The following is a 57,671-nucleotide window of genomic DNA, read 5'->3' as shown; positions in this document are numbered from 1 at the left end:
ACTTTGTGACAGCCCCTGAACATAAGGGAAAGGGCTATGCTCGTGAAGTTTTAACTGAAGCAGAAAATCTACTGCGCAATGTATATAAAACACCAGCCGTAACACTAGGTACTGCTGCAGAACACCCATGGCTTGCCAAAATGTATGAAGGCTTTGGCTTTAAAGAATATAAACGGAAACAACTACCTGGAAAGGTACATACGACCATATTCTTTAAGAAAACACTGTAATAAGAACTCTAATTTTAAAGTCCTACCATACAAATAGCGACTAGTTAAGATAATCAACTAGTCGCTATTTTATTTTTACATATAGTTACGTTATAATAAATGAAATTGTTTTTGTCTGTGGAGTGTGAATAGTATGTATGAAATCGTAAATGAACCAAGTTTAACAATAGCTTTTGATATGGATGTAGAGTTATCTGAATTTGGTGTGTTTGGCGTATATATTAAACGAGGCTATAATATCTGTTCTGGCTATATTGATCCTAGCGATTGGTCTGGGATTCGTAAAGGGTATCAAGAATTAGTAAATTTGTATGAGATATGCAAAGGTTCAGCAACCTTTACGTATACTTTAACAGGAGAAGGGGATACGCTCACATTCTCGTTAGATCAAAAGGGCGCCTTAACAATGGAAGTTAACATCTGTACTACTTACAATTACAAATGTCATATGACCATTGAAAGCTTAGATCAAACATATTTGCCAAAGTTTATTGAGTTTTTCAAAGAATTTTTGGAACGAGAGCCAAAATAAAAAGAGTCGCATCAAAGGATGCGACTCTTTTTTGTACCCAGTTTCTATTTACAATTATTTTGTAACAACTTTAAGATCTACAGGGATTTTAGCTTCTACAGCTTCGCCTTTGATAACTTTTTGAGCTGTATCAATAGCGATTTTACCCATTTGGTCCGGTTGTTGCGCAATTGTTGCAGCCAATGTGCCGTCTTTAACAGCTTTGTCTGCATCAGCAGTACCGTCAAAGCCTACGATGAAGATTGTTTTGCCTGCGGATTTAGCTGCTTGGATAGCGCCTAATGCCATTTCGTCGTTATGAGCGAAGATAGCTTGTACATCAGGGTTAGCTTGCAAAATGTTTGTTGCTACGTTTAAACCTTTTGTACGGTCGAAGTCAGCACTTTGTTTTGCTACTACTGTTAAGTCTTTGTCAGCTACGTTGTGGAAACCTTGGCCGCGTTCACGTGTGGCGGAAGCACCAGGGATACCTTCGATTTCTGCAACTTTTGCAGCTTTGCCTACTTTATCAGCGATAAGTTGAGCGGCCATTTCGCCGCCTTTTACGTTATCGGAAGCGATGTGAGCTACTACTTTGCCTTTATCAACAGAGCGGTCAACAGTGATTACAGGAATGTTTTTAGCATTTGCTGCTTCTACGGAAGTAGAGATAGCTGCAGAGTCTACAGGGTTGATGATCAATACAGAAACGCCGCTTTCAAGTAAGTCGGAAATATCGTTTGCTTGTTTTGCAGGGTCATTTTGAGCATCAACGATTTTAACTTTAAGACCAAGCGCTTTAGCTTGAGCCTCAACGCCTTCCTTCATAGTTACGAAGAATGGGTTGTTCAATGTGGAAACAGAGAAGCCGATTGTGCCGGATTTTTTGTCGCCGCCGTTATCAGCGCTTTTACCACAGCCTGCTACAAGACCGATAACCATGATAGCCATCGCCAACAGTAACAATAGTTTTTTCATAGGAACCTCCTAGGCTTTCTTGCGGTCTGCAAGAACTGCCAATAAAATGACAATACCTTTTACAACTTGTTGATAGAAACTGGAAACGTCGAGAATATTTAACCCGTTATTGAGGGTACCGATAATTAGGGCACCAATTAATGTGCCAACGATATGACCACGACCGCCAGCAAGGCTTGTACCGCCAAGAACTACGGCCGCGATAGCGTCAAGTTCATAGCCTGCACCTGCTGTCGGTTGTGCAGAGTTAAGACGAGAGGTGATGATTGCACCGGCGATACCACAGAGCATACCTGTTAAGGCATACACGAAGATTTTAACGCGGTCAATCTTGATACCAGCAATGTAACTAACCTTTTCACTACCACCTACAGCGTATGTTTTACGGCCTAACGATGTGCGGCTCAATACGAACCAGAGGATGATGAAAGCTAGGAACATTGTGATGGCTGGAACTGGAAGACCTGCAATATCCCCCTGGCCAAAGCCGTGGAATAGAGGATCTTGCGTAAGACCAGAGATTGGGTTACCATCGGTGAATACCAATGTCGCACCACGGTAGATGGTCATGGTCGCCAAGGTAGCGATAAATGGAGCTACGCGGCCATAGGTGATAACGAGACCGTTAATACCGCCCAATACGAGGCCCGCACCTGCGGCTAATACGATAGCTAATACAGGGTCAGTACCAGTTACGATGAGGTTTGCCATCACTGCACTAGAGAGGGCAAGGATGGAACCAACCGATAAGTCGATACCGCCAGTTAAGATGACGAAGGTCATACCGAAGGCGATAATTGCATTGATGGATACTTGGCGCAACAAGTTACGCAAGTTAGAGAATTCAAGGAAACTGTCGTTCATGACAGAGATAATTACAAATAATAGGATGAGGCCGATGAGGGGGCCTAATTTTTTTACATATTGTAGAGCTTTGCTGTCCATTATTGTCCTCCTGTGGCTAATGTCATAATCGATTCTGGTGTTGCATCGCTGCGGTCCAAGATACCTGCTACACGGCCTTCATGAATGACCATAACGCGGTCGCTCATGCCCAGCACTTCAGGTAACTCAGAGGACACCATGATAATGGACACACCATCGTTCGTTAATTCGTTCATTAAATCGTAAATGTCACGTTTCGCGCCGATATCGATACCGCGCGTAGGCTCGTCCATGATGATAATGGATGGTTTTTTGCCAACCCATTTTGCGATAACTACCTTTTGTTGGTTACCACCGGATAGGGATGACGCTGGTTCGTGAATCGATTGTGTTTTAACGCCTAATTTTTTAGACAATTCGTCAGCAAAAGACGTAAGTTTGCTCTTATCTAGTACATGAGAGGGGCAAATTTCGCCAAGATTCGGCAATGTAATATTAGAACCGATGGAAAAATCGAGGATCAAGCCTTCGCTCTTTCTATTTTCTGTGATGAAAGCAATCCTAGCTTTGATGGCATCTTCTGGTTTTTTACAGTTGAGAACGGAGCCGTTAACGGTTATGGTACCGCCATTGTGTTTATCTACACCGAAGATGGCGCGCATAATTTCTGTACGGCCAGCGCCCATAAGGCCTGCTACGCCGAGGATTTCACCTTTGCGCAAGGAGAAGGAAATATCGTTGTCGAAACCTTCTGGTTTGAGGTTATCCACGCTCATAACCACATCGCCCGGTGTTGTAGTACGAGCAGGGTAGAACTCGTCGATGGAACGGCCTACCATGTGACGTACCACTTCGTCTACGGAAATATCAGATGTTGGTTTAGTGATAATTGTGTGACCATCACGCATAACCGTAATTGTGTCACATTCGCTAAATACCTCTTCCATGCGGTGAGAAATATATACGATAGCAACGCCGCGTGCTTTCATTTTGCGCATCATGTTGAACAATGTCGCCGTTTCACGCTCTGTGAGGGCTGCTGTCGGTTCGTCCATGATGACAACCTTTGCATCTAACATCAAGATACGAAGGATTTCCGTCATCTGTTGGTGACCAACGGAGCAAAGGCCTGCTTCTGTTGTGAGCGGCAATTCGATGCCTAGTTCGCGACATGTGTTTTCAGCCTCAGTGAGCATCGCCTTTTTATCGAGCATACCAAATTTGTTGTGCTTTGGTCTCATTAAATATAGATTTTCTAACAATGTTAAATTTGGCCAAATGTTGAGCTCTTGGTGGATGAAGGCTACACCGTTCAGCTCGGCCTCTCTTGGGTTCGGGAAGGTGCGCTTTACGCCGTCGATGGTGATGGTACCAGCGTCTGCCTTGTGAATACCAGTGAGGATATTCATGAGGGTAGACTTGCCGGCCCCGTTTTCGCCCATCAAGGCGTGAACCTCGCCCTCCTTGAGGGTAATACTTACATCGCGCAACACTTGGTTTGTACCAAATGCCTTCGCAATGCCTGACATAACAATTTCCATAACTACTCCTATATGACTGGTGAAAGTATCTCTAATCTATTGCTCTACGGACGATCGCTGAAAATACAATCGGCGCGCAAGATAATGTTTGCATACGGAGATGCTTCACCAGTTCTAATAATGCATTTGCATTGTTTTGTGGCTTCTTTGAAAGCTTCATGGCTCGTTTCAATCCATTCGTATTGATCGGATGGGAAGGTAAACTCCAAGAAGGCATAAGCCTTAGTATTGTTTTCTTTAATTTCTGTTGCCACATGAATCGCTTCGGATTTCATATGTTTAGCGATGATGGATACTACTTGCTCAAAGCTCGGTACGCCAAAATCTAAGGCTAAGTCGATTTTTTGAACCCCTTCAGGTACTGGCAAACCACAGTCTGAGATACAAATTGTATCTGTGTGACCTAAATCAGCAAGCACCTTAGCAATATGGCTATTTAAAATGCCGTGTCGTTGCATAAATAACTCCTTATCTATTCCAATGACTGAGGCTTTAACGCCTCATTCATTAACTCCCTTTGTTATATAGAGGGCAGATGCATTCGTTACATAAGAATGTATAGCTTGTATTGAATAGACCTTTCAAAGCGACTTTGGCCCTGCGAAGGCAGACCTGGCCAGTGGAGCTTTTAAAGGTCTATTCAATATGCTAACTCTTTGCCAAGAATGCAGCGACCTCGTCCTTTGTTGGCATGCCACCTTGAGCACCCAAGCGTTGGATGGAGAGGGCAGCTGCTGCATTACCGTAGTGTAGAGCGTCGGCTAAGCTTTTACCATTAACAATAGCCGTTGCAAAGGCGCCGTTAAAAGTATCGCCAGCGCCTGTTGTATCTACGGGCTCAACCTTGAAGCCAGGTACGATGTGGATTTCACCGTTGTCGGCATATCCTACACCCTTGCTACCAAGGGTAACGATGATTTTGTTTTCGTTAGCTAGTAAAGTCTCCTCTGTAGATTGGTTAGGATAGAGAGCAGATAGCTCATGTTCGTTTGGCGTAATATAGGTTGCTAATTCTAACCATTCCGAATCGAGGTCGGCTGTAGGAGCAGGATTTAAGAGGACTTTCACATTCGCCTCGTGACAACGACGAACGATATATTCAATAGTTGGAATAGGAATCTCGTTTTGCACCATCACAAGATTGGCTTGCTCGATAGCAGACCAAGCGTTATCTACTACGGACTGGTCTACCTTAGCATTAGCGCCTGCAATCACGATGATGCTATTATCGCCTTCAGCCAATGTAATGTGTGCTGTACCGGTTGTAGTATTCGGTACCGTAACGATGTAATCTGTATTGATGAAATTTTCTTTTAAATTATCTAAAATCATTTGGCCGTATGCATCCTCACCGATACAGCCGACCATCGTGACCTCTGCACCTAGACGAGCCGCAGCCACCGCTTGGTTTGCACCCTTGCCACCGTGCGCGATGTGCAATTCGTTGCCCATAATTGTTTCGCCTGCAGTAGGGCGTTTATCCGCGAGGACTACAATATCCATGTTGCAACTGCCAATAACAACAATACGATTCATAATAACTCCTTAATAAGCCTCTGCCCTAACTGGGACTAAAAATAACTATCATTTATTTTTATACATAGAATCTTGAATATTTTATACAACGAACTGTATATATAAATATAATTGATAATCTAAGAGGCCTTTGCTTTCACATACCTATAAGTGTATATTAATCATTTATTAGTATAGCGTAAATACGTGAGTTTATCTATATAAATATCTTTAAAATGTAGGAATAAAAAAGGTATACCCAAAATCTATGTTACATGAGTAAAAATGTACCGATTAGATTTAGGATATACCACTTTGAAGGGTATTTAATTTTTAAAGAAGCGCTGGTTTAGTTCAAATGTTATAATCCGTTTAGTATATTTACATAATCCTGTCGTTGATCAAGTATAGAGATTAAATAAATAGTTCTAGTTTTCTCTACAACTGTGTAGAAAATAATAAGCTTTTCTAAAATCAACATTCGAAAGTCACTGTCATTAAGTGCTCTAATTTTAGGTGTAGTCCCCATATATGGATGATTCATAAGATTTAAAATTGAATTTTGAATATTTTCTTTGACTTGTATAGCTGTTTCTTTTGAAAACTGCATAGCTACATAAAGTATTTGTTGATGTAGCTCTTTATTGAACTTTTCAGTAGGAATGATTGTGTAAGTTTGGGAGTCCATAGATTTACCCCATTTGCTCTAGCATTTTATCAATACTGTTGAAAGTTTCATCAAGTGTAGTGGTACGACCTTGAATGATATCGTTTTGCCCTTCTACAAGAGAGGATAGTAATTCTATTTTTGACTTTAACATATTGTAAGTATTATAGCCGAGACTTACGGTGTCTCCACGGCCATTTACAGTAATAATAGCAGCCTCATCTTTAAGTTGTAAGGATTTAGAAATTTCAGGATACTTATTTCGTAAATCAGAGGATGGACGTATTGTTTCACGTAATATTCCCATAGTTATCTCCTTATAGTTTTAAAAGTATTTGTTCATCATTCTTATACTGTAATTATATCATTTAAACGATATAATTGCAGTATACAAATATATATATGAGATATTTAATTCAAATGAGGTTAACTAGATACTTTAATCATAAAATGATATATAAAAAGACTATCTTCAAGAGTATTGAAGATAGTCTTGTATTGGTATATAGTAATTTCTCTTTTTTACAAAATATTTATTTATATATTAGTGAAAGCTTGGTTTGTCATAGTGTGTACCTGGTTCACCTACACCGATGCTTGTGCGGTGGAAAGGCGTTTCATCCGCAGCGTGTAAGATATCAAAGATGGCTTTTACCACTGCTTCGCGTGAAACTTGGGCATCGTTGAATTGAGCCCCTTCAGGGATGAGTTCGTAATCAGTTTTCTCTGGATCATTGTAAAGCCATGTGAGGCGCAAGATGGTGTAATTTAAGTTGGATTCGCGTAATACATTGCGTGCTTGGCGCTCACCTTGAACATAGCTAATCGGCAAGTTGTCGAAGGTCCATTTTTCAAGTGCTACAGGGAATTCACCAGAAAGTCCAGCCATGGACACACCGATAACACGGCGTATATTTTTGCGGCTCAATGCTTTCACGATGGAAGCCATATCACTGCCAGACTCCATAGCACCTACAAATACAACCTCCGCATTTGTTACAGCTTGTTCTAATTTACCAGGATTTTGGAACGAACCTTCAATCACTGTAACACGTTCATGGTCGATAATCTCTGGAGGTATACGTGTTTTCAACTGACGACCGTATAATGTAATGTGCATATCTGTATATGTTAATAGTGTAGCAGTCAACTTTTGAGCTATTTGGCCCGCAGCTCCTAAAATCGTAATATACTTATACATAAAAAAGACCTCCTATGTTCGGGCATAAATATTTAATAAAATTTTAACATACATATATGACAAATACGTGAGAAAAAATTATAAAAATCTTTGTATTATTTTCGTAATTTAATTGATGCTTAACATTTCATTTGTTGTTTTTAGCTGTGCAAATCGATTCCGCCAAATCTTTTCTTTGTAAAAGGATAAGATTGTACCGGCTGGTAGATACTCATTGTCAAAGGTTGAGATAGCATCTTCGACGATGGTGATATTATAACCATACTCAAAGCCTACTTTCACAGATGTAGCAATGCAAAATTCCACCTGCATTCCTACGAATGTTAAATCGGTAATATTTTTTCGGTTTAAATATTCCTTTAATTCAGTGTCCTTGAAGATACTATTGTAATATTTATTGAAAATCTTTTCGTTTTCTTGCGGTTTTAATTCGTGATAGACTTGCCAATTATCGCTACCTGTTGCTAATAAGCCTTCATCTTCAGAATGTCTGATAAAAATGACTTCTATATTTTGATCTCTAAAATGTTGAATGATTGCTTTTGTATTTGAGATAAAGTTTTTGGCATTGTAAGGGTTTTCCTTAACTAAGCCTTCTTGTATATCGATTACGATTAATGCTTGTGCCATGATATTTCCTTTTTTATTCATAAATAAGTATCTATGCGCATTATATCATAAGTATATAACAAGAAAAGGAAGATATAAGTATCATAGATGTTGATAGTAATTTTAAAGGGTGCTGTAAAATTTAATGTTGAATTTACGCGATAATTTAACTACAATAGTGATAAGATATTAGAAAAATGAGTAGTATATCACTAAAGTATTCTGGAGGTGATAGTATGCCGAATATAAAACCTATTTCAGATTTACGAAACTATTCTGAAGTTTTACGTGATGTTACTATAGATAGTCCCGTATTCTTAACTAAAAATGGTAGAGGCCGATATGCAATTATGGATATTCAAGATTATGAACGTCTAATGGCTACGATAAAACTTATGGGCGCTTTAGAGACAGGTCGTAAATCTGGTGAAGAACAAGGCTGGATTTCATCAGAGCAACTAAAGACTGAATTGGGGATTTAATTATGAATAATCAAATTAGCTATGCACCAAAAGCACGAGAAGATTTGCTAGAAATAAAATCTTTTATAGAAGAAGAAACCGGTGATATTGAGTTAGCTAAGAAAACCGTTTTGGATATAGTAACTGCGAATGATTCGTTGAGTATATTTCCAGAAATGGGGCAGCGATTATTGATTAATCTAGGAAGTAAAATTGAATACAGATATTTACTTTGTCATAATTATTTAAGTTTTTACCGTTATTTAGATCGGACTATCTATATTGATAGAATATTAAACAGTAGACGTAATTATCTTAGAATATTATTAGATGAAGTACATTAGTTCTTAAAAGCACTATCATTAATAGATGGTGCTTTTTTTATGGGCTTTACTTGAAGTCCCTTGATAGCCTCTAGGCTTTCACAAATTCTCGAAGAATGATAAAATAAATCCATATATATTTTTATAGAAATGAGGCTATTATGGAACGGATTCAGGATCTTGTGTACACACATGTGCAGGGTGGCCAGTTTAGATGGGTTACTGTTAGCACATTGATGCTCGCATTGGGCACGATTTTGCATTTGGTAAGCCCTAGTGTGGCTGGGGTAACGCCGAACTGGACGATTGCTACGTACTGCGTAGCTATTTTATTGACTCGTCCTAGTTTGAGTCAAACCTTGGGGATTGGCCTCGTGGCGGCCCTCATCAACGTATTGACGTCTAAGTCAGCGTTCCCTTATGGCAACTTGTTGTCTGAGCCAGGCGGTGCTTTGACGGCGGCTCTCGTAACGCGCGCTATGTTGTCCATGAAGTTCCGTAAAATTGGTGGTTTTGATTTAACGCCTGTCGTGTCTGGCTTCTTAGCAACTGTTGTATCTGGCGGTATCTTTGTTACCATTTTGTGGCAAGTGCTTGGGTTGCCAAATAATGTGTACATGTACGGCATGTGGCCATTGGTACTCATTGTAGGGGCCTTGAATGGTGCCATTACGCCAATCTTATATATTCCGGCACAACGTCTATTTTCTAAACGTGGCATGTTGCCAAATGCGGACCAATTGACATCTGATCATAGTCGCTTGACTATCTTGCCTGAGCGCCAAGCTAAAATATCCATTGAGCACGTAAATTACTATCATCCTAAGGCGACTACACCATCCCTCGAAAATATCAATCTCGATGTAAATGAAGGTGATTTCCTCGTTGTTACAGGCCCTGCAGGTTGTGGTAAAAGTACCCTTTGTATGGCGATGGTAGGGGCGGTGCCTAAATTCTATGGTGGACGGCTAGAAGGCATGGTCTTCGTAGATGGTCATGCGACTACGCAAATGGAAATCCCAGAACTTGCGAACCATATCGGTGTAGTACTAGCCGACTACGATACACAGCTCGTAACGATGACAGTTCGTGAAGAAGTAGCCTTTGCTATGGAAAACCGCGGTTATGACCGTGAAACTATTAAAGCTCGTTCTGAAGAGGTGTTTAAGCAAGTTGGCCTCGTAGGCTTAGAAGACCGCAAGATTACAAGTTTATCTGGTGGTCAACGCCAACGTTTGGCTATCGCATCCGTATTGGCTACGAACCCAACCGTACTTGTTCTTGATGAACCGACAAGCTCCCTCGATCCAGATGGGACTGCTGAATTATATCGCCTCGTAGGTGATTTGAACCAAAAACACGGTATCACCGTTGTCGTTATCGACCATGATTTGCATGCCGTATTGCCGTACGCTAACCGTATGGCCCTCATGGTAAATGGTTCTATCGCCTGTGATGACGATGTACCTACTACGCTTCGTTATATGTATGAACACAATATTCACGTCGATGCATTGCCATCCGTGTTTACAACTTATATGGAATTGGAACAAGCTGGCTTCCACAGCGATGAACCTTGGCTCAGCATCGAGTCTGCTATCAAGGGTTTGCACCAAATTGAAATGGCTCATGCGATTCAAACCGAGGTGCATGGTAAAAGCAACTCTCCAGCTAATCAAAGAAATATAGTAGATAATCTTGCTGATCAATCTAATATAGTAGAAAATAGACAACCAGTTCAACGCGTTGATGATGTACCAGGAAAGGACGGTGGCGATCATGCTTAAGGTTGAAAACATCCGCTTTGGCTATGTGCCATCCGTAGATATTTTCCAAAACGTGACTTTCACCATCGAAGGGGGCGAATATATCGCTATCGGTGGTCGTAATGGTTGCGGCAAAACGACTATTACGCGATTGCTTGTCGGCCTCGAAAAGGCTAGGGAAGGCCACATGTATTATAACGGCAGAGATATTACGTCCATGCCGCCGTCTAAACGGGGTCAATTTATCGGCTATGTATTCCAACAGCCAGATCGCCAAATGTTCAGACCTACCGTAGCCACAGAGGTTGCCTTCGGACCTGAGTCCTTGGGGCGCAGTAAAGCCGAAGTGAAGCGTATTGTTGATGAAGTATTGGAGCGCACAGGCATCGGCCATTTGCGTGAAGCCTATCCTCCAACATTGCGCCGCGGTGAAAAGCAACGCGTTGCCATTGCTTCTGCGTTGGCTATGCAATCTAAAATCCTCATCCTTGATGAACCAACCAGTGGTCAAGATGGTAAGGAAACTAAAGAGCTATTAGCATTATTGCGTCAGCTTAATTCAGAAGGTATCACAATCCTTCTTATTACCCATGATATGGAAATCATGGCTAGCGAATGTAGCCGTGCTATCATCATGGGCAACCAAACCGTTGCCTTTGACGGCAGTCCAGAAGAATTATTCAAAAAATCTACGGATGAATTGCAAGAGCTAGGCCTTACGAAGCCGCCAAGTGTGGAACTTTCATTAGCGGTACCATCCTTAGGTTATTGCAAATCTATGGATGAATTGAAATCTAAGTTAGTGGCTCAGTTGAGCGGAAAATAGGAGGGACATATGGAACGTTTAGTACCGTTAACAAAAATCTTGATGACCCTTGCTGTATCCGTGTGGGCCATCCTATTGCGTGACTGGGCATCGCTATTGGCATTAGTCGTAGTAGAACTCGGTGTACTGTTTTTGGCAGGTTTGTTATTCAAACAACGCAAAGCCGTGTTGGCATTAACTAGCTTCGCTGTATTTCTTGGACTCATCCAATTCCTTGGCAGCGGCGATGTAACCTCTGCCATCGTATCCGGCTTACGAATGTTGGCTATGACACTTGTCTTTATAGGCCTGTTGGCAACTACAAAATTGCAAGATCTTACGGCAGCGCTCGTAACACAATGTAAAATTCCTTACGAATATGCATTTATGTTCACTGCCGCACTTCGCTTTGTGCCTGACTTCATTGCTGAAAGCCATGCTGTACAAGAGGCGCAAGCTTGCCGTGGCTTATCTCTAGAAGGCAACTTCATTAAGCGTATCAAATCCTATGCATCTGTTATTCAACCATTGCTGTTAAAATCCTTGGGCCGTTCCGAAACAATGGCGTTATCCTTGGAACTACGGGGCTTTGGTGGCCCCACACACAGCTTTGCTGCATCCGTAGGATTGAAAAGAATCGATTATACTGTGATTGCAGGCCTTGTGGTAGTAACGATTATTTTATTTGTTATTGCAGCTTAGTTTTTTACTGATCAAATAATATAATTAAAAGGACGAGTTGTAGCTCGTCCTTTTTCTTGCGTATGTGGGCTATTTTTATATATTATGTTAAATAGAAATAATATTTTTTAGGATACCTACAGTTTTGAGGAATACTTATGAGTGAATTAGTAATACGACCAATTACAAGGAATGATATAGCCTCTTGTTTAGATATTTATAATTATGAGGTTGTAAACGGCGTAGCCACGCTTGATCTTGAACCTCGCACGTTGTCAGAGTGGCAGGAGTGGTATGAGGCTCATAGCGATGAGCACCATCCTATTGTGGTAGGTACCATTGATGGGATTGTAGCAGGCTATGCATCGCTTTCACCATATCGACCTAAAGAGGCCTATAAAAGTACCGTCGAATTATCTATCTATATCCATCAAGATTATCGCGGTAGAGGGGTTGCTACACAACTGATGGCTCATATTTTAGAAATAGCAAAAAATGATCCGTTATTGCACAATGTGGTATCCGTTATTACGGCTGGCAATGAAGGCAGCACCAAGTTACACGCGCGATTTGGCTTTACCTATTGTGGTCTAACGCCTCAAGTTGGATTCAAACATGGTAAATATCAGGATACCGAAACATACGCATTATTGGTATAATAATTAGTATAGTAAAATATATAAATTAATACGTTATACCAATGATGTATAGATTATAGATAAGGATTCGCCAGGGGTTAGGGCGAATAGGGGTGATTGAATGAACATGAAAGATGAACGGCAGTTCGTTGGATATAGTAAGTATCGTAGCCGTCTCGTGGACGGTCATGTGCATACGGAGTTGTGTCCACATGGTAGTGGGGACCGAACTGCGATGATGATAGAAAAGGCTATCGAGTTGCGTATTGAAAAGGTATGCCTTACAGAACATGCACCATTGCCAACAGCTTTTGCTGCAGAATACGGTGGCGATAAAAAGGCCTATGACACAGCGTCTTTGAAATTAAATGAAGTTGATACCTACTTAGAGCTAGGCCGTCAATTACAACGTGCGTATGGCACACATATCGATATTTCTCTCGGTTTTGAAGTCGATTATATTCCAGGCTTTGAATCAGATATTCAAGAGTTCTTGGATCGTTATGGTCCGTTGACGGATGATAATATTTTATCCGTTCACTTTATGGAAGGCGTTAATAATGCCTTTTACTGCTTAGACTACAGTCCTGAAGAATTCGAAAAAGGTTTTGGGCCGTGGATCGAAAAACAATATGAGTTATATTACAAATATTACTCCACCGTGCGCCAAGCCGTGCGTGCTGACCTCGGTGAATATACACCTAAACGTATAGGCCACTTTGATTTAATCAAGAAATACCAACATCACTTTGGCTTTGAACGTCATTTAGATCGTCGCAATGCGCAGGTGGTGAGCGATATTTTGCATATTATGCGCGTCCAAGGTCGCGAGCTAGACTACAACATGAGCGGCTTCTTTAAACCAGACTGCCGTGAAATGTATCCAAGCCGCTTCATTCAAGGCATGGCGGCTATCATTGGTGTGCCATTTGTATTGGGATCTGATGCACATAGCGTGGCAGATATAGAAAACGTTTGGGGCTAGCATAAAATCATTATTATAGTAAATACATGAAATATTAACGGTTCTATTGACAATTCTATAGAACCGTTATATTATAATTTCATACTTTAATAAAGTAAAGCGATAAAATAGAAAAGTATCGATATAGGTAAATTTTTTCTCATGGTGTATTGAATAACCACATAACTAGAATAATAGCAAAGGTATATGGCTTTCACAGGTGTGAGAAATGATATGAATCAATTGATAGAAAGGATGTTTACGATGGTACAGCAGCAATTACCTACTGGTTTCCGCGATGATATAGGGATCGTAGCAGAGCGCAAGGATGATGTGAGTCAATATGTGCTCGGTCTTTGTCGAAATCGTCAATACACAAAGATCTCTACGCCTCTTGTAGAGTACAAAGATGTATTCAATGGCTATGCAATGGGACGCGGTCAACATATGTATGAATTCATGGATAGTTCTGAAGTGTCCGTCGTAATTCGTCCTGATTTGACGATGCCAATCGGTCGTTTTTTGGCGACTACCAATATTGAATTGCCTCGCACGTTCTACTACTTGGGCGATGTGTTTATGAAAAATAAAAAGCACCGCGGCGATGTGAACCAAGTGACGCAAGGTGGCATCGAGATGGTAGGCTACGAAGGGCTTGAGGCTGAGCAAGAGTGCTTCAAGATTATTAAAGAGGTGAACGAAGCTCAGTTGGGTAATCATTTGTTGCTCGAAATTGGGGATGCTCGGTTCTCTCGTGCTATTACCGATGCTCTTGGACTCAGCGATGATGAAAAAGCGGAGCTCTTAGAGGCGTTATTCACTAAATACTTGCCACGATATAACGAGTTGATTTCTGATTTTAAAAATAGTGCGTTATATCCATTCTTAACTGTATGGCCTCGTTTATTTGGTACGGTTCAAGATATAAAGGATGAGCTAAACCAAATTATCTTGCCTGCAGCGGCGCAGCGTATTTTAGATAATCTCGTAGATATGGCAAATCAAGTGGAAGCAACGGGGCAACAGGTTCGCATCGATGTATCTACGGAACCGCTTCAATCCTATTACACAGGCCTTACGTTTAGAGGCTATGTGGATGGCGTGTCTCAATATATTGTTAGCGGCGGTCGTTATGATGGCTTGCTATCTAGCTTTGATGGTACGCCGATGCCGGCTGTAGGGATGGCTTTCAATATCGACGTCTTGACTGATGTTACCTTGCAGGGTGAAAGCAAAGCTCAAGATAACGATACATTGCGTATCGCTCTTACGAAGGGGCGCGTAGAAAAGGATTTTATTCCACTCCTAGAAGCAGGTGGCATTGATTGCGAGCCATTACATAATAAGGCGCGTAAGCTCATCATCTCTTTAGGCGATTCTATGGAGATCATCCTTGCAAAGGGGCCAGATGTAACGACGTATTTGAAAAATGGTGTTGTTGATCTTGGTATCGTTGGTAGCGATGTGCTCGATGAACAAGACGATACAAGCTATGAAATGCTAGATTTACAAACGGGTAAATGCCAATTCATCTTGGCGTCCTTAGCGGGCTACGATCCTAAAGAAGGTCGCCGTCAACGAATTGGTACAAAATATCCAACCATTACAAAACAGTACTTTGGAGCTCAAGATGTGGAAATCATCAAGATTGAAGGCTCTGTTGAGCTGGCCCCACTTGTAGGACTAGCAGATGCTATCGTAGATATTACGGAAACGGGTACCACTTTACGTGAAAATAATCTAGAAATCTTTGATTGGTTGCAGCCGATATCTACACGCTTAGTAGCAAATCCGCTAGCATTAAAACAAAAGCGAAATACCATTTTTAATCTCATAGATCAGCTTTCAGAAGCAATTAATAAGTAAGATGTAGAGTGAATCATATATTTAACTAGCAATACGGATAGCTCAAGTAGGAAGAAGGACGACAGATGAAAATATATAAGGAATCATTAGAGGCGATGCTTGCCATCGTACGGAATTATACACAACAAACCACAGATATGGAGATTGAACGTCGGGTGTACGATATCATTGCTGATGTCCGCACTAACGGTGATGCGGCGCTCAAAGCGTATTCTGAAAAATTTGACGGCGTTTCCATTGAAGATTTCAAGGTGCCTCAAGAGGAAATCAACGCAGCTTATGAGTCTTTATCTGATGATTTGAAAGCCGCATTATTAAAGGCAAAGGCAAACATTACAGAATTCCACAGCCGTGAAATCGAGCAGGGCTTTGTGGACATGGATACACCGGGTATCATCCGCGGTCAAAAGGTGATTCCCTTGGCTCGCGTTGGTCTCTACGTCCCTGGAGGTACAGCCGCGTACCCTTCGACCATTATCATGACTGCTTTGCCTGCAAAAATCGCAGGGGTGAGAGAAATCGTTATGGTTACGCCCCCTCAAAAGGATGGCATTAATCCTGCCGTATTAGGTGCTGCAAAGCTTGCCGGCGTTGATGCGGTATATCAAGTGGGCGGTGCCCAAGGTGTGGCGGCCCTTGCTTATGGTACGGAAACGATTCCAAAGGTAGATAAAATCGTAGGCCCTGGCAATATTTACGTGGCAACGGCGAAACGTCAAGTATTTGGCCAAGTCGATATCGACATGATTGCGGGTCCAAGTGAAATCGGTGTTATCGCCGATGACAGCGCAAATCCAGTTCACCTCGCAGCAGATCTCTTATCTCAAGCTGAACATGATCCTCGTGCGCGCGCTATTATGGTGACTACTAGTGAAAGTTTAGCAAATGCCGTATCCGATGAGGTGGAACGTCAACTTAAACTGTTACCTCGTGAAAGTATCGCTCGTCCAGCTATTGAAAACAACAGTTACATTGCTATTATGGACAGCATTGAAGACATGTTCACGGTGATGAACGAAGTGGCGCCAGAGCATTTGGAAATCCAATTGCCAGATCCAATGAATTACATGAGCCTCGTTCAAAATGCAGGCTCCGTATTCCTCGGCGCTTATGCGTCTGAACCATTGGGCGATTATGTAGGTGGTACGAACCACGTATTGCCTACTAGTGGTACGGCGCGATTCTCATCTCCGTTAGGCGTATATGACTTTGTGAAACGTACATCTTTCACACAATTTACAAAAGAACGTTTAGAAGAAGTGGCAAAACACATTACTACATTGGCTCGTACGGAAGGTCTCGAAGCGCATGCTCGTGCCATCGAAGTACGATTTGAAAAATAGCTTATAAAAAATATTAGAAAATAAATTTGGTATCTATATTTATATGTGTATTTAAAATATACAGTGAAAACATAGATTAGAAATATAGATTATAAAAATAGATTTGAAGTATAGAGGTCGTTATGATACGCACAGGTACGGTGCAACGCACCACTCAAGAAACAGATATTACAGTAGAAATTACCCTTGATGGGGCACAAACAAGCTCCATATCCACAGGGATTGGCTTTTTTGACCACATGTTGACGCTATTGGCGAAGCACGGCCGTTTTGAACTTATGGTAGAGGCAAAGGGCGATACATATGTGGATGCTCATCATACGGTTGAGGACGTTGGACTTGCATTAGGTCAGGCCTTGGTGAAAGCTCTTGGCGATAAGGCTGGTATCGAGCGCTATGGCGATGCTTGGGTTCCTATGGATGAAGCATTGACGCAAGTTGTAATCGATTTGAGCGGTCGTCCATACCTCGTTTTCCAAGGGGAATGGAGTACGCCGATTCTAGGTGGCAACTTTGAAACAGAGTTGGTGGAGGATTTCTTCCAAGCTCTTGCGATGAGCGCTGCTATGAACTTACATGTGCGCAATTTATATGGTCGCAATACACACCACATTATTGAAAGCATGTTTAAGGCAACGGGCCGTGCGTTGCGCAAAGCAGTTACTATCAACCCAGATATCCAAGGCGTAAATTCTACAAAGGGCGTTATTTAATACAGTCATTTAATAAAGGAGAACCTATGATTTTTCCAGCTATAGATTTACAAGATGGGCGCAGTGTTCGTCTTTATAAAGGCGATTTTGCACAGGAAACGGTCATCAATCCTGATCCAGTAGACCAAGCGAAACAATATGAAGCAGCTAAAGTGGGGGCCTTACACCTTGTCGATTTAGACGGAGCCAAGGCGGGCAAGCCTGTAAATGTAGATATTGTAAAAGCAGTGCGTGTAGCTTTTACAGGTATTCTGGAAATTGGAGGCGGCATCCGTGATAAAGAGGCCGTTGATATCTATTTAGGCTTGGGCGTAGATCGGGTTATCTTAGGATCTGTAGCGCTTAAAAATCCGGAGCTTACAAAGCAGGTTATCGCTGAATACGGTGCGGAGCGCATCGTTATCGGTGTAGATGGGAAAAATGGCAAGGTCGCCGCTGAAGGTTGGCTCGACCAATCCGACGTGCCGATGACCGATTTAATTGGTGCCATGGTTGAAGGTGGGGCAAAGTATTTTATCGTTACCGATGTAGACCGAGACGGTACGATGCAGGGTGCCAATGAAGAGTTACTTGGAAATTTGCAAAAAGAATTCTCTACAGCACGCATCGTTGCCTCTGGGGGTGTTCGTAATTTGGCAGATATTAAATCCCTTGAACAAAAAGGCGTTATGGATAGCATCGTTGGTAAGGCTCTGTATGAGGGCTCGATTACACTAGAGGAAATCGCCGAGTACAATCAGCAGAAATAATAGAAATGATTGTGATGCTCTCAAATTAATTATTGATCGCAACCAATGGAATATATTGAGTGACACTCGATGGAAAGGAGCTTTATGTTAGCGAAACGGATTATTCCTTGCCTAGATGTAGATGATGGGCGCGTAAAAAAAGGGGTTAACTTTGTTAATCTCGTAGACGTAGGCAGTCCCGTAGACATTGCGGCCTCCTATGAGCAGCAACAAGCTGATGAGCTCGTATTTTTAGATATTACGGCCACCGTTGATGCGCGGACTACTATGCGCGATGTGGTTCAAGAAATCTCCACACAAGTATTTATGCCACTCACCGTGGGGGGTGGTATCAAGAGCGTTGATGATATGACGGCTTTGTTAAAAGCTGGTGCCGACAAGGTATCTTTGAACTCCGCGGCTCTCGTTAACCCTGAGCTCATCACAGAAGGGGCTCAAAAGTTTGGCAATCAATGTATGGTGGTAGCCATCGACGTGAAAACCGATGAAAAAACTGGTGAATGGTATGCTTACACTCATGGTGGGCGCAACCGTACAGAATGGAAAGCTCTCGACTGGGCTAAAGAGGCCGTAGCTCGTGGAGCAGGAGAGTTGCTAGTGACAAGTATGGACAAAGATGGCACGAAATCCGGCTTTGATATTGAACTATATAAGGCTCTAGAGTCCGTCGTAAATGTACCTATCATCGCCTCTGGAGGGGCAGGTAAGGTTGAGGATTTTATAGATCTCTTTAAGCAAACCAGCGTTACCGGTGCACTGGCGGCATCTATATTCCACTTCGGAGAAGTTAAAATTCCTGAACTCAAACAAGAACTACGAGCTCACGGAATTACAGTACGCTAAAACAGATTTAAAAAATTATTATCTCTCGTAAGTTCTTTACTAGTCTATATGTTCAGAGTTAGTTAAATAGTTTATTTATAGATAAACAGAAAATAGAAATAGCAATAGATAGAGACACAAGCTAATATAGGATAACAGATTATTGATTACTTTTAATAAAGGATAGAATATGAAACCGGATTTTGAAAAAGGAAATGGCTTGTTGCCGACGGTTGTGCAGGATGCGGAGACAAAGGACGTCCTCATGGTGGCGTGGATGAACGAAGAAAGCTTTCACAAGACACTGGAAACAAGGGAAACGTGGTTTTGGTCTCGATCTCGTCAAGAACTATGGCATAAGGGTGGCACTAGCGGTAATGTGCAGCACGTGGTGAGCATGGCCCTAGATTGTGATGGCGATACCTTGCTCATTCAAGTTAAGCCTGAAGGTCCTGCCTGTCATACTGGGCGTACAAGCTGTTTCTTTAATGAAGTAGAACGGAGTTAAACATGGCACAGCAAACACTGAACGAATTATACGAAATTATTAAAAACCGTAAGGCACAGCCAAAGGAAGGTTCTTATACGAATTATTTATTCGACAAAGGGCTCGATAAAATCTTGAAAAAAGTTGGTGAAGAGGCTACAGAGGTAGTAATCGCCGCAAAAAATGAAGATCCACAGGAGCTGATTTACGAAACAGCAGACGTGTTATATCACTTGCTCGTGTTATTAGCGGAGAAAAATATCCCATACGAAGCCATTGAAGCTGAGCTAGCGAGCCGCGAAGGGGTTGTTAGCAAGACTACGGATCGCCCAGAAATTACAAACTTATAATGTATATCCTGTTATGAGCTCGGACATATGAGCTCTGGTGGAGTTTATATGTGTTTTTTAAGTGTTATATGAGTTATATGCGTTAAGGAATAGATAGAAAGGATAGCCTATGAAAGAGATAATTCGCACATTGAAACCTTATATACCTGAGGAGCCGGCTGAAGCGGTGAAAGAGCGCCTTGGTGTAGAGCGATTGGTGCGCTTGTCGGCGAATGAAAATCCTTACGGTACATCGCCATTGGTACGGGAGGCTATCCTTAGCTATGTAACCCATAATGATGCCAACTACTATCCGGATGGCAACGCCTCCAATTTGCGTATGAAACTCGCTGACTACTGGCAAGTACAACCTGAGCAACTCGTCATCGGCGTAGGTCTCGATGAGGTCATCGCCATGGTCAATAAAACATTGATTACCGCTGGTGACTCCATCGTAGTAAGCGTGCCAGCCTTCTCGGAATATGCCTTGAATGGCCTTGTGGAAGGTGCTGAGATCCGCGAGGTGCCAGCTGATTTTGAAACAGGACAGTATGATTTTTCTGCTCTCGTGAAAGCTGTAGATGAAACGACACGCCTCGTGTGGATTTGTAATCCTAATAATCCAACGGGTACCTATGAGTCTGTTGAAGATATCCGCAAACTTGTAGCAGCTATACCAAAGGAAACCTTGGTCATCATAGACGAGGCGTATATCGATTTTGTTACCTCTGTAGCAGTTCCTACGGCACGTGCGCTCTTGGATGAGTTCCCTAATGTGGCTATCATGCGTACCTTCTCGAAAGCCTATGGCCTTGCCAATTACCGTGTAGGTTACATGATGACACCTATAGAATTGGCAAATTATATGCAAACCATTCGCTTGCCGTATAATTTGAATACCTTATCTCAAGTGGCGGCAGAAGCCGCTTTCGGTGATCAAGAATTCGTGGCGAGAACGGTCTCTCAAAATGCAGAGGAACGGTCAAAATGGGAAATCCTTTTTGACGAGCTAGGTATTCACTACTATAAGAGTGAGGCTAATTTTATTTTTTTTGCAGCGCCTGATGCGGAAGGTCTTGCAGATGCTTGGCTCAAATCAGGTTACCAAGTGCGCCGAGGTCAACGTGAAGGGTGGTTGCGTCTTACGATTCCTATGTCTCAAGATGGGGATGTTATGCGCAGGATATTAAGAGATTTCATGAATTAATTCGTACAGAATAACATACAATTCGTAATACGTTTTGTTTAATCTTATCGTGTTTTACCCTATAGAATGGAGTTTATTATGATTGCCATTATAGATTATGATGCAGGGAATACCTTCAATGTCCAGAAAGCCTTAGCTTACATTGGTCTTGAGACAGTACTAACGGCAGATTCGACGACTATATTAAATACTGATGGTGTTCTCTTGCCAGGTGTAGGCGCATATGCGCCAGCGATGGCAGTTTTAAAAGAGCGTGGTTTAGTCGATGTCATCTATGAAGTAGTAAAACGTGAAATACCTTTATTAGGTATTTGTTTAGGCATGCAACTTTTATTTGAAGAATCTGAAGAATACGGCCCAACGCCCGGTTTAGGCCTTATTCCCGGTAAGGTAAAAGAAATTCCTCGCAACCTTGGCCTTAGCGTGCCTCATATGGGTTGGAATAAAAATGTAGTACACCAGCCTCATAGTGCTTTTAGCAATGTAGATGATCAATATACATATTTCGTTCATTCCTATTATGTGGATACAGATCCTGAATATATCATATCTACTGCAAATTATGGTATCGATGTACCTGGCATTGTAGAACGAGGTAGAGTATATGGAATGCAATTCCACCCTGAAAAAAGCGGTGTCGTAGGTCTAAATTTGTTGCGTACATTTGGGACTATTACAAAAACTTATAGGAAAGCAGGAGAATAGGGATATAGCTATCTTTTATTACAGATAAGAATGAGTCATTCAGTAACCAATATATCTAGGATAATAACGGCATCTCATAGGTAGAGAATGCCGTTATTATGCTTTATAGTTATACTTGACTTTCAAAATGAGAAATTAATAATTGACACCTTGTTGATTAGTTATACAATAATGTTGTAAGTACTAACATTTTAGGAAGCCATTGTGGCATGGATACGATACATAAGTTTTATCAGTAATATTCATATACTCCATGTCGCGTGATTACTGGAGGTGTTTATATGGTTATGAATGGTATTTACTTAGTTATTGCCTCCGCGTGTATTCTAATTTTAGCGTACCGCTTTTATGGGGCTTTTATAGCGGCTAAGGTATTGACCTTGGATCAATATCGCCCAACGCCAGCTATGGTTCACAATGATGGTCACGATTACGTGCCAACCAACAAATGGGTAACCTTTGGTCATCACTTTGCAGCGATTGCTGGTGCAGGACCACTGGTAGGTCCTGTTATTGCAGCCCAGTTCGGCTATTTACCTGGTGCCTTATGGATTCTCATTGGCTCCGTATTAGCCGGTGCTGTACATGATATGGTTATCTTGTTCGCTTCCGTTCGCTATGATGGTAAGTCTATTGCGGATATTGCTCGCGAAGAAATCAGTAAACTAGCTGGTTTCGGTGCTATGCTTGCTACCTTATTCCTATTGATCATTACCCTTGCTGGTATGGCCGTAGTAGTAGCTAATGCATTGCATAACTCTCCTTGGGGATTCTTCTCCGTATTTGCTACCATTCCAATCGCTATTTTTATTGGTATTTATTTGAAATGGTTGCGTCCTGGTAAAATCCAAGAGGCGACTATCATTGGTGTAGCCTTAATCTTCGCAGCTATCGTCTATGGGCCAAATATAGCAGCTAGCGAATATGCATCTTGGTTCACATACGACTTGCAAACCATCGAAATTATGCTTGCTGTATATGGTTTCTTTGCAGCAGCATTGCCAGTATGGTTATTGCTTGCTCCTCGTGATTACTTGTCTACATACCTTAAAATCGGTACAATTGGCGCGTTGGCTCTCGGGATTATCATCGTAATGCCTGAAATCCAGATGCCAGCTGTTACTCCTTATATCTATGGCGGCGGTCCTGTATTGAAAGGTTCTGTATTCCCTTACATCTTCATTACTATCGCATGTGGTGCGTTATCTGGCTTCCATACTGTTATTGCTACAGGTACAACACCTAAAATGCTTACTAATGAAAAAGAAATTTTACCTATCGGTTATGGTGCAATGTTAACAGAAGGCTTCATCGCTATGATGGCGTTGATTGCTGCCACTGCGTTGCATCCAGATGATTACTTTGCGATTAACTCCACAGTTGAGTCTTTCAAAGCTTTAGGCCTTAAAGTTCATGAATTACCAGCATTGTCTGCAATGGTTGGTGAAGACTTGATGCACCGTCCTGGTGGTGCCGTATCCCTTGCAGTAGGTATGGCTCATATATTCTCCAGATTGCCTAATATGGATCACTTGATGGGTTACTGGTATCATTTCTGTATCATGTTCGAAGCATTGTTCATCATGACATTAATCGATGCTGGTACTCGTGTAGGTCGTTACTTACTTCAAGAATTATTAGGTCATTTCCATCCTAAATTCAACGACCAACACTGGGCTCCTGGTGTGTATGGTTGTGCCGCTTTAATTTGTATCTTGTGGGGCTACCTAGTTCTACAAGGTAACATCGGTATTATCTGGCCTCTATTCGGCGTATCTAACCAATTATTAGGTACCATGACATTGGCCGTAGGTACTACAGTTATCATGAGACTTGGCCACAAACGGTATGCATGGGTAACAGGTATTCCTTGTATCTTAATGGCTATCGTGGCTATCGCTGCAGACTATGAAAATGTATTTTACAGCTATATTCCTGCTGGCAAATGGATTCTAGTAGCATTTAGTGCTGCTATGTTCCTCATGATCCTTATCGTATTAATTGAGGCTGTACGTAGCTGGATTCGCTTGTCTAATATTCCTCAAGATTATCGGACACAAGCTGAAATCGAAGCTGAAAGCCTTGTAAAATATGGTAAAGAAGTAAAAGCATAAGATATTATTGCAATATATAAAGTGCACTCACCTTTGTGAGTGCATTTTTAATCTATAAATTTACTGCCTTTTTTATAAAATAGTTAGGTAACAGCGCCTGCATGCAGAGATTTCTGTGAGCAAGGCGCTTTTTGTATGGAAAGGCGTTTCTTATGGTCAATATATTTGATACAGGCAACACCGCATGGATATTGTTATTTGAACATGTTATAATAGGGCTATGAAACATTATATACGTTCTTATTGGACAAAATATAAACAATTGTATAAGAAAGGCCTAAAAGGCATTGCTGCCTTTCTTGCCATTGGAGCGATTATAGTCTTTGTACTAGCAACCATTGCTAGTCGTGGAATGGGCGTTATTTTTAATGAGGTTATGGCTCGACAAACTATGATGCGCGGTACGGTTACTGTTGAAAGTTTATCTGCTACCCCGTGGGGGACTCTGACTTTTACAGGCCTTGTTTGGAAGGATCCAGAAGGACATGAGTTGTTCAATGCACCAAGCGGGAAAGTCCGCGTCAATATGTGGGATGTGGTGACACGTAACTTTAAATCCTCTGCTATCAAGGGCATTGAATTAGATGATGCGGTTATAGTTATTGATTTAGACGATAATAATCGGTTAGATTTCGCGCCCATATCTCCAGATGTACATAAACCAATTAATGAGATAGAACCCCGTCCGAAAGCACCTAGAAAGACCACACAAGAACGGCAAGAGGAACTAGGTAAGAAAGTACGTAACTTTAATTGGCAAGGTCAACATTTGGATCTTAAGATTACACTTAGAAATAGTCAGTTAGAGGTCTTTAATAGAAATCGCCATTATGTGATAAAGAATGTAAATTCAAAAATTGATCTTGATAGTAAGAGGGCCATTCGTATCGATATGGAAACGGGCAAATTTGGTGGTACCGCCATAGGGGATGGTCTCGTATTAAAAGGTCGTGTAGATTTAAAGGATGTTTTAAAGCATCGCATGCCTCAACTGGATCTACAATTTGATGTGAAAGGGGTGGATCCATCATCACTAGGCTTTGGTGAAAATATTCATGATGCCATGACCTTGCTTACAAAGGTAACAGGTGATTTTAACCGTCCTTTTGCTAAAGGTCGTGTGACGATGCCTATTTTACGCATTCCTGCACTTACTTTTGAGAATGTAGTAGGAGATGTGACGTACCAAGATGGTATTTTGAATTTTGAAAACGTTAGTGCCAATGTATACAGCGGTAAATTGGAGGCTAAGGGTGTATATAATTTGGACACTCGAGCCTATACGATTACTGGTGTAGCAAAGGATTTAGACAGTAGTGTAGCCCTCAAGGCTCCTGAGTTTCTCGTGCCCGTATCGGCAAATTTGAACTTTAAAAGCGAAGGCCAACCTCGTGACATGGAGGTGTGGGGAAACTTCTGGTCTGGCGAAGGTCATTATATGCTGATACCGATTCAAAGCATTACGGGAAACTTTCACAATAAAGGGCGACATTTATCCTTTAGCGATGTGAAAGTAAATACGAAAATCACCACTATCACTACGGATGCTCTGCGTATCGATGATGGACAGCTTACGATGGGGCCGCTTAATATTACTTCTCACGGAGGCAGTAATTTCATTCTGTATGATGAGTCATTTGATGAAATTGATGAAAATATGACTCGCATTAAAGATGATATGAAACAAGCTAGGGAAAATAGTAGGCGTGCTTCTAACTCTGCAAAAGGCATCGACAAATCTGGCCTTACAGCGCCGGACATAAAAGAATCCATGAAGGATCTGAAGCGGAGTATGGATTCGGCAAAAGATAGCTTAGATAATCTGTCAAAAAACAGTAAGCAATAAACTGTATTGAGCCGTAAAGGGGAAGAAGAACAATACAGTAACAATATAAAGTAACAAAAATAATAAACTAGCAAAAATTATAAAAAGAAGGCAATCCATCATGGTGATGAGTTGCCTTCTTTAAGTTATAAGGTGCTAAATTGTATGTAGCTATACAAAAGATTTATTATCTGTTTAATCCGTTAGAGCGTACGTATTCGGTATTTTCTGTGTCTTTAGTATCTGTTTTGGTATTAGTTCGTTTTACCGTAATAAGAGGTTTCTTTTCTTTGGCTTCCGCTTCTTCGTATGGAATTACTTTATCCCCTTGATCCGGTAAAAATGTTTCGATACCATTTCGTTTGCCTTTTTGCGTGTTTGAATCAGTGGCCAACTGACTTTGTTGTGGAACGATATAGATTTCGTCTTTATTGATAGTTACATCATTTAACAAGAGTTTGAATGCGTTCGGACTTACATATAGAATTCCGTCTACCATACGTGCTGCAGGTAGCAAAGATTCGGATGTATCAAGGTTGATGATTTGCAGTTTACCCTTGCGCACGACTTGTTTAGAGTCTGGTTGTACCGCTAAGGTAGCAATGTTCATATCGATTAATGCCGTTTTTGTAGGGGCATCCCAAGATACTTTATAACCTAATGCTTCTGATACTTGACGTAACGCTACGAGTGGTTGTCCGTCCACATAGATAACATTTGGTTTATTATCTATGGGCTCTAATAATATGCCATCTACATTGATATAATGCTGTGTCGTTACTGATGCAGGTCTCTTTAAACTTTGCGTCGGTGCAGGCGTATCCATACCGACTGCTGCCTGTGCAGGCTGTACCATTCCGCTTGTGAAAGCTAGCGCTCCAACGGCTATACCGGACAAAATCAGTTGTTTTAATTTCATGGTAACCTCCATTGTGTATAAAACGTCACGATAAATCATAATGGGTACTATAACATGGATATATGAATATTATATTATAAATTTTAATTTTATAAAACTAATAAAGAAGAAGGAATGAATTTATCGATTTTATACTTAGGCTTGATTTTAAAATATATTGCGACAAATAAAAAGACTTATATTAGAGATCTCGTGTAAAATGTAAATAACCACAAATACATGACACGGAGGTCTCTAATATGGTTGGTGGTTCTAGCTTAGAAGGATTTACGGTATCTAGTGCTAACAAAGTTATGGTACGGAGACATATCTTGTTAGGCGTGCGAATGCATGGGAAAGGAGTGGTCCTAATGTTGGTGGGCCTTCTGGAGTTGCTACATGGAGACTGGGGAAGATACAAGTATCTCTTGAGGCAGAAGGTTACGCAGGGGCTTTGGGCGGTCATTTAGAAGCTTACGGAGATAGAAAAAAACGTAAACTAAAATTCAAAGTTGGTCTAGCAAAGGTTGTAGGTGGTTCTATAGGAATAAATGTTGAAGAAAATGAAGATAGAAAAAAAGAACGAGAAGCGCTTGATAAGCGTTAGCATATTGTTGAGGTGAAAATGTTTTTAAAAATATTTAATTTAATCTTTTGGGTTGGAATGATTTTTTTTCTAGGAGGCATTACATTTATGTTTGTTATGGATCCTGAGGTTACTAGTGACGAGTTTTGGATATACTTTTATGGTAGTGCTTATATTATTAGTGGAGTATTTATGTTGGGATGGTATTTTATATATAAACTTTTAAAAAAATGATTATATTTGAATTAATTTTAAGGTTATGATTGTTTAAATCTGATAGGACGTTATAGTCTAATATTCAGTAGCTTTAATTACTGAATGATTTAAGACTATAGCGTCCTTTTTTTATTTAGTCATTTGCAGTATAAACGAATGTTGTAGTTATGTTAGTTGCAACTTTCTATTTAATCCTATTTTACATCAAGACTTTTTTAGCACTACGTATGATATAATTTATTTATATTGAATGATTTCGCAGAATTTATATTTTATAGAAAGAGGTTCCTTATGGCATCCGGCAGATCTGAAAAAGAGTTACAAGGGGTAACGATGTTAGGTCACAAGACCGATTATCCTACTGATTATGCGCCACAGGTGTTAGAGGCGTTTGATAATAAACACCCTGATAATGACTATTTCGTTAAGTTTAATTGTCCTGAGTTTACAAGTTTGTGTCCTATGACAGGTCAACCAGACTTTGCCACAATCTATATTTCTTATGTGCCAGATAAGAAAATGGTTGAGTCCAAGTCTTTGAAGTTGTATCTGTTTAGTTTCCGCAATCATGGGGACTTTCACGAGGACTGCATCAACATTATCATGAAAGATCTTGTGAAGTTGATGAATCCTAAATATATCGAGGTGTGGGGTAAGTTTACGCCGCGCGGTGGCTTGTCCATCGATCCATACGCAAATTACGGCAAGCCTGGTACAGAGTGGGAAAAGACGGCAAAAGAGCGCCTTCATTTCCACGACATGCAGCCTGAGCGCGTAGCATACCGTTAATATGGCATACGAATATTTAACAATGGTCGCATCCTTTATTATTTGTTTTATGATGGGTGTGACCTTGTCTTTACAACCTGCATCAATAATCGTAGGGACTCACACTCATTTAAGAGAACAAAGTAAATGGACTCGCTGGAACGGATATATCATCTTTGTGTTACTCCTATTTGTGTTAGATATGCTCGTAACGAATGGTATATATATTGCGTTTCACGATGTGTATGGTAATCTTTTTAACATTGGCTATCTTGATTTCGATCCGATGGACATGTTCTTTAGTGAAAGCTTTCAAATAGGCGTTATTCTAGTTTTTTCGCTTGTGTTGTTTCAAGTATTAGGGCTCGTTGATTTAGCTCATGGAGAACGGGATTTATCCTTTTATTATGACCAAGTAGATGCAGGTAAACATAAGCCTTCTTGGATGGAGCGGTACATGGGGAGTCAAAGAGGCTTTCTTGGAGCGAGCTTGGTGGGCTTGCTCTATATGCTGAGAATGACGATAAAAACAATGTGGCCTTATATCGTGTGTCTAGTATGGTTTAAAATCCTAGCTATACTTGTAAATGTATTAGTGTCTCCGAGTATTAACCGAATTATGCATGCTGATAATGAATTGACGACCCTAATCATTTTCGACCCATATATTATCACCTATGTAGTTGCTGGTTTCTTATGGGGGCATGTAGCATTACATCATGATATAACTAAAGTATCGCACTTAGCTAGTAGCATGGCTATATCTCTTATCCCTCGTCTTACAGTCTTGGTAGGAGCAATTTTCTTTATTGGTTTGGCTCTCATCATTATAATGGTACCTATCACATGGGATGGGGTACTTGACGCACTTACAACAAAATAGATAAAGCTAGTTATTTCCTGTATTTTTAGGGTTTTAAAAGTCGTTCTCATTCTCTTGACAATGAAATGATTCAAATGTTAGAGTATGGTTGTATTAATTGGAATACATAAACGGTTATACCCCGTATATGGTGAATAACAAGGTGCAATATAAAATCGTCCTTGGGATGTTCCTAAGGGCGATTTTTATCATCTATTGCTAGAGGGAGAATTAGATGAGTATAGTAACAAACCAAACAACTGAACTTATTGGTAACACACCGATATATCAATTGCCAAATACCAATATTTATGTAAAGCTTGAAAAATATAATGTAGGTGGTTCTGTAAAAGACCGTGCTGTACTCGGTATGTTACAGGCTGCAAAAGAGCAAGGTCGCATCCATGAGGATAGCATCATTGTAGAAGCCACAAGTGGTAATACAGGGATCGCTCTTGCTATGGTAGGTGCTATTCTACATATTAAAACAGTGATTATCATGCCTGAAAGTATGAGTAAAGAACGCCGTGAGCTTATCAAGGCGTATGGGGCGCAGCTCATCTTAACACCAAAAGAAACTGGTATGAAGGGGGCTCTTGAGCGGGCCAATGAAATTTTAGAGAAGTATCCAAATGCTTTTACCTTGGGGCAATTCGTAAATCCTGCAAACCCAGATATGCATTACCGCACGACGGGTACTGAAATTGTAGAACAAGTGCCGAATGTCGATGTATTTGTAGCGGGTATCGGCACGGGTGGTACTTTCACAGGCGTTACGAGACGATTGAAAGAACATAATCCTAATCTAAAAGCCATTGCTGTAGAGCCAACGGGATCTCCTGCTATTACCGAAGGTAAGGGCGGCCCTCACAAAATACAAGGGATTGGGGCTGGTTTCATTCCTGAAAACTTTGACCAAACATTGATGGATGGCGTGCAAACGGTAAGTGACGAAGAAGCCTTTAGTGAGGTGCAAACCTTTATGCGTGAAAGTGGTATCTCTATTGGTCTTTCCGCAGGGGCGGCCATTGTAGCGGCAAAACGCATTGCTCGTGAATTACCTAAGGCGAATATCGTTGTTATTGCACCTGATGGAGTAGAGAAATATTTATCCCTTTTGGACTTCGGCAATAATGAATACGTTAAATAATAGATTTTAGATAGATAAAATACGAGATTTTGAATGATAAAAGAATAGGTTCTATATAGATATAAAGCCTTATATATAGGAATATAGACCAAATATGTTGTATACTAGATATATCTATATTTCTGTAGAATATAAGTAGAGTTATTTGAGATGGAGTCACTATGATGCAAGGTTTGCGCGATTTATGGGGCAAAATTCAATATAATATTAAGCGTGTAATGGATTCTGACCCAGCTGCCACAAGTGTGTGGATGGTTATATGGACATATCCGCATATTACGGCGCTGTTCTGGCATTTCTTTGCTCATCGCCTTTATAAGGCGGGGTGGCCGACCTTGGCTCGCCGTGTAGCACTACATTCTCGTCATGTGACGGGTATCGAAATCCATCCGGGTGCAACAATCGGTCGTGGTTTATTTATCGACCACGGTATGGGCGTTGTTATTGGTGAAACGGCTATTGTAGGCGATAATGTAACCTTGTTCCATCAAGTAACACTAGGTGGGATGTCTTCTAAAAAGGTAAAGCGTCATCCGACTATTGAAGATGATGTACTCATCGGTACGGGTACAAAAATTTTAGGGGACATTACGATTGGGGCGCGTACGAAGATTGGCTGTAATCTCGTTATCAAACATGATATTCCTAAGGATATGGTAATTTTTGAAACAGATCCAGAAAATATGTATGTTCGTAAACCTAGTCGCAATGCAACTGCTGCACAAGCAGAGGAGAAGAAAATCCCTGATAATTACATAGAATACTATATTTAATATAGAAACGTATTTAATATAAAATCATATTTAATATAGAATCATACAAAGAATCATACAAACCTCTAACTATTGGATTAACTAGTAGTTAGGGGTTTTTTATGATTCGAAGAAACATGATTCTGTGATTTATTGGATTTAGATTTGGTATCCATTGGGTATATGTTTGAATTAGTATGGTTATGATGTTTTTATTAAACTTTTATACAAAAATATCTATTCATATATTGACATGGAAAATCATTATTGGTAAAATATAAACATAATCAATATTGATTATAAATTAAATAAACGAATTGATGGCATATAAGCCAACTGAGTTTGTTCTGCTTTTAGAATGAACTGTAATTGAGAATTAAATGGTAAAAGGAGTATTATTATGAAAAACGTACAACAAGTAAATCAATATTTAGCAGATCTTTCCGTGTGGAATGTAAAATTACATAATTTACACTTCAATGTAACTGGTCCGCAATTCAAATCCATCCATGAATACTTGGAATCCATCTATGATGAAGCATTTGAATATTTTGATGCAGTAGCAGAACATGTAAAAATGCAAGGTCAATTCCCATTGGTAAATTCTGCAGAATACGCAAAATTGACTAAAATCGAAGAACTTGGTCAAGAAGATATCCCTCAAGCAAAGGTAATCGATATTCTTCTTAAAGATTTCAAATACATGAAAGATCAAGCTGTAGCGATTCGTGCAGCAGCTGATGAAGAAGATGATTTCTTGCTCGTGAGCATGATGGAAGATCACGTTGCATACTATGTAAAACAAATCTGGTTCATCGAATCCATGTTGAAATAAGACAATTGACAATGCTTTATTAGGTATGATATGATTACTCAGTAAAGCATGGAGGATTACTCAAGAGGCTGAAGAGGACGGTTTGCTAAATCGTTAGGGCGGGTTACCGTCGCTAGGGTTCGAATCCCTAATCCTCCGCCATGTAAAGACCTTACATCATTCGATGTGAGGTCTTTTTGTATAATATATTAATTTATTATATTATTTATATAGGCCTAATTCGTGAGGATTCGAGTGAGTTCAAGGCCTTATTAGTATTGAATGACACAGGTGTGTAAGGGTATAGAGTTGACGTATGTCTAGGGGTTTCATATAATAGATTGTATAAAATGTAATTTTAAGGAGACTCTTATGAATACAAAACATACACGTCAAATGAATCGTATCCGTCGAGCGTTAGGCATTGGCACATTATGCCTCGTTGCATCTGTTGGCTTTAGTCATGCTGAAAGTATTGCCATTCCAAGTGCACGTCCTATGGTGGATGGCGTAAGTGCTGATGTAGAGACTGTTAGTAGTTCTAGTAAAGGGCAACAGCATGTAAACTCAGATGTTATTACGCCTAATGATTGGACGTATACAGCGTTACAAAGGCTCATTAAACATGGTGCTATTACAGATACCCACGGATTTACTTTTGATGGTGCTAGCTACACAAAGGATGAGCTTATGCCACTTATCGATGAGGTAGTCACAAAACGTGAGCAAATGAACGACAATGATCGAGAATATGCATTGCGTATTTACCAAGAAAATATGCGTGATGTAATGGATTACCGTATTGCTCGCGATAAAAAAGCTACTGATGAGCGCCGTCAAAAACTAGATGAAAAGCGTGCTGAAAAGGCTAAAAAATCTGGTAAGACCTATCAAGTATCCAAGGATCAACAAGAGGCTCTTGATAAGGCTGGCGATGAAGTAGCAAAACCGGAAGAACGGGCTTTAACAGATGAACAAATCAAAGAAAAAATGAAGAAATTCAAAATTGATGATTCTCGCGTTAAGGTAAATAATGAAGTGCGTATTCGTTATGCGGATTCCAAGGATAAAAAGTCCAAAACAGATGCTCGTATGCAGACGGAGATGACGTTTACTCTATAACTCTTAGTAAGGGGTTATAATGATTGATTTTTTAAAGAAACAATTGTTTACTGTCCATCAAAACGGTAAGCAACAGGTAAGTGATGTCTTTAAATATATAGGACCTGGTATAATCGTAACCGTTGGATTTATCGATCCAGGCAACTGGGCCGCTAACTTGGCAGCTGGAGCCAGTTATGGTTACGAATTATTGTGGGTAGTCACACTATCTACGATTATGCTCATTTTATTACAGCATAATGTGGCACATTTAGGCATTGTACGCGGTCAATGCTTGTCGGAATGTGCCTATGAATTCTTACCGCGTTATGCATCTCGCTTTGTGCTTAGTACAGCAGGAATTGCGGCGGCAGCGACGGCCTTGGCTGAGTTTATTGGTGCCGCTATCGCCTTGAAGATGCTCTTTGGTATTCCTATCTTGATAGGCAGTAGTCTGACGGCTCTTATCTGTACGGTCATGCTCATTACGAACTCCTATCGTAAATTAGAGCGAATCATTGCTGGCTTTGTGTCCCTCATCGCGTTGGCGTACCTCGTTGAGGTAAATATGGTCAATGTGGATTGGGCAGCGGCTGGTATCGGTTGGGTGGATCCTAATATTCCTAATACATCGATGCTCGTTATTTTGAGTATATTAGGGGCCGTAATTATGCCTCACAACTTGTTTTTACACTCTGAAATCATCCAAAGTCGCCAGTTTAATACACAAGACCCAGCGATTATGAAACGGCAGTTGCGCTATGAATTCCTCGATACTTTGTTATCTATGGGGATTGGGTGGATGATTAACTCCGCCATGATTATATTGGCGGCGGCTGTCTTCTTTGCTCATGGAATTGAAGTAACAGAGCTTGAACAGGCTGAAGAGTTGTTGCGACCACTCATTGGACCCGCAGCGGGTATTATTTTTGCAATAGCATTGTTATTTGCAGGTTTTGCCTCATCCGCTACGGCAGGTATGGCGGGGGCAAGTATCTTTGCAGGAATGTTTGGCGAGTCTTACGATATGAAAGACTTCCATACGCGATTAGGCTTGGCACTAACATATGTTCCAGCATTATTGTTGATCGTGTTTATTACAGATTCCTTCCAAGCATTATTGTTCTCTCAAATGTTCTTGAGCTTGCAATTACCAATCACCATCTTCTTGCAACTTTACATGACGAGTAGCCGCAAGGTCATGGGAGAATACGCAAACCGTAAATTTACAAATATTCTCTTATGGAGCATAGGTATCATCGTTACGATCATGAATATCTACTTATTGATTGTAGGCTAATAGAATATTCTTTGTTAGTTACCAAAAGGTTTATTATAAAATCATAATTAGAATACAGCATTAGAGTACAATATTAGAGTATAATATTAGAGTACAACATTAGAATACAAAATTAAAATGCAAAGGACCGCTATGGCGGTCCTTTTGTCATGTTACTAACGTATCTATTATGTGAAAAGCGTATCTTTGAATACCCAAGAGGGGTATAAAATATGGTACAATTAAAGATAGTATAATTAAAATTAATATAATATCTGTTGGGGATATTCCTTAGCAGTGTGATATATGGAAAACTAGGAGGCCCTAATGGCAAAGGAAATCAAAGTGCAAGAGACAATACAATCTGATTTTAGTGTTGTGGTTAACGACATTGCTGAAGAGTTATTGACGCGCCTCAATATGGATGAGGATGGTTCTGTTATCGATATGTTCCAAACAGGCTCTTTTGATCCTTGGCAGTTATTCGTATTTTTTGGCGCTTTAGAAAAAGCTCTTATTGAGTTCAGAACGGATAAACGCAAGAAAACGGTTATCGTTCATGCACAACCTGAGGCTCTTATCGGCATAGGTCGCGTAGTGACACCTGTATCTACTATGCTTGAGCATGTATTGATGTCTCGTTTGAACGACATGAGCGAAGGCCGCTTGGAAACAGGCATGCTTACAGTATCTGCTGAAAGTATCGATTATGAAGGTGTAAACCTTAAAGGGCGTCACGTGGTTATCGTATGCGACCTTGTAGATGAAGATTCTAATTATCTCAAAGAATGCATTAAATTATGTAAAGAATTGAAAGCAAGCCACGTAGTGGCGGTGCCTCTCATGTTGTGGAACCCAGAATTGATCGATAATTTGACAGAGGAATCTATTAAGGCGGAATTATCTCATGAAAATCGTCCTCTCTCCTAGTAAGACAAAAACGATTGCCGATGTTGCTAGAAATGATGAGGCAGTACATTATGCAGTCCGAGACAGACAATTTCAGCCGCACATCACACACGAAATCATAAAACATGTCCGATCTCTCGATGTAACGGCTCTTGGTAAAGCTTTAAAACTAAAGGATGATAAGGCGCAAGCTTTATATGACTTTTATCAAGCTTTTGAGTCCCAGCCAGTAGGTGTGGCTTGTGAAAGCTACGATGGCATTGCTTTTAAATATTTAGATTGGCAGAACTTGTCTGATGAGGCTAAGACCTTTGGTGAAAGCCACCTCGTTGTAATGTCTGCGTTGTACGGTGTCGTTGAACCTAATATGGGTGTGCGCGATTATCGACTCGATATGGTTGATAAGGTAGGCGTTAATTTATACGATACATGGCGTGAAGCAGTGGATGCATACTTTCACAAGGAAGATTGGATCCTAAACCTAGCATCTAAAGAATATGCAAAAATGGTGAACCATCCAAAGGTGGTAACCATTGAATTTTGGGAATTACGGGGCGACACGTTTAAGCAGATGAGTACGTCCTCCAAAATGAGTCGAGGTGTGATGGCTCACGAATGTTTAACACGACAAGTGAAACATGTGCGGGACTTGCCGCGCGAAATCAATGGATTTACCTGTGTCACTGACATTGAATCCATCACCATACCAAGCGAATCGATGACGATTCGTTATGAAAGGAAGTGATTGTTTGCAAGTGCAAGACATTCTTGCAAAAGACCTCGTCGGCGATGAATGGCTGACCGAGGAGGAACTAAGATTTCTCATGTCTGTAACTGATGAAGAACAGTTGCAGTTAATATATAAAAAGGCCTACGAAGTAAAGGCAAAATACGTAAAGCCTGTAGCGTATTATCGTGGCCTCATCGAGTTCTCGAACCGATGCATTAAGAATTGTAATTACTGCGGAATCCGCCGAGAAAATGATAAGGCGGAACGCTTTGATATGAATCGCGAAGACATCATCAAGATGGCGCAGTGGGCATATGACCATGAATATGGTTCCATTACACTCCAATCTGGTGAACGCTGTGATGATGCCTTTGTAGACTATGTTGTGGATTTAATTCGCGACATTAAAGCCATTGGTGATGGTTCTCTTGGCATAACGATGTGTGTAGGGGAACAAAGCGAAGAGGCGTACCGCCGCATGCGTGAAGCCGGTGCGAGTCGTTATTTATTACGCATTGAAACAACTAATACAGATTTATACCATAAAATTCATCCTCGTGATGAATTGCACTCCTTTGAGACGCGCGTAGAATGTTTACGTCGTTTGCGCCGCGTAGGCTTTCAAGTTGGCACAGGCGTTATGATTGGCCTACCTGGTCAAACTGAGGAAGATCTTGTGAACGATATCTTGTTCTATCGCGACATGGATATCGACATGATCGGCATGGGCCCTTATGTGGTGCATCACGATACGCCTCTAGGTCAAGAAGCATTGGCGATGGGTATCGATGACGAAGCAGGTAAATTGCGTCGTGTTCAACTGGGGCTCAAGATGATTGCGTTGACTCGTTTATTTTTGAAAGACGTAAATATCGCAGCTACTACTGCATTACAAGCACTCGATAAGCTAGGCCGTGAAAAAGGTTTAGCCGCAGGGGCGAATATCCTTATGCCTATCATCACCATTCCTGAACACCGTGCAAAATATTTGCTATATGATAACAAGCCATGCGTAGACGACAATGCAGAACAATGTAAAGACTGCTTGACGCGCCGCGTAATGTCCATCGGTGATACAGTGGGTTGGAAACAAAATGGGGACTCTAAACACTACGGCAAACGGACGGGGAAATTTTAGTATTCTATGTTTTAACTAAATTATTTAGTGAATTAATATATTTACCACTAGTATTGCCTATATATAGATGGGGCCCCGTTACATAACGACAACTTAATTAAAAAAGACGGTCTATACTTGCTTGCTCCTCGTTCCTGATGTCGCGGCACAAGTACAGACCGTCTTTTTTATAACTTTGTGAGGACACTAGTCCCATCTATATATAGGATATACCGATAAAGTCTTATTAATAATTTAATTAAGTTTAGGATCTACATAGGAATACTAAAATTTTTGTTCTAATTTAGTATTAGTATATAATCCTCTTTTTCTAAGAAATTTTTCTCAGAAAAAGAGGATTTTTTTATTGTAGTGTCGAAATGTATTAGCAAAGCCGTAATTTGCCAGTAAGGAGGCGATTCCAATGAAAGAGTACAGTAGTGATAAAATTAGAAACGTTGCTGTTGTTTCCCACGATGGTGCGGGCAAAACAGCTCTTGTTGAATCCTTGTTGTTAACTTCTGGTGCGGTTGATTTCGTAGGTAAAGGTCAAGATAATAAACATATTATGGACTTTGAACCGGAAGAAATTAAACGTAATGTAACTATTCAATTGGGCATGGCGCCATGTGAGTGGCATGAACATAAGGTTAACTTCATAGACACTCCAGGCTATAACGAATTCCATGGCGAAGTTCGTGCCGCTTTGCGTGCTTGTGATGGTATGTTGATGGTGCTATCCTCCACATCTGGTGTAGAAACTGACACAGTTCGCGCATGGGATTATGCAGTTGAATTACAAATGCCTCGCATGGCATTTATCAATAAAATGGATGTCGATGGTGCTGATTTCTTTGGCACTATTGAAAGAATGCGGGAATTATTTGGCAAAGGCATTATGCCATTGCAGATTCCTATCGGTGAAGGCGCCGATTTTGAAGGCGTTGTAGACGTAGCGAAAATGACTGCGTTTACTTATAAGGACGGCCAACCAACAGAGGTCGCTGTACCAGCTCACCTTATCGAAAAGGCTCAAGAAATTCGGGAAATGACCGTAGAAGCCGCGGCTGAAGGTAGCGATGAGTTGTTGGAAAAATATTTAGAAGGCGAAGAATTATCCTTAGAGGAAATCCGCCAAGGCTTGCGTGAAGGGATGATTAGTGGCCGTGTGTGCCCAATCATGTGTGGCAGTGCCACATCTCGTATTGGCTTAGATCAAGTATTGGATCGGATGATCCGTTACATGCCGGATGCAACTAAAAAAGTGATGACCGCAACTGATGCGGAAACCGGCGAACAATGTGTTGTACATGTAGATAAACCATTAACTGCATTCGTATTTAAAACATTGTTAGACCCATTCGCAGGCAAACAAAGCTTTGTACGTATCTTCTCTGGTGAACTGAAAGAAGGCGATCGCCTTTATGATGTAAACCAAGGTGTAGAAGAAAAATGGGGCAAGATGGTTACCCTTATCGGGAAGCAACAAATCCCTGTATCTGCTGCAAAAGCTGGCGATATCGTAGTTATACCGAAATTGGCCAATGCTAAGACCGGCGATACATTAACGGCTCCTGACTTTAAAGTGACATACGATGCTATCCGTTTCCCTCAACCTTTGTATACAGTGGCTATGGAACCAGTGAAAAAAGGTGAGGAGGAAAAATTAGCTAGTGCTGTTCTTAAAGTGGCGGAAGAAGATCCTACTTGCGTAGTAGTGAAAAATGCTGAAGCTCGCCAATTACAAATCGATTGTATGGGTGAAGTACATCTCGAGCATATCCTCAACAAAATGGACCGTAAATACGGCGTACAAGCTAAACTTGTGGCTCCATATATTCCATACCGCGAAACCATTAAAGGCTCTGCTGAAACCGAGTCTAAGTATAAGAAACAAAGTGGCGGTCATGGTCAATATGGTCACGTTAAGATTCAAGTGGATCCATTATATGATGGTAGCGAATTTGCATTCGTAGACAAAATTTTTGGTGGTGCTGTACCTAAACAATACATACCAGCAGTGGAAAAGGGTGCCAAAGAAACCCTAGATAAAGGCCTAATTGCAGGATATCCTATGATTGGCGTGCAAGTGACACTCTTGGATGGATCTTACCACAGTGTAGACTCCTCAGAGTTAGCATTTAAAGTAGCTACGTCACAGGCTATCAAGGATGTGATTCCTAAGGCGAAACCAGTCCTATTAGAACCAATCTATGAAGTCAACGTGTTTGCACCAGATGCTTTCATGGGCGACATCATGGGTGATTTGAATAGCCGTCGAGGTCGTGTATTAGGAATGGAACAAAGTGAAAGAACAGGTATTTCTGTTGTTAAAGCACAAGTACCATTGGCTGAAATGTCCGATTATGTGACTGCATTACGCTCCATTACACAAGGACAAGGTGTATTTAACCGTCAGTTCTATACCTATGAAGAGGTTCCACATAAGCAAGCGGAAGAAATTATCGCTGCTCATAAAACCCAAGAATAAGGTAATGGCCACATGCTGTATCTAATACAGTTTGAATCACTACAACTGAATAGACAATTGCATAATGTAACAATTTAATACTGTAACAATTTCATAGCGTAATAATTGACGTAAGTCATAAATTTGAATAGTATTTTACTGAGGCCCTCCATATATGTAGCGTATGGAGGGCTTTTACATAAGAGAATAGCTAGTTCTTTATGTATATATGTGCTAACATAAAAGGTAATATAATTGGTTTATTGTGGTGCCATATTCATAGATATTGTGAAAGGATTGTGTATGTTTTTCTCTAGTATTACCGCAGATTATACAAAAATGGGCTATCCTAAAGCCATTGTGCGCGCTTTGGATTTCTTGAAAAACACAGATTTGAAAGCGTTGCCTGGAGGACGTCATGCCATCGAGGGTGACATGATGTATGCTAATGTAGATGATGTAGAAACAAAACTATTTGAAGCCACAAAACCGGAATCGCATCGTAATTATGTAGATATCCAATTTATGGTGAGCGGCGAGGAAAACATGGGCTTTTTCGTAGATAAAGGTTTCATTAAACCTGTGGAGTCCTATCCGGATCGAGATTGCTATTTCTATCCTAATGAAGCTGTTGATGAAGGGCAAATCCATTGCCCAGAAGGGTACTACACTGTATTCTTCCCGTCTGATGTTCATCGGCCCTTGCTTGCTGTAAACGATAAACCTATCAAAATCCGTAAGGTGGTTGTGAAAGTTCACGTATCTTTGCTCGGTGAGTAGTATGAAACAATATGAAGTTATTGGTGTTATTATAACTCTATTGGGGGCTGTTTTATGGGGTGTATCAGGTGCATCCGTACAGTTCTTAAGCAATTTTAGAAATATGAATTTGGAATGGCTAGTAACTATGCGATTGATTACAGCAGGTTTACTAACTGTTATTTATGCATGGTTTAGATTTGGAAATTCTATCTTTAATGTATTTCATAGTGTAAAAGATACGCTAGGACTCATTGTTTTTGGCGTATTTGGAATGGCCTTATGCCAATATACATACTTCAGATCCATTGCTTTAGCGGGAGCTGGTATTGCAACGGTATTACAATATCTGGCACCATCTATGATTATTATTTATCTGCTTGTTCGCTATGGTAAACGACCATCCAAGGGAGAGATGGTTTCTGTTATACTTGCTTTAGTGGGGACCATTTGTTTAATGGGCAATGATGATGGCCTTTCTATTGAAAGCTTCCCTCTAATGGTTCTCGTATGGGGCCTTTTATCTGCTATCGGTGTAGCTGTATATAGTATTTCTCCTGTTGATTTACTCTACAAATATGGTACCTTACCTATTGTAGGATTCGGGATGCTCATTAGCGGTATTGTAGCCGCTATATTATTTCATCAACCAAACTCATATGCAGTGTGGGACGCATGGACTGTTATTGGTTGTTTCAATGTCATATTTCTCGGGACGATAGTATCTTTCAATGCCTATTTAGAAGGGGTTAAACGAATTGGGGCCGTACCAGGCTCTATTTTGTCATCTATTGAACCTATTTCGGCGGCTTTCTTTGGGTGGGCTTTTTTAGGAAATGAATTTAGTCTATTAGGACTAATTGGTATGGCTATGATTATTTCTACCGTTGTTATCATCGCTTGGGATAGACAACGAACTATTAAACGAGAAGTACTGGCAAAACTGAATAAAACAATATTAGAATAAATCGATAAGAACACATATATCACAGAAATCATTTCGTGGTATATGTGTTTTTTGTTGTAACATAAAGTATATTTTAGATACTGTATACATGCGCCATTTAGTTGACTATTTACATTTCAATTCATATAGTAAATGTATACGTGATTATTAGTTTGTTAAGGAGGTATTTATGTCTGTAAAAGATTTTGTGCAACAACGACGCGATGCGTTAATCGCTATGCGTCGCGACTTTCATATGTACCCTGAGCCTGCTTGGCTTGAGTATCGATCTGCTGCGAAAGTGGCGGATACGCTTATTTCTTTGGGCTATGATGTGGCGTTAGGCGCAGATGTACTCGATTTAGAATCTCGCATGGGCTTGCCTAGTGATGAGGTTATGAAAGCTGCTATGGATCGAGCCATCAAAGAAGGCGCAAATCCTGAGCTTGTTGAAAAGATGGGCTATGGTAAAACGGCCATTGTTGCAACTATGAAGTTTGGTGGTGAAGGCCCTGTAGTAGCATTTCGTGTAGACATGGATTCCAATGATGTCATTGAAGCTAAAGATGATAACCATGTACCCGCAAAGGGCGGGTTCCGTTCTTGTCATGATAAGGCGATGCACGCCTGTGGTCATGATGCACATATGACGATGGGGCTAGGCCTAGCTGAATACTTGGCTACGCACAAGGATGAATTCAAAGGCACTATCAAACTCATCTTCCAACCAGCAGAGGAAGGTGTACGCGGTGCTAAAGCGATGGCGGAAGCAGGCGTAGTAGATGATGTAGATTTGATGTTCGGCATGCATATTGGGTTTAACGAAAAATTATCCAATTGCTTTGCTTGTAGCGATCATGGCTTCTTAGCGACAACAAAACTTGATGCGGTGTTCCACGGTTATTCTGCTCATGCCGGGGGCTCTCCTGAAAAGGCACAAAATGCAATGCTCGCCGGCTGTACAGCAGTTCTTAACTTACAAGCCATCGCTCGTCATAGTCAAGGCGCTTCTCGTATGAATGTAGGTGTTTTTGAAAGCGGTACAGGCCGCAATGTGACGCCTGATGTGGCGGTGCTTAAACTAGAAACTCGTGGTGCTACGACAGAAATCAATGATTACATGATTGAACGGTCGAAGACTATTATTAAAGGTGCTGCAGAAATGCATGATTGTACCTTTGAAATCACAAAACAAGGAGAAACTCCTGCAGGTCGTATCAGTGATGATTTAGCTCGTGAAGTACAAGCTATCGTGGAACCACTTGGGATCTTTAAAGAGGTGCCATTCGATTACAGTGGTGGCGGCAGTGAAGACTGTGCGTACTTCTTGAATCGTGTCATCGATCGCGGCGGTAGAGCAACCTACATGGTAGTAGGTTCTGCTATTAAAGCGCCACATCACAATCCGCTCTTTGATATCGATGAAGAAGATATGCTAAATGGTATCGTTGCATTAGGTACTATTGCAGCTCACTATTTAAAATAAGCTTTATGTACTAGCATCATATGGTTTGTCAGTAATTGATGTAATAGATTGTGAGGTGTTACATGATTCAACGAGAGCGATTGGTTAAAGATTTTGAGGCTATGGCCCAATTGACGGCATCTGGTGAGGGCATTAATCGCCTTGCTTTCACCGATGCAGATTGGGCAGGACGGCAATATATTATAGACCGCATGACTGATGCGGGTTTATCCGTTGAAATAGATGATTTTGGTAATGTCATTGGCTATAAGATTGGTAAGAAACCAGATTTACCAGTTGTCATGGTAGGGTCTCATACAGATAGCGTACCCAATGGAGGTAATTACGATGGTGTGGTGGGCGTGTTATCTGCCATTGAAGTAATTCGTAGCATGACTGACGATAGTTATGAACATGACCATACCATCGCTGTGGTATCCTTCATGTGCGAAGAGTCCGGTCGTTTTGGGAATGCTACACTAGGTAGTAAGGCCATGCGTGGTGAATTAAGATTACAAGACTTACACCGATTGGTAGATAAACAAGGAGTTTCTTTGTACGAAGCATTGAAAGGTCGCAACTTAAATCCCGATGGGATTGAAGAAATGGAATATAAACGACCTGTAAAGTCTTTCACAGAAATTCATATAGAACAAGGAAAGGTACTAGAGCACGAACAGAAAACGATTGGCATTGTGACTGGTATTGCAGCGCCAGAGCGATTCTATGTGACCATTCGGGGCAATGCCGATCATAGTGGCGCTACGCCGATGAACTTGCGTCATGATGCTCTATGTGGAGCTTCAAAAATCATCCTCGGCATCGAGGAGATTGCATCCATGCAAGAGGAGCCACCCGTGGTGGGTACTGTTGGTGTTGTAGAGGTTATGCCTGGCGCGATGAATGTCATTCCTGGTGCTGTAAAGCTAGGGGTAGATATTCGTAGCATTTCTAAGGTAGCTCGCAATTCTGTAGTTACTCTCGTTAAGGAATTTATCGACATTACTGCCGAGAAACGTGGATTATCGTATACAATTGAAACAATTGCACAGGACCATCCAGTGGAGATGCACCCGGCGATGATTCGAGAAATCGAAGAGGCTGTTAAGTCTGTCGGTATAGAGTACATGACAATGCCGAGCGGTGCCGGTCATGATGCGATGCATTGGGCGGAGGCAGTTCCTACGGGAATGATCTTTATTCCATGTCGCGATGGCATCAGTCATAATCCTGCAGAATTTGCTGAAATGGATGATATCGTAACGGGTGCAGAGGTGCTTGATAAGGTGCTTAGAAAACTTAGCTTGGAAGAAACAAAGCTTGTTTAATATATTTCTTTATGTATTTATTCTTTATGTATTTATGTAGTTATATAGATAAGTAGTTATATAGTTATATGATTATACTGTATATAATTAAGTGATTACTTTTACTATTGTTAGGCCTATTAGGTGTAAGACATAGATAGGACTATTGTATTTAGTGTTGTTAGTTGTGTATTGGGTGTAAAGCGTTTATAGAGGGGATATAGCTATCTTGCATCCTATGTACACGGATAGGAGAGTTATGGTTATTACAGGTATTGTTATTGTAGTAGCGACGTTTATAGCTATTATTAAACAGTTTGAAACGCGGCTCGTTTTATTATTATCGGGCTTACTGATGTGCTTTATTGGTGGGCAGCTTGGTGCTGGTACGACGGCCTTTGTGAAAGAACTTACAAATCCAGGGCTTGTACCGACGATCTGTACGGTGTTAGGTTTTAGCTATGTTATGGAATATACAAAATGTACGGAGCACATGGTATATTTCATTTCTGCAGGCCTCAAAAAGATGACGAAAATCATCATTCCTGGTGCTGTTATTATTACGTTCCTGATCAATATTGCATTGCCTACAGCGGCAGGTTGTGCTGCGGCCGTAGGTGCATTATTGATTCCGGCTTTAATTCGTTCTGGAGTACATCCAGCGATGGCTGGTTCTGCTATCTTCTTAGGTACATGGGGTAGTTCCTTGAGCCCAGGCCTTATGTTCAACCCTCAAGTAGCACAACTGGCGGGGGTAGACGTAATGACAGTTATTGCGAGCTTCTCTATGCAAGCAATTATCGGTATAGTAGTGGCCGCTATTTTGCTTAATATTGTGGCTATTGTAAAAAAAGAACATACAGGGTATGTAATGAAAAACGATACTGTAGAGGAAGGCAAAGAGTTTAAAGTAAATTATTTCTATGCAATCATTCCCATTATTCCTCTTGTATTACTCGTACTTGGCAGTAAACAAGTAGCGGTGATTCCAGAAATCTCTGTACCTGTATCTATGCTCATCGGTACTGCTATTGGTATCATTGCCGTGCGTCCTAATGTGGCAGAAGCTGTTAAAAAGTTCTTCCGCGGTACTGGCGATGGCATGTGCGATGTAGTAGGTCTTATGGCTGCTGCAGCGTGCTTCACAGCAGGTATGCAACACATCGGCCTTACTAGTGCACTCATCGATAGTATGAAGAACTCTCAACAAATCGCTCAAATAGGGGCAGCCTTTGGTCCGTTCTTGTTGGCGGTTATCTCTGGTTCTGGTAATGCAGCAGCGCTTGCCTTTAATGGTGCTGTCACACCTCATGCTGCAGACTTTGGTTATGGTATTATGCAACTTGGATCCATGGCTCAAATCGGTGCTGGTATCGGTCGTAGTATGAGTCCTGTTGCAGGGGCAGGTATCATCATTGCAGGACTTGCAGGTATTAACCCTATGGAAATGGCGAAACGCAATGCTGTGCCTTGTATTATTGCGACAGTAGTCATTATGCTATTGTTACTCTAGTCTAATAAAACTATATTGTAAAAGAAAACCCGTCATGATTGTTGTAATCATGACGGGTTTTCTTTGTTATAACTTTAAATAGCCAATCAATATATTTGTATCAAAGCACCAATTCATATGATTTAAACTAGCATGGTAATCAAGATGATTATATATAAGAGACTAATCAATTGATTATATGTAAGCGGCTAATTATATGATTTTTACGCATATATTGAAAGTTGAGATATAAGTAATATTTATGGATGCCAAAGAAAAGAGCAATTTGTTTTTATTGCATTTTCATAATATATTATATGTATTAAAGGAATAGTTGATATACCTTTGTGTCTGCCCAGGTTTTCATAAATGAGTAAAAAGCCTGTACTGGCTTGGATTCAAGGGCGCTATGACGGGTGTACATCCACGTATCACGAGTCATGATATGACCATCGAGCGCTTTCAAGGTTTCCTTAAATAGGTTAGGGTAATCATTACCACAGCTTTGGGTGAGGATGGTGAAGCCAAGTCCTTGGTTGACGAGCTTCATACACGTATCGATGTCGTTTACCTCAATGGTGCGCATCGGCGGTTGTGAGTAGTGAGAATACCACCAATCATCTATAGTTTGTTGTAAATTCGGATCTGTTTGATAGTGAATATATGGCAGACGTGGTAAATTCTCTACGGCACAAGGTGTTTTGTTAAAGAAGCAGAATGGTTCTGACCAAATATGTTCTTTCGATTCTGTCCAAGTGTGAGCACCGCGGATGATGGCTGCATGTAGGCGACCTTCAAGGAAGTCATGGTATAGCTTATAGCTAAGGCCCGTATACATGATGATATCAATGTGGGGATAAGCCTCTTTAAAGGTGGATAAGATATGGGGAATATGATACTTTGCGAATACATTTGAGCATCCTAGGTTTAATGTACCGCGCGGTTCACTACCCATAGCTAGTAGCTCTTGGCGCACCGAAGTATAGGAATTGAGCAAATCTTCGGCGTACCGTACCAGGCGCTGACCTTGATAGGTAAACTCTACACCTCGAGCTTGTCGGTTGATAATGGGACAGTTAAATTCCTTTTCTAATTTTTTTATCCGTTCACTCAATGCCGGTTGCGTCATAAATAGACGACGCGCCGCATAGGTAATATTATTTTCCTCTGCTAAGGTTTTTAAAATTGTACAATCTTTCGTGTCCATAAACTCTCCTTTACATATGTATTATTGTACTCTATCCCATAGAGTTGGTACAGATGAGGGGCCGCTAGGGCTATACAGATTAGATATAACTAACGACTAGATGCTAATAAGAGGAATAAAACTTTCACCAATACACATGGTGAAAGTATAGCGTTTGTAAAGGTTTACACATGCCTGAAAGTATAAAGGAGCAAGTCATGGTTGAGTTAATTTCAAATGGTGTATTTTTATATCACGGTACGGATATCGTTCCTGCAGATTCTAGTGCAGCCCTTGATCAGCAAGAAGTTTTTAATAAAGAGCGCGCCTATAAGGAAACGATGGCGTACCGTATTTTAATGGACCACCAACAACATGAAGGTGATCAAGATTTACGCATCAAATTCGATGCCTTAACATCTCACGATATTACCTATGTTGGTATTATCCAAACTGCGATTGCCAGTGGTCTAGATAAATTCCCAATCCCTTACATTTTGACAAACTGCCATAACAGTTTAGCCGCTGTAGGGGGCACAATTAACGAAGACGACCATGTATTTGGCTTGTCTGCAGTGCAACGATTTGGCGGCGTCTATGTACCTCCTCATCTTGCTGTTATTCACCAATACATGCGTGAAACAATGGCAGGTTGTGGCAAAATGATCCTCGGTTCCGATAGCCATACTCGGTACGGTGCACTTGGTACTATGGCGATTGGCGAAGGCGGTCCAGAGCTTGTAAAACAATTGCTCGGTCGTACCTATGATGTACAACGTCCAGAGGTTATCGCTATCTACCTAGATGGTAAACCTAAACATGGCGTAGGCCCACAAGACGTGGCTCTCGCTATTGAAAAAGCTGTATTTAAAAATGGCTTTGTAAAAAATAAAGTCATGGAATTCGTAGGCCCTGGTATTGAACATTTGTCCATGGACTTCCGTAACGGCATCGATGTAATGACTACAGAAACTACATGCCTTACAACAATCTGGAGAACAGACAGCACTACAAAAGAATTCTTAACACTTCATGGTCGCGGTGATGCGTACAAAGAGCTTAATCCTGGCGATGTAGCTTACTATGATGGCCTTGTTAAGGTTAACCTTGACGAAGTGGAAAGCATGATTGCTATGCCGTTCCATCCAAGTAATGTATATACTATTAAAGAAATCAACGAAGGCGGTCGCGATTTACTAGCAGAAATCGAACGCCAAGCGGTTGAACAATTAGATAATAAATCCTTATCCTTGCAATTGCCTGAAAAACACTTCGATGGCAAATTACACTTAGATCAAGGTATCATCGTAGGTTGCTCTGGTGGTTTGTATGAAAATATTATGCAAGCGGCAAACATCGTACGCGGTAAGAGCGTAGGCTCCGGGCGTTTTGCGTTCAGCGTATATCCTTCTAGCCAACCAATTTACTTAGAACTTATGAAAAATGGTGCTCTCGTAGACCTTATGAGCGCTGGTGCTATTGTGCGTACAGCCTTCTGTGGTCCTTGCTTCGGCGCAGGCGATACACCTAATAACACGGGCCTCAGCGGTCGTCATGCGACTCGTAACTTCCCTAACCGTGAAGGGTCTAAACCTGGCAATGGTCAAATTTCCTCTGTTGCACTGTTAGACTCCCGTTCCGTAGCGGCTACAGCTATTAACGGTGGTGCATTGACTGCGGCAACTGATATCGAATATGATGATGTGGTGCCAGCTTACCACTATGATGATAAACCTTATGAAAGCAAGGTATATAATGGTTTCAACGAACCGAATAAAGATACTGAACTCGTGTATGGTCCATCCATTAAACCATGGCCTTCTATTGAAGAATTGACGCCAAATGTGTTGCTCAAAGTAGCTGCTTACATCGATGATCCTGTAACAACTACAGATGAGTTGATTCCATCTGGTGAAACTTCTTCCTTCCGTTCCGACCCATATGCATTGTCTGAATTTGCCTTGAGCCGTAAGGTTCCTGAGTATGTAGGCCGTGCAAAAGTCGTTCGTGATTGGGAAAAATCTCGTCAAGAAGGTGCAAGCGCAGCAGATTTAGTAAGTGCATACGAAGAAGTAAAACAAGCGCTTGGCCTTACAGAATCTTTAGAGGAGATGGCTAAGTCTACAGCTGTGTCTAGCATGGTGTACGCTAATCGCCCTGGCGATGGCTCTGCTCGTGAACAAGCCGCATCTTGCCAACGCGTATTGGGTGGCGGTGCTAACATTGCTATTGAATATGCTACAAAACGTTATCGCAGTAATGTCATTAACTGGGGTATGTTGCCGTTCATAACTAGCGAAGAAGACTCTAAAACGATGGCAGTAGGCGACTATGTATATGTGCCAAATGTACGTGAACAACTATTCTCTGACTCTGATGATTATAAAGCTTATGTTATCAGCGGAGGCGAGAAGAAAGCAGAAATCACATTGCATTTAGGTCACCTCAGCGATGAAGAAAAAGATATTATCGCAGCAGGTTGTCTCATCAACTACTACGCAAATAGCAAAGCGTAAGTGGTGAACATAAAGGAGTATATTATGAACGGGTATAAAGAAATTCCTGTTACCTATATGCGCGGCGGTACTAGTAAAGGGGCGTATCTGTTAAAAGATACGCTTCCAACTGACCCAGATGCACGAGACCGTATGATTTTAGATTTATATGGTTCTCCTGACGCACGTCAAATTAATGGTATCGGTGGTGCTGATCCATTGACGAGTAAGGTGGCTATCGTAAATCCTTCTGACCGGGATGATGCAGATATCGACTACACCTTTGGGTATGTAGGTATCGCTGATGCGGTGGTGGATTACGAAGGTAACTGTGGCAATATTTCTGCTGGTGCAGGGGTATTTGCTATTATGGAAGGTTTTGTGAAAGCCGTAGAACCAGAAACAGTAGTTCGTATCTTTAACACGAATACAAATAAGGTTATTGAAGCGCATGTGCCAGTCCGAGATGGTAAACCTGTCATTGACGGTGATTTTGCTATCGACGGCGTACCTGGTACGGGTGCTCGTATTACATTATATTTCTTGGAGCCCGGCGGTTCTAAGACAGGTAAGCTACTACCAACAGGCAATGTACAAGACACGATTACATTGGCTGATGGTCGCACAATCCAAGTCAGTCTCGTAGACGCAGCTAATCCAGCTGTATTTGTAAAGGCTACAGATCTTGGTTATGAAGGCACGGAATTACCGGCTTTCACCGAAACGGATGGCGGTGTATTACTCAATACACTTGAAGATATTCGCACTACTGCGGCTGTGATGATGGGACTTGCTCCATCTAAAGAGGCCGCTAGTCCTGCAGTTCCAAAGGTATGCATGGTGTCCGCACCGCAAACCTACGTAGCAAGCGATGGTCGTACTATAGAGGGGAATAGTATAGATATCGTAGCTCGTACAAAGGCACTAGCTGTAATGCATAAAGCTTATGCTGTTACAGGTGGTATTTGTACAGCTACGGCAGCGCTGATTACGGGTACTGTGGCGAACGAAGTAGTGAGCGAACGTGCTAAAGAGACGAATCGCGTTACTTTGGCACATCCATCAGGGAAATTTGACTTCGAAATATGCTTGACCAATGATACAGGCTGGCATGTGGAGAAGGCGGGCGTCGCTAGAACGGCACGACCGATTATGAAAGGCATAGCTTATGTTAAAGGAGAGTAAGAATGAATAAGCTACTTAAAATTGCAATTATGTTTGCCATTCCTCTGGCAATGTGGTTCATTACACCGCCAGAAGGTTTGAGCGTTGGAGCTTGGCGACTGCTAGGTTTCTATTTAATGGCTATCGTTGGTCTTGTTGTTAAACCTTGGCCAGCACCAATTATCTTGTTATTATCTATTGCAGGTTCTGCAATTTTCTTGAATGCTACGAAAAACGTATTGTCTGGTTATGCATCTACCACAGTATGGTTAGTATTCTCTGCGTTCTCCCTCAGTGTGGCGTTCGTAAAAACAGGCCTTGGCCGTCGTATTGCGTACCTATTGATTAAATCCTTAGGTCACACTACATTGCGTCTTGGCTATGTAACTGCTTTATTAGATCTTATTATTTCCCCAGTAACACCTTCCAACACAGCACGTTGTGGTGGTATCGTGTTCCCAATCATGAACTCTGTAGCAAAAGCGTTAGGTTCTGAGCCTGGTGAAAGCGCTAAAAAAGCTGGTTCTTACCTCATGGTTAACACATACATGGTAACTAAGGTAACAAGCTTGATGTTCGCTACAGCAATGGCACCAAACTTATTGGCTGCTGACTACATGAACAAAATCCTCGGTGTAGATATTAACTGGGGCCTTTGGGCATTAGCACTCGTAGTACCAGGTCTTGTAATGCTTCTCATTACACCTGCTTTGGTATACTACTTAGACAAACCATCTATTCAACACATCGACTCTCATGCGATTGCTGATGAAGGTTTGAAAGAACTTGGACCTATGTCTGGTCGCGAGAAATCTCTTATTGCTATCTTTATTCTTGCCTTAGTTGGCTGGGCGTTGCCTTCCATCTTGACGCAAGGCTTTGGCATTAAATTCTCCCTTGATGCAACAGCAGTAGCTATCGTAGCCATGGTAGCAGCGCTTGTAACAGGCGTAATCAAATGGGAAGATATGCTTGAATCCAAAGGTGCTTGGAACACATTGATCTGGTTCGGTGGTATCATCGGTATGTCTAGTGCGTTGTCCAAGGTTAAATTCTTTGAATGGCTAGCTGACTTTATGGGTACACACTTCAACTTCGGTGACAACCCGATGTTGGCTCTTATTATCATTGGCGCTATCAGTATCGCTGTTCGTTACTTGTTCGCCTCTGGTAGTGCGTACGTTGTAGCCATGCTTCCAGTATTCCTTACTGTAGGTAAAGTAGCGGGTGTAAACCCAATGGCGTTGTCCTTGTTACTAGCTGCTACAAACTCCTACGGTGGTGCGTTGACTCACTACGGCGGTGCAGCGGCTCCAATCGTATTCGGTGCCGGTTACAACACAGTTAAGAGCTGGTGGATTATCGGCGGTATCTTCGCTATCATGTGCTTCATCGTAAACCTTACAGTGGGCTACGCATGGTGGGAAATCCTCGGTATCCTATAATACCTAACTAGAGACAATAGTTATTCTATACATATAGAATGATCATCCCCTAGGTAGTGAAAGTTTTTAAACTTTTACAAAACAACATAATGAAAGAGCTGTCCCAGAATCAGTAATATCTGAGTTCTGAGAACAGCTCTTTTTATTTGTTTATATAGTTTCTTTAATGCATTTGCACTATTTTCGTTGTATTACGGCGTTACTTTAGTTTTAACGCAACCCATAGGGCAGCGCCGATAAAGGTAAGGCTACATGCCCAGAAAAGGGTTGTGAAGCCAAATTGAGCGGCTACGATGGAACCACCAAAGGAGCCTAGAAAGTAACCCATAGACAAACAAGACTGATTGTACGAGAATACTTGTCCCGTATATTCCTTAGGTGTTTTTGATGCTAAATAGGTATTGAGCGCAGGTAACATACCACCTAGCCCAAAACCTTGCAAGAAACGGATAAACCCAAGTACATACACAGAGTCCACATAGGCTTGCGGTATATTGAGTAGACCTACATAGATCATCGAGTAGATGAGCACCTTTCTAGGGCCTATACGGTCTACTAATTTCCCGAGTGGAGAGCTACTAAAGAATTGGGCGATACCCATGGCAGAGAACACAGCACCAGATATGAAGGCTATATTTTCCGTATTGCTTGGTAGCATTCCTTTAATGTAAACCGTCATAATGGGGGAGATGGCGGTAACCGAAATGGCATACAGGAAGGAGGTTGCAGATAAAGCGACTAAACTAGAAAACTCAGGTAAGTGAGTTTTTAGATTTCTAAAGGTTTGCTTCTCAACAAGTGGCTTTGGAACATAGTTTTCATGTACCAGCATTGCCGTCAAGCCAAAAGAGATAAGCATAAGGGCCCCGATGATAAAGAAGTCATTTCGAATACCTACTACATCACTGAGATACCCTCCTACAAGCGGACCGGCTAGTGAGCCTGCAAGGCTAAAGGATCCTATAATCCCTAGAGCCCAACCTGTATGGTTTTGCGGTGTTTCTGACGCGATAAGTGTTACCGATGCGGGGTAAAAACCGCTTACTAACCCTTGCAATGTACGAACGAGGAACACACCTTCTGGTGTAGTCTGAAAGCCCAATAATATACTACATATAGCCATACCAAGACTAGAGCGTATGAGGGTAATCTTACGTCCCTTACGGTCTGCTAATCGGCCCCAGAAGGGAGCTGCTAAGCAGACAATGAGGAAGGTGATGCCCATGGAGGCACCGGACCATTGTGCTATCGATCCCGTATCGCTTAAGCCCATTTCATGGAAGTATAGAGGGAGAATAGGGCTTACCTGACTAATCCCGAGGGACATGAAGAATATGCAGAATGCGCAAATGTACACCGTTCGTTTCCACGTTTCCAAAGTATCCCTCCTTTAGTCTTTCTTTTTAACTTCTTCCCAATCGCTTAAGTCCGGAAGTTTATTGCTTGTTATAGATTCTTGAATCCAGTAGTTAATAGAGGTTAAGTTGCTAGATTCCCGTTTAAAGCCATATACGATGTCATCTTCTACGTCATCTTCTATAGTGATATAGAGAGAAATGTGTAAGTTTTTACCTTTTCCGCGCTCGATGAAGTAGCTAATACCCGGATCGTCGAGGTTAGATGGGCGAACCGCAATGATATCATACGTGCCATTGGCTACGCCTTCTAAGGCATCCTTAATCATTTGATTGGAAAGTTCATATTGATTGAGGTAGAAGATATCGTTGTCACAAGTTAATACATATTCTCGAGGAGGCGTAGTATTTTTGTACTGTCTTTCCCATCTTTCATCAATAACAGGCAATGTAGCATGATCATAGAAGTCTTTAATTAAAGCGAGACCTTCAGGAATGGACATTTCTTTAAAGTATCTTATTTCATATACCGTAGGCTCCACGTTTTCATCCTGTCTGCTAGTATCCTCAATGTAGCCGTATAGATAGATAGTACAAGAGTTTTTATCTTCATTGTGGAACATAACGATACTGTACACATCGTAAATTACGTTTTCTATGGATTGACGATTATCATAGATGATAAAACTGAGGTATTTTTGTGTATCCCATTCACGCTCGATGAACGGCCAGTCGTATTTATTGGTGCGCCAACCAGTAGTAGAGTCCTCGAAGATTTCTAATACATCAACGGAGTTTTGCGGCCATGCAGGTGGCATAGGATTACAAGTTGTAGAAGATTGTTTTATGCCTTCTTTGTACTGATAGTGTCCATTAACTAGTTCAAAGGCTTCTAATCGTTCAGATGCTTCGTCAGGAATTGCCAACGGCTCACCAGTACCTAACCAATTATCGTTTCTTGTGTTGAGACGATTGATGCTTTCACGAGCATGCTCGTAGAACGTAACGGCTTGGTCTAAATCAGGTTCTTTTGTAATGGCACCAATTTCGTAGCAATAGCCGGCGGCCAGTTGCCATAGATGGTCCGCATAATCATAACTACCGTATCTATCGAAACATTTGCTAGCCTGATTGACGCACTCTATGGCGGTTCTTATAGCAGGGGTATTACCTTTTTTGAAAGTAAATACATAAGCGAGATACGGCCAAATAGCGTCAAGCGTGTAAATAGCTGGTTGTTGCAACAAGTGAGCAATGCGAGACCAGTCTTGAGACTGACCATCGATATTCAAGGTGCGAAGAATGATGGCTTGCATGGTAACATAAGCGTGGTCGTTAAAGTCTAAATAATCTGGGCTTATAGCAGCACGCTCATAGTATTTGAGGGCCTTTTGAATATTCTGAGGAATTCTTTTGTTAGACTCACATGGTTTTGCATAGTACTCGGCAGCTTCACGCAAACACATGCCATTATTCATGGCGGCACCGCGCTCAAAATATTCGAGCGCTCGTTCATGCTCCCCGCGAGACTTACAAATATCGCCAGCTAAATACATCATGAGTGGCAAACCTGCTGCAGCCCCTTCAAAAATGACTTGTTCTTCCATTGCACTATTATCTTGCTCTATATAGGTAATGCGTAAGTTGCGGTATGCAATAATAAGGCCTGCTTCGGCGGATTTACGCAACCATTTCTGAGCAATGGTAGTTATTTTATTTGCGAACCTACGTTGATCTGCTTGGGCAAACAAGCCTTTTAAGAAACGGACAAAGGCAGATGGTTCACCTTCGTTAGCCACCTTTTGAGCCGATGGTAAGATGTGGTAATCCCCCCATTGGTATACATTGGCAATGGCGTAGGCACAGTAAGAACAACCCTTTTGGGCTCCCTCATAGACGCGCTGGAATGCTTGATCCTTCGTCATAGGCAACTCTTTTTCAATAGTTGGTGTAAGGGCACCAGAGGTACGCATAGCTTGTAAAATAGCGATGGCACTGCCTTTGCGTATAGCCGTATGTAAATAACTATACGCCTTTGTGTCATCCTCAGGAAAGCCTGCTTCAATCCACGTGAACTGAGGGCCAGAATAGACGCGTGCCAAAATAGCATACACATCGCCGATACCTGGAATCTTTTGACCTTCCTCGTCAAGTTTCACAAGGGCGTCAAGCTCAGCCTTACCCTCCCAAGCGATATCTTTATTACATTGATGGAATATTTTATTGAAAGACTGCTGTATTTGATCAGTAAAATAAAAACTCATGCTCTCTCCTCCGCATAATATCAGTAGAAGCTGATAACATATGTAATTTCAGTATACTATTAGTGTTTAGAGGAACACAATATAAATATTCTGAATTTGCTAAGGTGAATAGGGATATATTATTTAATCACAAGTAGCGATATTATATGGTTGATGAATCTAAGGATAAGGTGAAAGTTAAGATTTTCCTTGACTTTCATTCTATAGAAACATTATAATCAGATTATAATTTTATACTCGCCTAAAGAAACCGATGAGGTGGAGATAAAAATAGGAAATGCACTCACAGAGAGCGGGATTAGCTGAGAACCCGTAGTACGCAGCTTATTAAATGGACCACCGAGGGCGCATGGAACAGAATGAACTTTCATTCCTAGTATGGTGCGACGTCACACGAGCGTTAGTCGTGAGGGATATGTTAGTATCCTGCGAAAGGGGAATGCACTGCATTCAAACAAGGTGGTACCGCGATTTATAGCATAATACAAGTATTTTCTAATACTCTTGTAAAGATAGAACTATAGACTCGTCCTTGACGTTACATTGTCATGGGCGAGTTTTTTTATTGGCAAACGCCAGATGGAGGTTTTCATGATTTTCCCTAGTCTTGACCGTGTGAAAGCTATCGCACCGGGCTACGATATCGTGCCTGTATATATGGAAATTTTATCCGACGTACGCACACCAATTAGTGTGTTGAAAGCGTTAAAACAAGTGAGCAGTCATACGTACTTGCTTGAAAGTGCGGATAATAGTAATCATTGGGGTCGTTACTCCTTTTTAGGCTACGACCCTAAGATTGAGCTTTTCTGTAAAAATCATAAAATGACTATAAAAGACGGTACCACTCGTACTTTTGAGTGCTCTGATCCTGCCGCAGAAATTCGCAATATTTTGAGCCAATACAAAAGCCCTCGCTTAGAAGAGTTGCCAACCTTTACAGGTGGCTTTGTAGGGTACTTTGCTTGTGAATATATCCGCTATATCGAGCCAACATTGGACTTCCCAACACTAGATGATGACTCTGCTATGGTGAACGATGTAGACCTTATGCTCTTTGATAAGGTCATCGCTTTCGACCATTATAAGAATAAAATCTACTTGATTGCTAACATCAGCACAAATGATTTAGAACGTAACTACAACAAGGCTGAGCTTGAACTTAAAGCACTAGCTGATCTCGTAGTAAACGGCAAAGAGGCGGACATTCCAAAAGGCATCCTTAAAACAGAGTTCACTTCTGAGTTTACAAAGGATGAGTTTGAAGAGGTTGTTAAAAAGACACAGCACTACATTAAGGAAGGGGATATCTTCCAATGTGTTGTATCTAATCGTCGTGAAGCTGAGTTTGAAGGTAGCTTGTTAAATGCATACCGCGTATTGCGTACGTTGAACCCATCTCCATATATGTTCTACTTATCTGGTGGCGATGTAGAGCTTACAGGTGCCTCGCCAGAAACATTGGTAAAATTAACGGACGGCAAAATGTATACCTTCCCAATTGCAGGCACTATGCGTCGCGGTAAAAACGAAGCAGAGGATCTCGCTATTGAGGAAAAACTCATCAATGACGAAAAAGAGTTGGCTGAACATAACATGCTCGTTGACCTTGGCCGTAACGACTTAGGTAAAATTTCTAAATTCGGTTCCGTAAAAGTAGAGGCGTTACACATGTTACAACGCTTCTCCCATGTTATTCATATTACATCTACTGTGAGCGGTGACATTCAAGACGGTAAAGATGCTCTCGATGCTATCGGTGCTACATTGCCAGCAGGTACTTTGTCCGGAGCCCCTAAAATTCGTGCTATCGAGATTTTACATGAACTAGAAAAAAGCCCGCGCGGTGTATACGGCGGTGCTGTAGGTTACATCGATTTCTCCGGTAACATGGACGTATGTATCGGCATCCGCATGGCCATGAATAAAGGTGGCAAGGTTTACGTTCGAGCTGGCGCTGGTATCGTTCGCGATAGTGTTCCTGCTAGTGAATATAACGAAACCTTGATCAAAGGCCAATCCATGATTTCCGCAATTACAGATGCACAGGAGGTAGAATAATGGTACTCCTTATAGATAATTATGATAGCTTCTCCTTCAATTTATACCAATTAGTAGGCTCTATCGATCCAGATATTAAAGTCATCCGCAGCGATGAATTAACAGTTGAAGAAATCCGTGCGTTGAAACCAGACTATGTGATACT

The 57,671-nt window shown here is 41.2% G+C and carries 55 protein-coding genes and 1 tRNA gene (2 of these 56 cut by a window edge); 43 read left to right on the top strand and 13 right to left on the bottom strand.

Annotated elements, in window-relative coordinates; genetic code table 11:
* Together KHY58_RS08050 and KHY58_RS08045 are read left to right on the top strand one after the other, a co-directional pair.
* On the top strand, positions 1-230 hold the 3' end of the coding sequence (locus KHY58_RS08050; RefSeq protein WP_004694248.1) for a GNAT family N-acetyltransferase. The gene continues 253 nt to the left of window position 1, outside the view; 230 of the gene's 483 nt are visible here — the last part of the coding sequence; its start codon lies beyond the left edge, outside the window; the stop codon is at positions 228-230.
* A gap of 133 nt (positions 231-363) precedes the next feature.
* The gene (locus KHY58_RS08045) at positions 364-762 is read left to right on the top strand and encodes a hypothetical protein (protein WP_278472917.1); all 399 of its coding nucleotides are present in this window, start codon (positions 364-366) and stop codon (positions 760-762) included.
* 54 nt (positions 763-816) lie between these two features.
* Here KHY58_RS08045 and rbsB read toward each other — a convergent pair whose 3' ends face one another.
* From rbsB to KHY58_RS08000, 9 genes are all read right to left on the bottom strand, one after another.
* On the bottom strand, positions 817-1,719 hold the full coding sequence (rbsB, locus tag KHY58_RS08040) for a ribose ABC transporter substrate-binding protein RbsB (RefSeq protein WP_278472915.1): 903 nt from the start codon (positions 1,717-1,719) through the stop codon (positions 817-819).
* A gap of 9 nt (positions 1,720-1,728) precedes the next feature.
* Positions 1,729-2,664, bottom strand: a complete 936-nt coding sequence (locus tag KHY58_RS08035; protein ID WP_004694241.1) for an ABC transporter permease — start codon at positions 2,662-2,664, stop codon at positions 1,729-1,731.
* Complete coding sequence (locus KHY58_RS08030; RefSeq protein ID WP_205112770.1) at positions 2,664-4,145, bottom strand: sugar ABC transporter ATP-binding protein; 1,482 nt, start codon at positions 4,143-4,145, stop codon at positions 2,664-2,666. The genes KHY58_RS08035 and KHY58_RS08030 overlap by 1 nt, the downstream gene beginning before the upstream one ends.
* Positions 4,146-4,189: 44 nt before the next feature.
* Positions 4,190-4,603, bottom strand: coding sequence for a D-ribose pyranase (gene rbsD, locus KHY58_RS08025; protein ID WP_278472910.1), 414 nt, complete (start codon positions 4,601-4,603; stop codon positions 4,190-4,192).
* Positions 4,604-4,793: 190 nt separating this feature from the next.
* A complete protein-coding gene (rbsK, locus tag KHY58_RS08020) occupies positions 4,794-5,681 on the bottom strand; it encodes a ribokinase (RefSeq protein ID WP_278472906.1) in 888 nt (295 codons plus the stop codon).
* Between the two features lie 340 nt (positions 5,682-6,021).
* Positions 6,022-6,348 (bottom strand): type II toxin-antitoxin system RelE/ParE family toxin, encoded by a 327-nt coding sequence (locus KHY58_RS08015; RefSeq protein ID WP_278472904.1) that lies wholly within the window; start codon positions 6,346-6,348, stop codon positions 6,022-6,024.
* A 4-nt stretch (positions 6,349-6,352) separates the two neighbouring features.
* Complete coding sequence (locus tag KHY58_RS08010) at positions 6,353-6,634, bottom strand: type II toxin-antitoxin system Phd/YefM family antitoxin (protein WP_278472901.1); 282 nt, start codon at positions 6,632-6,634, stop codon at positions 6,353-6,355.
* A 237-nt stretch (positions 6,635-6,871) separates the two neighbouring features.
* Positions 6,872-7,528, bottom strand: coding sequence for an NAD(P)H-binding protein (locus tag KHY58_RS08005; protein WP_004694229.1), 657 nt, complete (start codon positions 7,526-7,528; stop codon positions 6,872-6,874).
* Positions 7,529-7,636: 108 nt separating this feature from the next.
* A complete protein-coding gene (locus tag KHY58_RS08000) occupies positions 7,637-8,158 on the bottom strand; it encodes a cysteine hydrolase family protein (protein ID WP_278472898.1) in 522 nt (173 codons plus the stop codon).
* A 215-nt stretch (positions 8,159-8,373) separates the two neighbouring features.
* Between KHY58_RS08000 and KHY58_RS07995 the strand changes: the two genes are divergently transcribed.
* The 18 genes from KHY58_RS07995 (at position 8,374) to KHY58_RS07910 (ending at position 25,956) form a co-directional block, all read left to right on the top strand.
* On the top strand, positions 8,374-8,619 hold the full coding sequence (locus tag KHY58_RS07995; protein WP_004694224.1) for a type II toxin-antitoxin system prevent-host-death family antitoxin: 246 nt from the start codon (positions 8,374-8,376) through the stop codon (positions 8,617-8,619).
* A 2-nt stretch (positions 8,620-8,621) separates the two neighbouring features.
* On the top strand, positions 8,622-8,942 hold the full coding sequence (locus KHY58_RS07990) for a type II toxin-antitoxin system RelE/ParE family toxin (RefSeq protein ID WP_008715166.1): 321 nt from the start codon (positions 8,622-8,624) through the stop codon (positions 8,940-8,942).
* A 140-nt stretch (positions 8,943-9,082) separates the two neighbouring features.
* The gene (locus KHY58_RS07985) at positions 9,083-10,708 is read left to right on the top strand and encodes a tryptophan transporter (protein ID WP_278472895.1); all 1,626 of its coding nucleotides are present in this window, start codon (positions 9,083-9,085) and stop codon (positions 10,706-10,708) included.
* Positions 10,701-11,513, top strand: coding sequence for an energy-coupling factor ABC transporter ATP-binding protein (locus tag KHY58_RS07980; RefSeq protein ID WP_195394545.1), 813 nt, complete (start codon positions 10,701-10,703; stop codon positions 11,511-11,513). Before KHY58_RS07985 ends, KHY58_RS07980 begins: the two co-directional genes overlap by 8 nt.
* 9 nt (positions 11,514-11,522) lie before the next feature.
* A complete protein-coding gene (locus KHY58_RS07975; protein ID WP_195213545.1) occupies positions 11,523-12,194 on the top strand; it encodes an energy-coupling factor transporter transmembrane component T family protein in 672 nt (223 codons plus the stop codon).
* A gap of 137 nt (positions 12,195-12,331) precedes the next feature.
* Positions 12,332-12,832, top strand: a complete 501-nt coding sequence (locus KHY58_RS07970) for a GNAT family N-acetyltransferase (RefSeq protein ID WP_123138330.1) — start codon at positions 12,332-12,334, stop codon at positions 12,830-12,832.
* Positions 12,833-12,932: 100 nt separating this feature from the next.
* Positions 12,933-13,796, top strand: a complete 864-nt coding sequence (gene hisJ / locus KHY58_RS07965) for a histidinol-phosphatase HisJ (RefSeq protein ID WP_012863724.1) — start codon at positions 12,933-12,935, stop codon at positions 13,794-13,796.
* Between the two features lie 243 nt (positions 13,797-14,039).
* Positions 14,040-15,641, top strand: a complete 1,602-nt coding sequence (gene hisG, locus KHY58_RS07960; RefSeq protein WP_195213592.1) for an ATP phosphoribosyltransferase — start codon at positions 14,040-14,042, stop codon at positions 15,639-15,641.
* A 65-nt stretch (positions 15,642-15,706) separates the two neighbouring features.
* On the top strand, positions 15,707-16,984 hold the full coding sequence (hisD, locus tag KHY58_RS07955; RefSeq protein WP_105086836.1) for a histidinol dehydrogenase: 1,278 nt from the start codon (positions 15,707-15,709) through the stop codon (positions 16,982-16,984).
* A gap of 122 nt (positions 16,985-17,106) precedes the next feature.
* Positions 17,107-17,697, top strand: coding sequence for an imidazoleglycerol-phosphate dehydratase HisB (hisB, locus tag KHY58_RS07950; RefSeq protein ID WP_105086837.1), 591 nt, complete (start codon positions 17,107-17,109; stop codon positions 17,695-17,697).
* 26 nt (positions 17,698-17,723) lie between these two features.
* Positions 17,724-18,446: a 1-(5-phosphoribosyl)-5-[(5-phosphoribosylamino)methylideneamino]imidazole-4-carboxamide isomerase gene (hisA, locus tag KHY58_RS07945; RefSeq protein WP_105086838.1), complete on the top strand. Its 723-nt coding sequence runs from the start codon at positions 17,724-17,726 to the stop codon at positions 18,444-18,446.
* An 84-nt stretch (positions 18,447-18,530) separates the two neighbouring features.
* On the top strand, positions 18,531-19,289 hold the full coding sequence (gene hisF / locus KHY58_RS07940) for an imidazole glycerol phosphate synthase subunit HisF (protein WP_105086839.1): 759 nt from the start codon (positions 18,531-18,533) through the stop codon (positions 19,287-19,289).
* A gap of 169 nt (positions 19,290-19,458) precedes the next feature.
* Positions 19,459-19,776, top strand: coding sequence for a phosphoribosyl-AMP cyclohydrolase (gene hisI / locus KHY58_RS07935; protein ID WP_012863731.1), 318 nt, complete (start codon positions 19,459-19,461; stop codon positions 19,774-19,776).
* Positions 19,777-19,778: 2 nt separating this feature from the next.
* The gene (gene hisE, locus KHY58_RS07930) at positions 19,779-20,105 is read left to right on the top strand and encodes a phosphoribosyl-ATP diphosphatase (RefSeq protein WP_005387497.1); all 327 of its coding nucleotides are present in this window, start codon (positions 19,779-19,781) and stop codon (positions 20,103-20,105) included.
* Between the two features lie 109 nt (positions 20,106-20,214).
* Positions 20,215-21,291 (top strand): histidinol-phosphate transaminase, encoded by a 1,077-nt coding sequence (gene hisC / locus KHY58_RS07925; RefSeq protein ID WP_118091111.1) that lies wholly within the window; start codon positions 20,215-20,217, stop codon positions 21,289-21,291.
* A gap of 78 nt (positions 21,292-21,369) precedes the next feature.
* Entirely contained in the window at positions 21,370-21,996 is a 627-nt protein-coding gene (gene hisH / locus KHY58_RS07920; protein WP_118091110.1) for an imidazole glycerol phosphate synthase subunit HisH, read from the top strand.
* A gap of 281 nt (positions 21,997-22,277) precedes the next feature.
* Positions 22,278-24,110, top strand: coding sequence for a carbon starvation CstA family protein (locus KHY58_RS07915; protein WP_278472887.1), 1,833 nt, complete (start codon positions 22,278-22,280; stop codon positions 24,108-24,110).
* Positions 24,111-24,330: 220 nt separating this feature from the next.
* Complete coding sequence (locus KHY58_RS07910; protein ID WP_195213541.1) at positions 24,331-25,956, top strand: membrane biogenesis protein AsmA; 1,626 nt, start codon at positions 24,331-24,333, stop codon at positions 25,954-25,956.
* Between the two features lie 166 nt (positions 25,957-26,122).
* On the opposite strand, the gene KHY58_RS07905 is transcribed toward KHY58_RS07910, so the two are convergent.
* Positions 26,123-26,854, bottom strand: a complete 732-nt coding sequence (locus tag KHY58_RS07905) for a copper amine oxidase N-terminal domain-containing protein (RefSeq protein WP_278472885.1) — start codon at positions 26,852-26,854, stop codon at positions 26,123-26,125.
* A 433-nt stretch (positions 26,855-27,287) separates the two neighbouring features.
* On the opposite strand from KHY58_RS07905, the gene KHY58_RS07900 reads away from it, so the two are divergent.
* The 18 genes from KHY58_RS07900 (at position 27,288) to dcuC (ending at position 45,577) form a co-directional block, all read left to right on the top strand.
* On the top strand, positions 27,288-27,440 hold the full coding sequence (locus tag KHY58_RS07900; protein WP_278472882.1) for a hypothetical protein: 153 nt from the start codon (positions 27,288-27,290) through the stop codon (positions 27,438-27,440).
* A 486-nt stretch (positions 27,441-27,926) separates the two neighbouring features.
* Positions 27,927-28,424 carry a preQ(1) synthase gene (queF, locus tag KHY58_RS07895; RefSeq protein WP_004694169.1) on the top strand — a complete coding sequence of 166 codons (498 nt, stop codon included), beginning with the start codon at positions 27,927-27,929 and terminating at the stop codon, positions 28,422-28,424.
* A 1-nt stretch (position 28,425) separates the two neighbouring features.
* Positions 28,426-29,286 (top strand): hypothetical protein, encoded by an 861-nt coding sequence (locus KHY58_RS07890; RefSeq protein ID WP_278472880.1) that lies wholly within the window; start codon positions 28,426-28,428, stop codon positions 29,284-29,286.
* Positions 29,287-29,500: 214 nt separating this feature from the next.
* Positions 29,501-30,415 carry a cysteine synthase A gene (gene cysK / locus KHY58_RS07885; RefSeq protein WP_278472878.1) on the top strand — a complete coding sequence of 305 codons (915 nt, stop codon included), beginning with the start codon at positions 29,501-29,503 and terminating at the stop codon, positions 30,413-30,415.
* A gap of 161 nt (positions 30,416-30,576) precedes the next feature.
* Complete coding sequence (gene epsC, locus KHY58_RS07880; RefSeq protein ID WP_278472876.1) at positions 30,577-31,188, top strand: serine O-acetyltransferase EpsC; 612 nt, start codon at positions 30,577-30,579, stop codon at positions 31,186-31,188.
* Positions 31,189-31,567: 379 nt separating this feature from the next.
* A complete protein-coding gene (locus KHY58_RS07875; RefSeq protein ID WP_227037557.1) occupies positions 31,568-32,002 on the top strand; it encodes a Dps family protein in 435 nt (144 codons plus the stop codon).
* A 50-nt stretch (positions 32,003-32,052) separates the two neighbouring features.
* Positions 32,053-32,143: transfer RNA gene (locus KHY58_RS07870), tRNA-Ser, on the top strand.
* A 210-nt stretch (positions 32,144-32,353) separates the two neighbouring features.
* Entirely contained in the window at positions 32,354-33,103 is a 750-nt protein-coding gene (locus KHY58_RS07865) for a hypothetical protein (RefSeq protein ID WP_278472873.1), read from the top strand.
* 19 nt (positions 33,104-33,122) lie between these two features.
* Complete coding sequence (locus tag KHY58_RS07860) at positions 33,123-34,382, top strand: Nramp family divalent metal transporter (RefSeq protein ID WP_118091105.1); 1,260 nt, start codon at positions 33,123-33,125, stop codon at positions 34,380-34,382.
* A 306-nt stretch (positions 34,383-34,688) separates the two neighbouring features.
* Positions 34,689-35,291, top strand: coding sequence for a hypothetical protein (locus KHY58_RS07855; RefSeq protein ID WP_008603200.1), 603 nt, complete (start codon positions 34,689-34,691; stop codon positions 35,289-35,291).
* Positions 35,269-36,015, top strand: a complete 747-nt coding sequence (locus KHY58_RS07850) for a YaaA family protein (RefSeq protein WP_195213535.1) — start codon at positions 35,269-35,271, stop codon at positions 36,013-36,015. Before KHY58_RS07855 ends, KHY58_RS07850 begins: the two co-directional genes overlap by 23 nt.
* Positions 36,002-37,138 (top strand): [FeFe] hydrogenase H-cluster radical SAM maturase HydE, encoded by a 1,137-nt coding sequence (gene hydE / locus KHY58_RS07845; RefSeq protein ID WP_229039634.1) that lies wholly within the window; start codon positions 36,002-36,004, stop codon positions 37,136-37,138. Before KHY58_RS07850 ends, hydE begins: the two co-directional genes overlap by 14 nt.
* Before the next feature lie 403 nt (positions 37,139-37,541).
* Entirely contained in the window at positions 37,542-39,608 is a 2,067-nt protein-coding gene (gene fusA, locus KHY58_RS07840; RefSeq protein ID WP_195213534.1) for an elongation factor G, read from the top strand.
* Between the two features lie 282 nt (positions 39,609-39,890).
* A complete protein-coding gene (locus KHY58_RS07835; protein ID WP_195213533.1) occupies positions 39,891-40,367 on the top strand; it encodes a YhcH/YjgK/YiaL family protein in 477 nt (158 codons plus the stop codon).
* Position 40,368: 1 nt separating this feature from the next.
* Complete coding sequence (locus KHY58_RS07830; RefSeq protein ID WP_278472867.1) at positions 40,369-41,313, top strand: DMT family transporter; 945 nt, start codon at positions 40,369-40,371, stop codon at positions 41,311-41,313.
* Positions 41,314-41,482: 169 nt separating this feature from the next.
* Entirely contained in the window at positions 41,483-42,778 is a 1,296-nt protein-coding gene (locus KHY58_RS07825) for an amidohydrolase (protein ID WP_195213531.1), read from the top strand.
* Positions 42,779-42,840: 62 nt separating this feature from the next.
* Positions 42,841-44,085, top strand: a complete 1,245-nt coding sequence (locus tag KHY58_RS07820) for a M20 family metallo-hydrolase (RefSeq protein ID WP_278472863.1) — start codon at positions 42,841-42,843, stop codon at positions 44,083-44,085.
* Between the two features lie 238 nt (positions 44,086-44,323).
* Entirely contained in the window at positions 44,324-45,577 is a 1,254-nt protein-coding gene (dcuC, locus tag KHY58_RS07815; RefSeq protein WP_195213529.1) for a C4-dicarboxylate transporter DcuC, read from the top strand.
* A gap of 301 nt (positions 45,578-45,878) precedes the next feature.
* On the opposite strand, the gene KHY58_RS07810 is transcribed toward dcuC, so the two are convergent.
* Entirely contained in the window at positions 45,879-46,763 is an 885-nt protein-coding gene (locus tag KHY58_RS07810; protein ID WP_195213528.1) for a LysR family transcriptional regulator, read from the bottom strand.
* Positions 46,764-46,960: 197 nt separating this feature from the next.
* Here KHY58_RS07810 and KHY58_RS07805 point away from each other — a divergent pair, with 197 nt between their 5' ends.
* From KHY58_RS07805 to KHY58_RS07795, 3 genes are read left to right on the top strand one after another with little or no spacing between them, the layout of a single operon-like run.
* Positions 46,961-49,258: a hydratase gene (locus KHY58_RS07805; protein ID WP_195213527.1), complete on the top strand. Its 2,298-nt coding sequence runs from the start codon at positions 46,961-46,963 to the stop codon at positions 49,256-49,258.
* A 24-nt stretch (positions 49,259-49,282) separates the two neighbouring features.
* Positions 49,283-50,422, top strand: coding sequence for a 2-methylaconitate cis-trans isomerase PrpF family protein (locus KHY58_RS07800; RefSeq protein ID WP_195213526.1), 1,140 nt, complete (start codon positions 49,283-49,285; stop codon positions 50,420-50,422).
* A gap of 2 nt (positions 50,423-50,424) precedes the next feature.
* Positions 50,425-51,846, top strand: a complete 1,422-nt coding sequence (locus tag KHY58_RS07795; RefSeq protein ID WP_008603176.1) for an anion permease — start codon at positions 50,425-50,427, stop codon at positions 51,844-51,846.
* A 199-nt stretch (positions 51,847-52,045) separates the two neighbouring features.
* Here KHY58_RS07795 and KHY58_RS07790 read toward each other — a convergent pair whose 3' ends face one another.
* Both KHY58_RS07790 and KHY58_RS07785 read right to left on the bottom strand, forming a co-directional pair.
* On the bottom strand, positions 52,046-53,224 hold the full coding sequence (locus tag KHY58_RS07790) for an MFS transporter (protein ID WP_008603175.1): 1,179 nt from the start codon (positions 53,222-53,224) through the stop codon (positions 52,046-52,048).
* Positions 53,225-53,236: 12 nt separating this feature from the next.
* Positions 53,237-55,465, bottom strand: coding sequence for an SEL1-like repeat protein (locus KHY58_RS07785; protein WP_195213525.1), 2,229 nt, complete (start codon positions 55,463-55,465; stop codon positions 53,237-53,239).
* A 591-nt stretch (positions 55,466-56,056) separates the two neighbouring features.
* On the opposite strand from KHY58_RS07785, the gene KHY58_RS07780 reads away from it, so the two are divergent.
* Positions 56,057-57,526 (top strand): anthranilate synthase component I family protein, encoded by a 1,470-nt coding sequence (locus tag KHY58_RS07780; protein WP_195213524.1) that lies wholly within the window; start codon positions 56,057-56,059, stop codon positions 57,524-57,526.
* Positions 57,526-57,671: the 5' portion of an anthranilate synthase component II gene (locus KHY58_RS07775; protein ID WP_005387556.1), read on the top strand. 421 nt of this gene lie beyond the right edge of the window; the window shows 146 of its 567 coding nt (coding positions 1-146); the start codon lies at positions 57,526-57,528; its stop codon lies beyond the right edge, outside the window. The genes KHY58_RS07780 and KHY58_RS07775 overlap by 1 nt, the downstream gene beginning before the upstream one ends.

The sequence above is a fragment of the Veillonella parvula genome, from assembly GCF_018366295.1.
Lineage (GTDB): Bacteria > Bacillota > Negativicutes > Veillonellales > Veillonellaceae > Veillonella > Veillonella parvula_P.
Note: the sequence above shows the minus strand (reverse complement) of the source record. Positions and strands in the feature narration are given on the sequence as shown.

Coding starts and splice junctions, on each gene's coding strand:
- hisJ (WP_012863724.1), top strand. CDS start 12,933: ATGAACATGAAAGATGAACGGCAGTTCGTTGGATATAGTAAGTATCGT.
- KHY58_RS07910 (WP_195213541.1), top strand. CDS start 24,331: ATGAAACATTATATACGTTCTTATTGGACAAAATATAAACAATTGTAT.
- KHY58_RS07980 (WP_195394545.1), top strand. CDS start 10,701: ATGCTTAAGGTTGAAAACATCCGCTTTGGCTATGTGCCATCCGTAGAT.
- hisH (WP_118091110.1), top strand. CDS start 21,370: ATGATTGCCATTATAGATTATGATGCAGGGAATACCTTCAATGTCCAG.
- KHY58_RS07990 (WP_008715166.1), top strand. CDS start 8,622: ATGAATAATCAAATTAGCTATGCACCAAAAGCACGAGAAGATTTGCTA.
- KHY58_RS07975 (WP_195213545.1), top strand. CDS start 11,523: ATGGAACGTTTAGTACCGTTAACAAAAATCTTGATGACCCTTGCTGTA.
- hisC (WP_118091111.1), top strand. CDS start 20,215: ATGAAAGAGATAATTCGCACATTGAAACCTTATATACCTGAGGAGCCG.
- rbsK (WP_278472906.1), bottom strand. CDS start 5,681: ATGAATCGTATTGTTGTTATTGGCAGTTGCAACATGGATATTGTAGTC.
- cysK (WP_278472878.1), top strand. CDS start 29,501: ATGAGTATAGTAACAAACCAAACAACTGAACTTATTGGTAACACACCG.
- KHY58_RS07795 (WP_008603176.1), top strand. CDS start 50,425: ATGAATAAGCTACTTAAAATTGCAATTATGTTTGCCATTCCTCTGGCA.
- hisD (WP_105086836.1), top strand. CDS start 15,707: ATGAAAATATATAAGGAATCATTAGAGGCGATGCTTGCCATCGTACGG.
- KHY58_RS07860 (WP_118091105.1), top strand. CDS start 33,123: ATGATTGATTTTTTAAAGAAACAATTGTTTACTGTCCATCAAAACGGT.
- dcuC (WP_195213529.1), top strand. CDS start 44,324: ATGGTTATTACAGGTATTGTTATTGTAGTAGCGACGTTTATAGCTATT.
- KHY58_RS07785 (WP_195213525.1), bottom strand. CDS start 55,465: ATGAGTTTTTATTTTACTGATCAAATACAGCAGTCTTTCAATAAAATA.
- KHY58_RS07800 (WP_195213526.1), top strand. CDS start 49,283: ATGAACGGGTATAAAGAAATTCCTGTTACCTATATGCGCGGCGGTACT.
- KHY58_RS07855 (WP_008603200.1), top strand. CDS start 34,689: ATGGCAAAGGAAATCAAAGTGCAAGAGACAATACAATCTGATTTTAGT.
- KHY58_RS07850 (WP_195213535.1), top strand. CDS start 35,269: ATGAAAATCGTCCTCTCTCCTAGTAAGACAAAAACGATTGCCGATGTT.
- KHY58_RS07915 (WP_278472887.1), top strand. CDS start 22,278: ATGGTTATGAATGGTATTTACTTAGTTATTGCCTCCGCGTGTATTCTA.
- hisB (WP_105086837.1), top strand. CDS start 17,107: ATGATACGCACAGGTACGGTGCAACGCACCACTCAAGAAACAGATATT.
- KHY58_RS08005 (WP_004694229.1), bottom strand. CDS start 7,528: ATGTATAAGTATATTACGATTTTAGGAGCTGCGGGCCAAATAGCTCAA.
- KHY58_RS08030 (WP_205112770.1), bottom strand. CDS start 4,145: ATGGAAATTGTTATGTCAGGCATTGCGAAGGCATTTGGTACAAACCAA.
- KHY58_RS07985 (WP_278472895.1), top strand. CDS start 9,083: ATGGAACGGATTCAGGATCTTGTGTACACACATGTGCAGGGTGGCCAG.
- KHY58_RS08010 (WP_278472901.1), bottom strand. CDS start 6,634: ATGGGAATATTACGTGAAACAATACGTCCATCCTCTGATTTACGAAAT.
- hydE (WP_229039634.1), top strand. CDS start 36,002: ATGAAAGGAAGTGATTGTTTGCAAGTGCAAGACATTCTTGCAAAAGAC.
- KHY58_RS07875 (WP_227037557.1), top strand. CDS start 31,568: ATGAAAAACGTACAACAAGTAAATCAATATTTAGCAGATCTTTCCGTG.
- KHY58_RS08000 (WP_278472898.1), bottom strand. CDS start 8,158: ATGGCACAAGCATTAATCGTAATCGATATACAAGAAGGCTTAGTTAAG.
- KHY58_RS08045 (WP_278472917.1), top strand. CDS start 364: ATGTATGAAATCGTAAATGAACCAAGTTTAACAATAGCTTTTGATATG.
- KHY58_RS08015 (WP_278472904.1), bottom strand. CDS start 6,348: ATGGACTCCCAAACTTACACAATCATTCCTACTGAAAAGTTCAATAAA.
- KHY58_RS07970 (WP_123138330.1), top strand. CDS start 12,332: ATGAGTGAATTAGTAATACGACCAATTACAAGGAATGATATAGCCTCT.
- rbsB (WP_278472915.1), bottom strand. CDS start 1,719: ATGAAAAAACTATTGTTACTGTTGGCGATGGCTATCATGGTTATCGGT.
- KHY58_RS07830 (WP_278472867.1), top strand. CDS start 40,369: ATGAAACAATATGAAGTTATTGGTGTTATTATAACTCTATTGGGGGCT.
- hisF (WP_105086839.1), top strand. CDS start 18,531: ATGTTAGCGAAACGGATTATTCCTTGCCTAGATGTAGATGATGGGCGC.
- KHY58_RS08035 (WP_004694241.1), bottom strand. CDS start 2,664: ATGGACAGCAAAGCTCTACAATATGTAAAAAAATTAGGCCCCCTCATC.
- hisE (WP_005387497.1), top strand. CDS start 19,779: ATGGCACAGCAAACACTGAACGAATTATACGAAATTATTAAAAACCGT.
- KHY58_RS07995 (WP_004694224.1), top strand. CDS start 8,374: ATGCCGAATATAAAACCTATTTCAGATTTACGAAACTATTCTGAAGTT.
- KHY58_RS07780 (WP_195213524.1), top strand. CDS start 56,057: ATGATTTTCCCTAGTCTTGACCGTGTGAAAGCTATCGCACCGGGCTAC.
- KHY58_RS07890 (WP_278472880.1), top strand. CDS start 28,426: ATGGCATACGAATATTTAACAATGGTCGCATCCTTTATTATTTGTTTT.
- KHY58_RS07835 (WP_195213533.1), top strand. CDS start 39,891: ATGTTTTTCTCTAGTATTACCGCAGATTATACAAAAATGGGCTATCCT.
- KHY58_RS07825 (WP_195213531.1), top strand. CDS start 41,483: ATGTCTGTAAAAGATTTTGTGCAACAACGACGCGATGCGTTAATCGCT.
- epsC (WP_278472876.1), top strand. CDS start 30,577: ATGATGCAAGGTTTGCGCGATTTATGGGGCAAAATTCAATATAATATT.
- hisI (WP_012863731.1), top strand. CDS start 19,459: ATGAAACCGGATTTTGAAAAAGGAAATGGCTTGTTGCCGACGGTTGTG.
- rbsD (WP_278472910.1), bottom strand. CDS start 4,603: ATGCAACGACACGGCATTTTAAATAGCCATATTGCTAAGGTGCTTGCT.
- KHY58_RS07820 (WP_278472863.1), top strand. CDS start 42,841: ATGATTCAACGAGAGCGATTGGTTAAAGATTTTGAGGCTATGGCCCAA.
- hisG (WP_195213592.1), top strand. CDS start 14,040: ATGGTACAGCAGCAATTACCTACTGGTTTCCGCGATGATATAGGGATC.
- KHY58_RS07865 (WP_278472873.1), top strand. CDS start 32,354: ATGAATACAAAACATACACGTCAAATGAATCGTATCCGTCGAGCGTTA.
- KHY58_RS07810 (WP_195213528.1), bottom strand. CDS start 46,763: ATGGACACGAAAGATTGTACAATTTTAAAAACCTTAGCAGAGGAAAAT.
- KHY58_RS07905 (WP_278472885.1), bottom strand. CDS start 26,854: ATGAAATTAAAACAACTGATTTTGTCCGGTATAGCCGTTGGAGCGCTA.
- KHY58_RS07805 (WP_195213527.1), top strand. CDS start 46,961: ATGGTTGAGTTAATTTCAAATGGTGTATTTTTATATCACGGTACGGAT.
- fusA (WP_195213534.1), top strand. CDS start 37,542: ATGAAAGAGTACAGTAGTGATAAAATTAGAAACGTTGCTGTTGTTTCC.
- hisA (WP_105086838.1), top strand. CDS start 17,724: ATGATTTTTCCAGCTATAGATTTACAAGATGGGCGCAGTGTTCGTCTT.
- queF (WP_004694169.1), top strand. CDS start 27,927: ATGGCATCCGGCAGATCTGAAAAAGAGTTACAAGGGGTAACGATGTTA.